This is a genomic window from Devosia sp. FJ2-5-3, assembly GCF_029201545.1.
GTDB lineage: Bacteria > Pseudomonadota > Alphaproteobacteria > Rhizobiales > Devosiaceae > Devosia.
In genome coordinates this window covers 2,069,282-2,125,301 of sequence record NZ_CP104007.1, presented here as the reverse complement: position 1 = coordinate 2,125,301, position 56,020 = coordinate 2,069,282, and the positions used below count along the sequence as shown (strand labels likewise).

At 62.8% G+C, this 56,020-nt stretch carries 53 protein-coding genes, 2 tRNA genes and 1 pseudogene (2 of these 56 cut by a window edge); 20 read left to right on the top strand and 36 right to left on the bottom strand.

Features of this window, described 5'->3' with window-relative positions; all coding sequences use genetic code 11:
• The 10 genes from rseP to N0P34_RS10305 all read right to left on the bottom strand — a co-directional run.
• A protein-coding gene (rseP, locus tag N0P34_RS10350) for an RIP metalloprotease RseP (RefSeq protein WP_275603170.1) crosses the window boundary here: on the bottom strand, positions 1–780 show its 5' portion. The gene continues 357 nt to the left of window position 1, outside the view; 780 of the gene's 1,137 nt are visible here — the first part of the coding sequence; the start codon lies at positions 778–780; its stop codon lies beyond the left edge, outside the window.
• Positions 781–817: 37 nt separating this feature from the next.
• Positions 818–1,675 carry a phosphatidate cytidylyltransferase gene (locus N0P34_RS10345; protein WP_275603169.1) on the bottom strand — a complete coding sequence of 286 codons (858 nt, stop codon included), beginning with the start codon at positions 1,673–1,675 and terminating at the stop codon, positions 818–820.
• Positions 1,672–2,433 (bottom strand): isoprenyl transferase, encoded by a 762-nt coding sequence (locus N0P34_RS10340; protein WP_275603168.1) that lies wholly within the window; start codon positions 2,431–2,433, stop codon positions 1,672–1,674. Before N0P34_RS10340 ends, N0P34_RS10345 begins: the two co-directional genes overlap by 4 nt.
• Positions 2,434–2,465: 32 nt before the next feature.
• On the bottom strand, positions 2,466–3,020 hold the full coding sequence (frr, locus tag N0P34_RS10335) for a ribosome recycling factor (RefSeq protein WP_275603167.1): 555 nt from the start codon (positions 3,018–3,020) through the stop codon (positions 2,466–2,468).
• Positions 3,021–3,116: 96 nt separating this feature from the next.
• The gene (gene pyrH, locus N0P34_RS10330; protein ID WP_275603166.1) at positions 3,117–3,836 is read right to left on the bottom strand and encodes a UMP kinase; all 720 of its coding nucleotides are present in this window, start codon (positions 3,834–3,836) and stop codon (positions 3,117–3,119) included.
• A gap of 190 nt (positions 3,837–4,026) precedes the next feature.
• Positions 4,027–4,953, bottom strand: coding sequence for a translation elongation factor Ts (gene tsf / locus N0P34_RS10325; RefSeq protein ID WP_275603165.1), 927 nt, complete (start codon positions 4,951–4,953; stop codon positions 4,027–4,029).
• An 84-nt stretch (positions 4,954–5,037) separates the two neighbouring features.
• Positions 5,038–5,796 carry a 30S ribosomal protein S2 gene (gene rpsB / locus N0P34_RS10320; protein WP_275603164.1) on the bottom strand — a complete coding sequence of 253 codons (759 nt, stop codon included), beginning with the start codon at positions 5,794–5,796 and terminating at the stop codon, positions 5,038–5,040.
• Positions 5,797–6,084: 288 nt separating this feature from the next.
• Positions 6,085–9,540 (bottom strand): DNA polymerase III subunit alpha, encoded by a 3,456-nt coding sequence (dnaE, locus tag N0P34_RS10315; RefSeq protein WP_275603163.1) that lies wholly within the window; start codon positions 9,538–9,540, stop codon positions 6,085–6,087.
• A gap of 393 nt (positions 9,541–9,933) precedes the next feature.
• A complete protein-coding gene (locus N0P34_RS10310) occupies positions 9,934–11,448 on the bottom strand; it encodes an ABC-F family ATP-binding cassette domain-containing protein (protein ID WP_275603162.1) in 1,515 nt (504 codons plus the stop codon).
• A 552-nt stretch (positions 11,449–12,000) separates the two neighbouring features.
• On the bottom strand, positions 12,001–12,324 hold the full coding sequence (locus N0P34_RS10305; RefSeq protein WP_275603161.1) for a hypothetical protein: 324 nt from the start codon (positions 12,322–12,324) through the stop codon (positions 12,001–12,003).
• A 188-nt stretch (positions 12,325–12,512) separates the two neighbouring features.
• Between N0P34_RS10305 and parE the strand changes: the two genes are divergently transcribed.
• On the top strand, positions 12,513–14,525 hold the full coding sequence (gene parE / locus N0P34_RS10300; protein ID WP_275603160.1) for a DNA topoisomerase IV subunit B: 2,013 nt from the start codon (positions 12,513–12,515) through the stop codon (positions 14,523–14,525).
• A gap of 93 nt (positions 14,526–14,618) precedes the next feature.
• The gene (locus N0P34_RS10295) at positions 14,619–14,789 is read left to right on the top strand and encodes a DUF2934 domain-containing protein (protein ID WP_275603159.1); all 171 of its coding nucleotides are present in this window, start codon (positions 14,619–14,621) and stop codon (positions 14,787–14,789) included.
• A gap of 63 nt (positions 14,790–14,852) precedes the next feature.
• Here the strand turns inward: N0P34_RS10295 and N0P34_RS10290 are convergent, their stop codons facing one another.
• On the bottom strand, positions 14,853–15,143 hold the full coding sequence (locus N0P34_RS10290; protein WP_275603158.1) for a hypothetical protein: 291 nt from the start codon (positions 15,141–15,143) through the stop codon (positions 14,853–14,855).
• A gap of 122 nt (positions 15,144–15,265) precedes the next feature.
• Between N0P34_RS10290 and N0P34_RS10285 the strand changes: the two genes are divergently transcribed.
• On the top strand, positions 15,266–15,856 hold the full coding sequence (locus N0P34_RS10285; RefSeq protein ID WP_275603157.1) for a 5'-methylthioadenosine/S-adenosylhomocysteine nucleosidase: 591 nt from the start codon (positions 15,266–15,268) through the stop codon (positions 15,854–15,856).
• Here N0P34_RS10285 and N0P34_RS10280 read toward each other — a convergent pair.
• Positions 15,841–16,176 (bottom strand): hypothetical protein, encoded by a 336-nt coding sequence (locus tag N0P34_RS10280; RefSeq protein WP_275603156.1) that lies wholly within the window; start codon positions 16,174–16,176, stop codon positions 15,841–15,843. The two genes, N0P34_RS10285 and N0P34_RS10280, sit on opposite strands and share 16 nt — an antisense overlap.
• A 109-nt stretch (positions 16,177–16,285) precedes the next feature.
• Here N0P34_RS10280 and N0P34_RS10275 point away from each other — a divergent pair, with 109 nt between their 5' ends.
• Positions 16,286–16,588 (top strand): hypothetical protein, encoded by a 303-nt coding sequence (locus N0P34_RS10275; protein WP_275603155.1) that lies wholly within the window; start codon positions 16,286–16,288, stop codon positions 16,586–16,588.
• 92 nt (positions 16,589–16,680) lie between these two features.
• Positions 16,681–17,148 (top strand): annotated as a pseudogene (locus N0P34_RS10270) (cell wall hydrolase); the annotation flags it as partial.
• Positions 17,149–17,157: 9 nt separating this feature from the next.
• Here N0P34_RS10270 and N0P34_RS10265 read toward each other — a convergent pair.
• The 4 genes from N0P34_RS10265 to N0P34_RS10250 form a co-directional block, all read right to left on the bottom strand.
• Positions 17,158–17,712 (bottom strand): DUF2076 domain-containing protein, encoded by a 555-nt coding sequence (locus tag N0P34_RS10265; RefSeq protein ID WP_275603154.1) that lies wholly within the window; start codon positions 17,710–17,712, stop codon positions 17,158–17,160.
• Between the two features lie 59 nt (positions 17,713–17,771).
• On the bottom strand, positions 17,772–18,041 hold the full coding sequence (locus N0P34_RS10260) for an EscU/YscU/HrcU family type III secretion system export apparatus switch protein (protein WP_275603153.1): 270 nt from the start codon (positions 18,039–18,041) through the stop codon (positions 17,772–17,774).
• Positions 18,038–19,507: a flagellar hook-length control protein FliK gene (locus tag N0P34_RS10255; RefSeq protein WP_275603152.1), complete on the bottom strand. Its 1,470-nt coding sequence runs from the start codon at positions 19,505–19,507 to the stop codon at positions 18,038–18,040. The genes N0P34_RS10260 and N0P34_RS10255 overlap by 4 nt, the downstream gene beginning before the upstream one ends.
• A 78-nt stretch (positions 19,508–19,585) precedes the next feature.
• Positions 19,586–20,329, bottom strand: coding sequence for a glycosyltransferase family 2 protein (locus N0P34_RS10250; protein ID WP_275603151.1), 744 nt, complete (start codon positions 20,327–20,329; stop codon positions 19,586–19,588).
• A gap of 192 nt (positions 20,330–20,521) precedes the next feature.
• On the opposite strand from N0P34_RS10250, the gene N0P34_RS10245 reads away from it, so the two are divergent.
• Both N0P34_RS10245 and N0P34_RS10240 read left to right on the top strand, forming a co-directional pair.
• Entirely contained in the window at positions 20,522–21,547 is a 1,026-nt protein-coding gene (locus N0P34_RS10245) for a FecR domain-containing protein (RefSeq protein ID WP_275603150.1), read from the top strand.
• Positions 21,548–21,620: 73 nt separating this feature from the next.
• Complete coding sequence (locus N0P34_RS10240) at positions 21,621–22,385, top strand: potassium channel family protein (protein ID WP_275603149.1); 765 nt, start codon at positions 21,621–21,623, stop codon at positions 22,383–22,385.
• Positions 22,386–22,393: 8 nt separating this feature from the next.
• Here N0P34_RS10240 and N0P34_RS10235 read toward each other — a convergent pair whose 3' ends face one another.
• From N0P34_RS10235 to N0P34_RS10220, 4 genes are read right to left on the bottom strand one after another with little or no spacing between them, the layout of a single operon-like run.
• Positions 22,394–25,102 (bottom strand): sensor histidine kinase, encoded by a 2,709-nt coding sequence (locus tag N0P34_RS10235; RefSeq protein ID WP_275603148.1) that lies wholly within the window; start codon positions 25,100–25,102, stop codon positions 22,394–22,396.
• The gene (locus N0P34_RS10230; RefSeq protein WP_275603147.1) at positions 25,103–25,306 is read right to left on the bottom strand and encodes a hypothetical protein; all 204 of its coding nucleotides are present in this window, start codon (positions 25,304–25,306) and stop codon (positions 25,103–25,105) included. It abuts the gene before it with no gap.
• Between the two features lie 13 nt (positions 25,307–25,319).
• On the bottom strand, positions 25,320–25,703 hold the full coding sequence (locus N0P34_RS10225) for a response regulator (RefSeq protein WP_275603146.1): 384 nt from the start codon (positions 25,701–25,703) through the stop codon (positions 25,320–25,322).
• A 55-nt stretch (positions 25,704–25,758) separates the two neighbouring features.
• Positions 25,759–27,381 (bottom strand): helix-turn-helix domain-containing protein, encoded by a 1,623-nt coding sequence (locus N0P34_RS10220; protein WP_275603145.1) that lies wholly within the window; start codon positions 27,379–27,381, stop codon positions 25,759–25,761.
• 177 nt (positions 27,382–27,558) lie between these two features.
• Here N0P34_RS10220 and N0P34_RS10215 point away from each other — a divergent pair, with 177 nt between their 5' ends.
• The 5 genes from N0P34_RS10215 to N0P34_RS10195 all read left to right on the top strand — a co-directional run bounded on the left by N0P34_RS10215 (position 27,559) and on the right by N0P34_RS10195 (position 32,742).
• Complete coding sequence (locus N0P34_RS10215) at positions 27,559–28,917, top strand: substrate-binding protein (RefSeq protein ID WP_275606908.1); 1,359 nt, start codon at positions 27,559–27,561, stop codon at positions 28,915–28,917.
• Positions 28,918–29,025: 108 nt separating this feature from the next.
• Complete coding sequence (locus N0P34_RS10210) at positions 29,026–30,057, top strand: branched-chain amino acid ABC transporter permease (protein ID WP_275606907.1); 1,032 nt, start codon at positions 29,026–29,028, stop codon at positions 30,055–30,057.
• 1 nt (position 30,058) lies between these two features.
• Complete coding sequence (locus N0P34_RS10205) at positions 30,059–31,198, top strand: branched-chain amino acid ABC transporter permease (protein ID WP_275606906.1); 1,140 nt, start codon at positions 30,059–30,061, stop codon at positions 31,196–31,198.
• Between the two features lie 9 nt (positions 31,199–31,207).
• Entirely contained in the window at positions 31,208–31,972 is a 765-nt protein-coding gene (locus N0P34_RS10200; RefSeq protein ID WP_275606905.1) for an ABC transporter ATP-binding protein, read from the top strand.
• Positions 31,973–31,986: 14 nt separating this feature from the next.
• Positions 31,987–32,742, top strand: coding sequence for an ABC transporter ATP-binding protein (locus tag N0P34_RS10195; RefSeq protein ID WP_275606956.1), 756 nt, complete (start codon positions 31,987–31,989; stop codon positions 32,740–32,742).
• A 130-nt stretch (positions 32,743–32,872) separates the two neighbouring features.
• On the opposite strand, the gene N0P34_RS10190 is transcribed toward N0P34_RS10195, so the two are convergent.
• The 5 genes from N0P34_RS10190 to N0P34_RS10170 all read right to left on the bottom strand — a co-directional run bounded on the left by N0P34_RS10190 (position 32,873) and on the right by N0P34_RS10170 (position 35,841).
• A complete protein-coding gene (locus N0P34_RS10190) occupies positions 32,873–33,634 on the bottom strand; it encodes a 5-oxoprolinase subunit PxpA (protein ID WP_275606904.1) in 762 nt (253 codons plus the stop codon).
• Entirely contained in the window at positions 33,631–34,464 is an 834-nt protein-coding gene (locus tag N0P34_RS10185) for a biotin-dependent carboxyltransferase family protein (RefSeq protein WP_275606903.1), read from the bottom strand. Before N0P34_RS10185 ends, N0P34_RS10190 begins: the two co-directional genes overlap by 4 nt.
• A gap of 66 nt (positions 34,465–34,530) precedes the next feature.
• Positions 34,531–35,190, bottom strand: coding sequence for an allophanate hydrolase subunit 1 (locus tag N0P34_RS10180; RefSeq protein WP_275606902.1), 660 nt, complete (start codon positions 35,188–35,190; stop codon positions 34,531–34,533).
• 119 nt (positions 35,191–35,309) lie between these two features.
• Positions 35,310–35,486, bottom strand: a complete 177-nt coding sequence (locus N0P34_RS10175) for a hypothetical protein (protein WP_275606901.1) — start codon at positions 35,484–35,486, stop codon at positions 35,310–35,312.
• Between the two features lie 118 nt (positions 35,487–35,604).
• Positions 35,605–35,841: a hypothetical protein gene (locus tag N0P34_RS10170; RefSeq protein ID WP_275606900.1), complete on the bottom strand. Its 237-nt coding sequence runs from the start codon at positions 35,839–35,841 to the stop codon at positions 35,605–35,607.
• 152 nt (positions 35,842–35,993) lie between these two features.
• Here N0P34_RS10170 and N0P34_RS10165 point away from each other — a divergent pair.
• A tRNA-Ser gene (locus N0P34_RS10165) sits at positions 35,994–36,083 on the top strand.
• Positions 36,084–36,140: 57 nt separating this feature from the next.
• On the opposite strand, the gene N0P34_RS10160 is transcribed toward N0P34_RS10165, so the two are convergent.
• The 3 genes from N0P34_RS10160 to recG all read right to left on the bottom strand — a co-directional run bounded on the left by N0P34_RS10160 (position 36,141) and on the right by recG (position 40,239).
• Positions 36,141–37,112: a quinone oxidoreductase gene (locus tag N0P34_RS10160; RefSeq protein ID WP_275606899.1), complete on the bottom strand. Its 972-nt coding sequence runs from the start codon at positions 37,110–37,112 to the stop codon at positions 36,141–36,143.
• Complete coding sequence (locus N0P34_RS10155; protein ID WP_345774461.1) at positions 37,109–38,041, bottom strand: TerC family protein; 933 nt, start codon at positions 38,039–38,041, stop codon at positions 37,109–37,111. The genes N0P34_RS10160 and N0P34_RS10155 overlap by 4 nt, the downstream gene beginning before the upstream one ends.
• 92 nt (positions 38,042–38,133) lie before the next feature.
• Complete coding sequence (recG, locus tag N0P34_RS10150; protein ID WP_275606898.1) at positions 38,134–40,239, bottom strand: ATP-dependent DNA helicase RecG; 2,106 nt, start codon at positions 40,237–40,239, stop codon at positions 38,134–38,136.
• A 396-nt stretch (positions 40,240–40,635) separates the two neighbouring features.
• Between recG and N0P34_RS10145 the strand changes: the two genes are divergently transcribed.
• The 3 genes from N0P34_RS10145 (at position 40,636) to N0P34_RS10135 (ending at position 45,261) form a co-directional block, all read left to right on the top strand.
• Positions 40,636–40,914 carry a succinate dehydrogenase assembly factor 2 gene (locus N0P34_RS10145; RefSeq protein WP_275606897.1) on the top strand — a complete coding sequence of 93 codons (279 nt, stop codon included), beginning with the start codon at positions 40,636–40,638 and terminating at the stop codon, positions 40,912–40,914.
• Entirely contained in the window at positions 40,911–44,396 is a 3,486-nt protein-coding gene (mfd, locus tag N0P34_RS10140) for a transcription-repair coupling factor (protein WP_275606896.1), read from the top strand. The genes N0P34_RS10145 and mfd overlap by 4 nt, the downstream gene beginning before the upstream one ends.
• A gap of 166 nt (positions 44,397–44,562) precedes the next feature.
• Positions 44,563–45,261 (top strand): invasion associated locus B family protein, encoded by a 699-nt coding sequence (locus tag N0P34_RS10135; protein WP_275606895.1) that lies wholly within the window; start codon positions 44,563–44,565, stop codon positions 45,259–45,261.
• Between the two features lie 61 nt (positions 45,262–45,322).
• Here N0P34_RS10135 and N0P34_RS10130 read toward each other — a convergent pair whose 3' ends face one another.
• The 5 genes from N0P34_RS10130 to glmU all read right to left on the bottom strand — a co-directional run bounded on the left by N0P34_RS10130 (position 45,323) and on the right by glmU (position 50,777).
• Positions 45,323–46,486 (bottom strand): FAD-dependent monooxygenase, encoded by a 1,164-nt coding sequence (locus tag N0P34_RS10130; protein ID WP_275606894.1) that lies wholly within the window; start codon positions 46,484–46,486, stop codon positions 45,323–45,325.
• Entirely contained in the window at positions 46,483–46,953 is a 471-nt protein-coding gene (locus N0P34_RS10125; protein ID WP_275606893.1) for a DUF6691 family protein, read from the bottom strand. The genes N0P34_RS10130 and N0P34_RS10125 overlap by 4 nt, the downstream gene beginning before the upstream one ends.
• Positions 46,953–47,405, bottom strand: coding sequence for a YeeE/YedE family protein (locus N0P34_RS10120; protein ID WP_275606892.1), 453 nt, complete (start codon positions 47,403–47,405; stop codon positions 46,953–46,955). The genes N0P34_RS10125 and N0P34_RS10120 overlap by 1 nt, the downstream gene beginning before the upstream one ends.
• A 191-nt stretch (positions 47,406–47,596) precedes the next feature.
• Positions 47,597–49,423 carry a glutamine--fructose-6-phosphate transaminase (isomerizing) gene (glmS, locus tag N0P34_RS10115; RefSeq protein ID WP_275606891.1) on the bottom strand — a complete coding sequence of 609 codons (1,827 nt, stop codon included), beginning with the start codon at positions 49,421–49,423 and terminating at the stop codon, positions 47,597–47,599.
• Position 49,424: 1 nt separating this feature from the next.
• Positions 49,425–50,777, bottom strand: coding sequence for a bifunctional UDP-N-acetylglucosamine diphosphorylase/glucosamine-1-phosphate N-acetyltransferase GlmU (gene glmU / locus N0P34_RS10110; RefSeq protein ID WP_275606890.1), 1,353 nt, complete (start codon positions 50,775–50,777; stop codon positions 49,425–49,427).
• Positions 50,778–51,079: 302 nt separating this feature from the next.
• Here glmU and N0P34_RS10105 point away from each other — a divergent pair, with 302 nt between their 5' ends.
• The 4 genes from N0P34_RS10105 (at position 51,080) to N0P34_RS10090 (ending at position 52,687) form a co-directional block, all read left to right on the top strand.
• Positions 51,080–51,700 (top strand): hypothetical protein, encoded by a 621-nt coding sequence (locus tag N0P34_RS10105; protein WP_275606889.1) that lies wholly within the window; start codon positions 51,080–51,082, stop codon positions 51,698–51,700.
• A 113-nt stretch (positions 51,701–51,813) separates the two neighbouring features.
• Positions 51,814–51,888, top strand: a tRNA-Lys gene (locus N0P34_RS10100).
• An 85-nt stretch (positions 51,889–51,973) separates the two neighbouring features.
• Complete coding sequence (locus N0P34_RS10095; protein WP_275606888.1) at positions 51,974–52,129, top strand: hypothetical protein; 156 nt, start codon at positions 51,974–51,976, stop codon at positions 52,127–52,129.
• Positions 52,130–52,159: 30 nt separating this feature from the next.
• Complete coding sequence (locus N0P34_RS10090; RefSeq protein WP_275606887.1) at positions 52,160–52,687, top strand: hypothetical protein; 528 nt, start codon at positions 52,160–52,162, stop codon at positions 52,685–52,687.
• Here the strand turns inward: N0P34_RS10090 and map are convergent.
• The 3 genes in view from map to tgt are tightly spaced (at most 23 nt apart) and all read right to left on the bottom strand, a layout consistent with a single transcriptional unit that may run on beyond the window.
• On the bottom strand, positions 52,684–53,439 hold the full coding sequence (gene map, locus N0P34_RS10085) for a type I methionyl aminopeptidase (protein WP_275606886.1): 756 nt from the start codon (positions 53,437–53,439) through the stop codon (positions 52,684–52,686). The genes N0P34_RS10090 and map overlap by 4 nt on opposite strands.
• A gap of 4 nt (positions 53,440–53,443) precedes the next feature.
• Entirely contained in the window at positions 53,444–55,084 is a 1,641-nt protein-coding gene (gene pgi, locus N0P34_RS10080; RefSeq protein WP_275606885.1) for a glucose-6-phosphate isomerase, read from the bottom strand.
• A 23-nt stretch (positions 55,085–55,107) separates the two neighbouring features.
• Positions 55,108–56,020, bottom strand: partial view of a tRNA guanosine(34) transglycosylase Tgt gene (tgt, locus tag N0P34_RS10075; RefSeq protein ID WP_275606884.1) — the 3' portion only. It continues 230 nt past the right edge of the window; only the last 913 of its 1,143 coding nucleotides appear in the window; the start codon falls outside the window, past its right edge; the stop codon is at positions 55,108–55,110.

Genomic DNA, 56,020 nt, shown 5'->3' with positions numbered 1-56,020 from the left:
CACGATGAAACGGATTTCCTCTATCGTCATGCCGACCGCTTCCACCGGCCCGGGGCGATAGAGCGTCAAATCGGTCTCGGCGATGTTCCGGCTCACCCCGATGCGCCCAACGCGCTGTGAATTGCCGAAGCGATCCTCGACCTCGACGGCCTCGGGCGTGATCGTGAAGCTTTCGACGGCCCCGTCACGCTCCAATTCGATAAGCACCGGTCGTGCGGGACTGGTGGCGACATAGCGCTGGAAATCCTCGAACCCACGAACGACATAGCCATCTACGGCAATGATCTCGTCCCCGGGAAGAAAGCCGGCGGCCTCCGCAACCGATTGCGGGAGAACCTCACCGATGACGGCGGGAACGGTGTAGCGCCCATAGCCGAGCAACAGGGCATAGAGGATCAGGAACGTCAGGATGATGTTGGCGACAGGCCCTGCAATCACGATCGAAATGCGCTGCCAGACGGACTTGTTGACGAACAGATGTGGCGCCAGCGCAGGATCCTGCAGCATCGGCGATTCCGTGTCAGGCACGCTCGCAGGGTTCATGTCTCCGACAAAACGCACATAGCCGCCGAGCGGAATGGCCGAAATCCGCCAGCGTGTTCCTTGCTTGTCGTTCCAGCCGAAAATCTCGCGACCGAACCCGATGGAAAAGGTGTGAATGGCGACGCCATTCCATCGTGCGACCAGGTAGTGCCCCATTTCATGCACGAAGACGATGACGGTGAGGACCGCCAGAAACGGCACAACATAGGACAGAAGCCACATCACGAAATCGAACATTGCAGTTCCAGTTTTCGCGGAAAGCCCGCGGAGGACGTCACCAGTACAATAGCCCTTCGGCGACCGAACCGAACCCGCCATGCAGCGTGCCGACGACGAAAATTAAGATGATACCGAATGTGAGACTGTCGAGGCGATCCATCAAGCCTCCATGGCCAGGGATGAGGTCACCACTGTCCTTGATCCGGAAGTGACGCTTCACCGCGCTTTCCGACAGATCACCCAATTGACCCAGAATGCTGATCGCGATGGACAGCAGCAAGCCGATCCACCACGGCGAATCCGTTAGCAAGGTCCACACCAGGAGCCCTGCTCCCGTTCCCAAGGCGAGCCCGCCAAGCGCGCCGGACCATGTCTTGGAAGGTGAAATCCCCGGAGCCAGCTTCTCTCCGCCGATCTGCCGGCCGGTGAAAAACGCCGCGGAGTCGGTCATCCATACGACGGTGCCGAGATAGACGCCGGCCAGGACCCCCGCCATCGTATCCCCACGCATACTCACGGCCCCGGCAATCAGTACACCGAACAGGATTAGGCCTCCGGCGCGCCAGACGAATTGCTCTCGGCCCATGCCCAATGCGATCGCACAGGCGATGCAGACCAGCACCACGGAGCCAAGAAAGCCGACGAGCGGATAAACGAGCCCTGAAAGCGCGATCAGCCCGATCAGCACCATGCCTGCGGGCGTGAGGGGCGCACGGGAGACCATGCCCTCCCATTCCCTGTAAGCCCCGGCATAGACAGCGCCGACAATGCCCGAGAAAAAATAGCTGCCGAGGTAGAGCGCCGTTGCGGTCAAGGCTATGAGCACTGCCGCGGAAGCGAGCCGGGGTCCGATATCGGCCCAGTTACGGCGCTTGGTCGACGCTTCGGAAGGTGCCTTGCCCTGGTCGCTCAATGCGCTGCAGCTCCAATTCCGCCAAACCGCCTGTCTCGAAGAGAGTATTCTTCAAGCACGCGAAGGAAACAGGCCTCGTCGAAATCAGGCCAGTTTTCGGGAATGAAAACGAATTCTGAGTAGGCCGCCTGCCACAAAAGGAAATTGGAGAGGCGCTGCTCCCCGCTGGTGCGGATGATGAGGTCCGGATCAGGAATGCCGGCGGTGTAAAGCGCACTCTCTACCATGTCGGCATTGATGTGCTCCGGACTAAGCTCGCCATCAGCAACGCGGCGCGCCAATGTCTTGATGGCATCGACGATCTCGGTCTTGCCCCCATAATTGAAGGCGACCACCAGCACGAGGCCGGTATTGTGTGCCGTCTGCGCCTCCACATCGTCGATAAGACGAATGAGAGAGGCATCAAGCCCGTTTCGCGAGCCGACGATGCGAACCCTGACATTGTTGCGGATAAGCCGCTGAAGGTCAGACGCCACAAACCGGCGCAACAGGTTGAAAATGAAAGACACTTCTTCGGGCGGGCGGGCCCAGTTTTCCGACGAGAAACTGAATACCGTCAGATACCCGACGCGATAGGTGATGCACAGCTCAACCAGATTGCGGAGCGCCTTCACCCCTTCAACGTGACCCTCAGTCCGGCGCTTTCCGCGAGCCTGAGCCCAGCGGCCATTGCCGTCCATGATCACACCCAGGTGAGCCGGAATGCGCAAGCCTGGGCCGGAGCCCAGGCTGAATTTGACGGCAGGATCGCTACCCATCGACGCCCCTCCTGGCGCAGGAATTACAGGTCTTAGACCTGCATGATTTCCTGTTCCTTGGCGGCAACGATGCTGTCGATTTCGGTAACAGCTGCATCTGTGGCTTTCTGCACGAGTTCGGACTGCTTCTTGGCATCGTCCTGGCTCATGTCGCCATCCTTTTCGGACTTTTTAAGAGCATCCATGCCATCGCGGCGAATATGACGCACGGCAACGCGGGCTGCCTCTGCATAGGTGTGGGCGACCTTGGCCAGTTCCTTGCGGCGCTGCTCGTTGAGCTCCGGGAGCGGCACGCGAATGACCTGCCCCTCACCCATTGGATTGAGACCCAACCCACTGTCGCGGATCGCCTTCTCCACGGCGTTGGCCATGCCGCGATCCCACACCTGCACGGAGAGCATGCGCGGCTCGGGGACGGTCACGGTTGCGACCTGATTGAGCGGCATGCGCGAACCATAGGCATCGACGGTGACAGGCTCGAGCAGGCTGGCGCTGGCACGACCCGTCCTGAGGCCGGACAATTCATCCTTGAGCGACGAGATCGATTTTTGCATTCGATTCTTGAGATCGCTGAGATCGTAGGCCATGGCCTCTATCCTTCTGGTCCGTTTGCAGCGCCAGTCTAGGGCGCAGCATGTCCTTTTTCAAATTGGCGCCGCAGTGGGCACCGCGATAGTGCGGGCCTAGAGCGGATCCCCCACGCGGGTAAACCGTCCATCTCCCTCCAGGAGCCCTGAAAGTCCAGCCGCGTCATCCAGTGCGTATACGATTATCGGCATGCGGCTGTCGCGGGCAAGCGCGAATGCGGCCGTATCCATGACCTTGAGATTTTGGCTGATCACATCGTCATAGCTAATTTGAGCGTAGCGCTGCGCATTCGGGTTCTTTATCGGGTCCTCGGAGTACACACCATCAACCTTGGTACCCTTTAGCACTACATCGCATTCAAGCTCTATCGCGCGCAATGTGGCAGCCGTGTCGGTGGTGAAAAACGGATTTCCTGTACCACCACCCAGGACGACGACGAACCCCTCTTCAAGGGCCTGCTTTGCGTCGCGCGCGGTGTATGTATCGGCAACCGAGGGCATGGTCGCGGCACTGAAGGGCTTGGACTTCACGCCCTGCCGCGTAATCGCATTGGAGAGCGCCAGCGCGTTGATCATTGTGCCAAGCATGCCCATCAGGTCCGCGGTGACACGATCCGTGCCATCCGCTGCGCCAGCCATGCCGCGGAAGATATTGCCGCCGCCGACCACGATGGCCACTTGCGTTCCGGAGCGCGCGACATCGGCAATCTGTTTGGCAACGGCTTGCAGGAAGGGCGGCTCGATACCGAAGGAATTGTCTCCCGCCAGCGCCTCGCCCGAAACCTTGAGCAGAATGCGCTTATAAGCCGATACCATCGGAAGACCTCATGATTATTTGCATGCAGGCCCCTGTCCTGGCATGACCGGGTAGACCCTATGGCAAAATCGCCTTCGAATGAAGGCGTTGCCCACGCGTTTTGATTTCTGTTCAGGATATGCTCAATCCGAAGTGAACGTCGGAGAGCAGTGAACGGGCCTGCGGCCCGCTCACAAGATCGTTTGCGTCTTACTTGACGCCGGCAGTTGCCGCGACTTCGGCGGCGAAGTCCGTCTCGGCCTTCTCGATGCCTTCGCCGAGCGCATAACGCACGAACTGGGTCAGCTTGATCGGCGCGCCGACATCCTTCTCGGCGTTCTTGATCGCGTCGGAGACCTTGGTCTCGCCGTCGATCACGAACACCTGGCTGAGCAGGGTCACTTCTTCGAAGTACTTGCGCATGCGGCCTTCGACCATCTTCTCGGCGATCTCGGCGGGCTTGCCCGATTCCTTGACCTGCTCGAGGATGATGGCGCGCTCGCGGGCAACAACGTCCTGGTCCAGTTCGTCAGGCGAAATGGCCTGCGGCTGGGCAGCGGCGATGTGCATGGCGAGCTGCTTGCCGAGGGCAGACAGCGCAGCCTTGTCACCGGTCGATTCGAGAGCGACCAGGATACCGATCTTGCCCAGACCAGTCTTGACGGCGTTGTGAACATAGCTTTCCACCACGCCATCGCTGACCGCGAGGGTCTGCGTGCGGCGCAGGTTCATGTTCTCGCCGATCTTGGAGATCGCTTCGGTCAGCTCAGCCGACACGGAGTGGCCAGCGCCGGGGAACGGCATTTCGCCGAGCTTGGCAACATCGCCGTCGGCATCGAGAGCGAGCTTGGCCACCGAGGAGACGATGTTCTGGAACTGCTCGTTGCGGGCAACGAAGTCGGTCTCAGAGTTCACTTCGACGACGGAAGCCTTGGTGCCCGACGTAGCAACGCCCACCAGGCCTTCAGCAGCAACGCGATCGGCCTTCTTGGCAGCCTTGGCCAGGCCACGGGTGCGCAGCCAATCGACGGCAGCTTCCATGTCGCCATTGGTTTCGGCCAGGGCCTTCTTGCAGTCCATCATTCCGACGCCGGTCAGATCGCGGAGCTGCTTAACCAGTGCAGCAGTGATTTCCATGGGTTCACCTCATGAGCGGCCCCGCCTTCGGGGCCGCATAGTTCTGTTCAGGACAAATCCGGAATACCGGACTTGGATGACGGCTTAGCCTTCGGACGGCAGGTCTTCGGCCGGAGCTTCTGCCGAAGCACCGATGTCGGCGCCCAGAGCGCTGGACGAACGGCTGATGCCGTCGATGGCAGCGCGCGAGATCAGCGAGACATAGAGCTCGAGTGCGCGGCTGGCGTCGTCATTGCCCGGGATGGCGTAGTCGATCATGTCCGGATCGCTGTTGGTGTCGACGATCGCGATGACCGGGATACCAAGGCGACGGGCTTCCTTGATCGCGTTGGCTTCCTTGTTGGTGTCGATGACGAACAGGAGCGAAGGCACATTGCCCATGTCCTTGATACCGCCGAGGTCGCGCTCAAGACGCTCCTGCTCGCGGCTCATCATCAGGCGCTCCTTCTTGGTGCGCAGGTTGCGATCATCGTCGCTCATCGATTCGAGCTCGCGCAGGCGAGAGATCGAGTTCGAGATGGTCTGCCAGTTGGTGAGCGTGCCGCCCAGCCAACGGGAGTTCACATAGTACTGGGCGGACTGCTTGGCAGCCTCGGCGACCAGCGGAGCGGCCTGGCGCTTGGTACCAACGAACAGCACGCGGCCGCCGTCAGCGACGGTGTCCGACACGAGCTGCAGGGCGCGGCTCAGCGAGGGAACGGTCTGCGACAGATCGAGAATGTGGATGTCGTTGCGAACGCCAAAGATGAAGCGTTCCATCTTCGGGTTCCAGCGGTGCTTCTGGTGGCCGAAGTGAACACCAGCTTCGAGGAGCTGACGCATGGAGAATTCTGGCAGTGCCATTTGGCTATCCTTTACCGGTTATGCCGCCACGGAGCAGTGCGGCGGTTGCCCGCCACCGGATGGGTCCCTCAAAAATGAGATGCCCGGCCCCGTGTGTGTGATTGCGTCGGTCAAACGCCGAACGCGTGGGCGATATATGCGACAATCGTCCAGTGCGCAAGCGTTTGGCGCGACAATCCCCTGAGGCAGGGTGCGGCGTATATGCCGCGCGACTACCTCACGACTGGCGCCCCCCGCACCCATTTGCGGCAGCGACCTGACTTAACCCCGCGCGTGAAAAGACGACCGCTAGTGGAAGCGGACGTCCGTAACGCCTTCGAGGGCCTTTATGCCGCCGGCCACTTCTGCGGTAACGGCATATTTGCCGGGCAGCATAATTTCATACTCGCGCGACCCACCGTCGCGGATCACCACGAAATTGACCGATCCATTGCCGCCGCGCTTGAGCTGGGCACTGGTCGGCCCGAGTGCGCGTTCGTCGGCAAGGAACACGGTGAGCTGACGATCGATCCGCTCAGCGAGACCCTCAATGGGCTTGGCCGAAACAAGACGAAGACTAATGCCCTCGGCACGCTCCTCGGCCCCAACTTCAAGAATGACTGAATTGCCAGGCTGAAGGATTGAACCAAAATCGTTGATCTGTTCGGAGAAGGCGATGCACTCGAAGGTACCGCTCTGATCCGACAAGCTCAGAATCATCATCGGCGTGCCTTTTCGCGTGCGCCGATCATTTCGCCCGGAGATGGTCCCCGCCAGTCGCCCTGCCCCTGCCCCGTCTTTTACCGCACGTTCGAAGTCGCTCCAGCGCTGGACGCGGAGCCTCTCGAACAGGTCCGAATAGGCATCGAGCGGATGGGCCGACAGGTGAAAGCCAATGGCCGACAGCTCGCGATCGGCGCGTTCGGTTGAGTTCCAGGCAGGCACTCCGGTGGGCAGGCGGAAGGGCTCGGGCTCGCTTGACGCGAACATGTTCCACTGCCCCTCGTTCCGCTCGCTGGCGAGGGCCTGTGCCGTGCCGATGATCGTTTCGACAGCGGCAAAGGCGATCTCGCGACGCTCCACCAAACCATCAAAGGCACCGGCGTTGACCAGCGTTTCGAGCGTCCTCTTGTTGAGGGCCCGCGGATCCACCCGACGGGCGAAATCGCCGAGATCCTTGAACGGAGTGTCGCCGCGCATTTCGACGATGTGCTCGGCCACAGCGCGGCCCACGCCCTTTACCGCCGAAAGACCATAGTGGATGCGGTCCTCCTTCACCGAGAATACGACCTCGGATTTGTTGACGCAGGGCGGAACGACCTCGATCTTCTTCTTTCCGGCCTCGCGGCGGAAATCGCTCAGCTTGTCGGTCTGGGCCATGTCGAGCGTCATCGACGCGGCGTAGAATTCGTGCGGGAAATGCTGCTTGAGATAGGCCGTCTGATACGACACCCAAGCGTAGGCGGCCGCGTGGCTCTTGTTGAAGCCGTAGTTCGCGAATTTTGCCAGCAGGTCGAAGATTTCGTCGGCGAGCTTTTCGCTGACGCCCTCTTTCGCCGAGCCGTCGCGGAAACGGACGCGCTGGCGGTCCATTTCGGCGCGATCCTTCTTACCCATGGCGCGGCGCAGCATGTCGGCTTCGCCGAGCGAGTAGCCCGAGAGCAGCTGCGCGATCTGCATCACCTGCTCCTGGTAGACGATGATGCCATAAGTCTCGTCGAGCACGGTCGACAGCGTCGGATGCGGGTAAGCGACATCCTCGCGCCCGTGTTTTCGGTCAATGAAGCTCGGAATATTGTCCATCGGACCAGGCCGATAGAGCGCGTTCATAGCGATCAGATCTTCGATGCGGTCGGGCTTGAGATCCATCAGCGCCCGACGCATGCCGGGACTTTCAAACTGGAAGATGCCGTAAGTGTCGCCGCGGGCATAAAGATTATAAGTGGCCGCATCATCGATGGGGATGGTGTCGATATCGATCTCGACGCCGCGGTTGCGCACCATGGCGACGGCATACTGGATCGTGGTCAGCGTCTTGAGGCCGAGGAAGTCGAACTTCACGAGACCGGCAGGTTCAACCCACTTCAAATTGTACTGCGTTACCGGCATTTCCGAGCGCGGATCGCGATAGAGCGGCAACAATTCCTGCAACGGACGGTCACCGATGACGATACCGGCGGCGTGGGTCGAAGCGTGGCGGAAGAGACCCTCAAGCGCCTGGGCGATTTCAACGAGTTGGGCAACGGTCTCGTCGTCGTCGACCATCTGCTTGAACTGCGGCACCTCCTTGAGCGTACGCTCGACGGACCAAGGGTCGGCAGGGTTGGCAGGCACCAGCTTACAGATGCGGTCGACCTGACCATAGGGCATCTGCAGCACGCGCCCGACGTCGCGCAGCACGGCGCGGGCCTGCAGCGTTCCGAAGGTGATAATTTGCGCGACCTGCTCGGCCCCGTACTTCTTCTGGACGTAGTCGATGACCTCCTCGCGGCGGTCCTGGCAGAAGTCGATATCGAAGTCGGGCATCGACACGCGTTCCGGATTGAGGAAGCGTTCGAACAGCAAATTGTAGCGGAGCGGATCGAGGTCGGTGATGGTCAAGGCGTAGGCGACGAGAGACCCAGCGCCAGACCCACGACCCGGTCCGACCGGGATGCCCTGCGCCTTCGACCATTGAATAAAGTCAGCAACGATAAGGAAGTAGCCCGGAAATTTCATCTTTTGGATGATGCTGAGCTCGAAGTCCAAGCGGTCGCGGTACTCGGCTTCGGTCTTGCCGGGAGCAATGCCCGTGCTCGCAATGCGCATGTTCAGCCCGTCAACCGCCATCTTGCGCATGACGGCCGCTTCCGCGGCGACGACCTCGTCCTCGCTCGCATTCGGATCGGCGGCGAACTTGGGCAGGATCGGGCCACGGGTGCGCGGACGATAGGCGACACGCCGGGCAATTTCGACAGTCATGTCAAGGGCTTCGGGGAGATCGGCGAACAGCTCGACCATCTCCGCGCGGGTCTTGAAATAGTATTGGTCGTTGAGCTTGCGGCGTTCGGTCTGCGCCAGCACCGAGCCGCCGGCGATGGCCAGCAAGGCGTCGTGGGCTTCATATTCCTTGGCGGATTTGAAGAACGGCTCGTTTGTCGCGACCAGCGGCACGCCCTTGCGATAGGCGTAATCGATCAGGCGAGGCTCGACAGCCAGCTCCTGCGGGCGGCCATGGCGCTGTAATTCAATGTAGAATCGGTCACCGAAGAGATCGGCCAGTCGGTCGAGCCGGCGCAGGGCGTTGGCGTCCTGCCCCTGGGCGAAGGGCATGTCGATGGCCCCTTCGGGTCCACCCGAAAGACAGATGAGACCAGACAGGCTTTCGGGGAAAAGCCAGTCGAGCTTGAGGCGGGCAAAGCCGTTCTCGCCCTCCATATAGGCGCGCGAGACCAAGCGGGAGAGATTGGCAAACCCCTCCTCAGACTGTGCCATCAGGACGACGCTCGACTTACCCGCCCAGGCCACATGACCGCGCTCGCTCACCCGCTCCTCGGCGGCGGCGAAATCGATCGGCAGTTCGACGCCGATCAGCGGCTGAATGCCTTTTTTCGTAGCCTTTTCAGAGAATTCGAGGGCACCGAACAGATTGCTTGTGTCCGCGAGCCCCAGCGCCGGCTGTCCATCCGCGGCGGCAAGTTTGAGGATGTTTTCGAGCTGAATGGCGCCTTCAAGAAGCGAGAAGGCAGAGTGGACGTGCAGGTGGATAAAGCCGGGGCCGTGCATATTGATCTCCTGGGCGGACCTTGGTCCAGCCGGGGATCAGGGTCAAATCACCCTGCCCGAATTCCACAGCGATCACACCAGTTTGCTCAGGATATCCATCCAGGTCAGGAATCCGATGGTGAAGGCCCCGAGGGTTACGAAGGCAGCGAAGTCCTTGAGAAAATCGAGCATTTCCGTCTCCTGTTTCCATTATGTTCTTATATGTTCGATTTCTGTTCTCGTCCAGCATGGAAGACCGGGAACAGCGGGGACGACGGATTATTGGTTAGCGTTTCGTTAGTATCCGCTAGCAGACGGTTAACGTTGAGTCGGCTTGAAGTGAGAATTCGCTCATGCGCGCGCGGCTGTTCGGGGCCCGCCGCGTAGCGGGCCCGACTCGTCGGGACGATGGCGTCAGCCCTGGGACATTTGCGTAAGGAAATGCTCGGGGCCGTCGACTTCCTTCAGCCGCTTGCCGACGATCTCGAAATAGCGGGTGCCGATGCTGCGCAGGAAGGCGCGGTCATGGGAGACGAGGAGACAGGTCGCGCCGTGTTCGGCGATGTCGGCCTCCAGCTGCTCCTGCCCGGGGATGTCGAGATGATTGGTCGGCTCGTCGAGGAGATAAAAGTTCGGACGCTTGAGCCGGAGAGCAAGGAGCGCGAGGCGCGCCCGCTGACCGAGTGAAAGCGTGCGGATCGGCTTGCCCTGACGTTCGGGTTCGAAGCCGGCTCCCGCGAGCAGGCTGATCGAGCGCCGGTCGCCTTCATCGAATGCACTGACCAGATAATCGAGCGGCGTCTGTGCGGATGGCAGCCAGGTGAGCGCCTGGTCGAGATAGCCGGCCACGAGCTGAGGACTGACACGAATGCCGGCAATTGCCTCGCCGGACAGGGCACGCGACACCAGCTGCATCAATTGCGACTTGCCCGCCCCATTCCGGCCGAGCAGCACGATCCGGTCGCCCTGGAACATAAGGAGCTTGTCGATGGTGAAGAGCAAAGTGCCGTCGGGCGCGGTGACAGGGACGTTTTCAAGCGCCAGCATCACCTTGGCTTCGGCGCCGCTATTGCCCAGCATCACCTTCCCCGTCCGCTCCTTGTGGACCGAAACGACCTGATTTTCGATTTTCTCGGCGCGCTCGCGCAATTGCTTGGATTTGACCGTCAGCAGATCGCTGCCCGAGTTTATGCCGATATTGGTCAGCTTGGCCGCCTGCTTGCGCAGGTGCGTGGCCTCTCGAAGGTCACGCTCCCGCTGCACCTCCGCCGCCTGATCCATTTCCTCGAGCGCCTTTCGGGCAGCGCTATAGGGCAAGGGCAGAAAGACGGAGTGATCTGGCCGGACGAAGAGCGTGCGATTGGTTACCGCATCGAGGAACTGGCGGTCATGGCTGGCGATGATGAGGATGGTGGAGCGCGGAAGTTGTGCCACCCATTTCTCCAGCGCAAGGATGCGGCCGAGATCGAGATGATTGGTCGGCTCGTCGAGCAGCAGGACGTCGGGATTGCCCACCCAGCCCCGGGCAATGAGGGCCAGTCGCTGCCAGCCGCCACTGAGGGCGCTCATCGGGCGGGTCGCAAGCTCAAGTGGAAAACCGAACTCATCGAGCGCGACATCGGCTCGCCAGCTCTCGGCCTCTCGCTCGGCAGGCGACAATCCCAGGGCGACAAAGTCCCGTGCAGGCAAATCGCCGGCGTCCGGGGGTAAATCCTGCGGCACGGAACCGAAGGTCAGGCCGCGCGAGGTCGTGATATCGCCTTCACTGAGTTCGGCCTCGCCGATGAGTGCGCGCAAAAGCGTGGACTTGCCTCGGCCATTGGGCGCCGCCAGGCCAAGCCTGTCGCCATCACCGAGCGTGAAACTGAGATTTGAGAAGAGGATATTGCTGGAGCGCAGGCCCGCATTGCGGAGGCTGATCGTCGCCATTGGAATGTCTTTCCGGGTGTGGCGCACAGCGCCGTAACCTAAGAAGCATAGCCGGACCAGAGAGGTCGGCTACCGGAAGGGCAAACCAGAAGGGTGGGAGCAAAAGCGTCCGGACCGGCTGGTCAGCCCTGCAGCAAAAGCCACAGGGCACAAACGGGACCACGCTGGCGATGGGTGTAGAACTTGGTCATGCACCCCTCCTGTGGACTCGACTGGACGAAAGGAGGGTAAATGAGCGGCAAAGCCGATGCAAGGGTTCAGACGAAGTAGAAAATGGCCGACACAGCGGCGAGGACGCCTAAACGCGACGCCCTGAGCGTGGCCAGCCGGTACGCAATACTGAACAACCCGGCTTGAGGCCAAACGCCTGATAAAGCGGCGCCTTTTCGGGTCACTGGATACGCAGAACTGGACCCGAAATCGGCACGCATACGGCAACTCCAAACAAAAACCGTATGACCACATGTTTAGCAGCGCGCACTTAAGAAAGTGCTTTCAAGAAGCAAACGAGGAGTAAATTTGGCGGCACATCTTGGGACGAAACTGTCCCAATCATCCGGCCGGCCGCAAAGCCCTCACGCCGCGCACCCGATTGGCACAGAAATCGAAATCGATGAGATAGACCCAGCCATCCTGGACGGCACGCACCTCGATGCGCCTGTCATTGGGAACATTGAGCGCTATATCGGTGTAGCCGCGCCGCGCGATCGCTTCGCGTATTTGCCGGTCTGTGAGACAGATGGCGCGCTGCGGATAAAAATCGGTCATCTGGTCGCCGAACCGGAAACCGAAATTGAACCCACCCTGGGCCTGGACCGGCGCACTCAGCGCGGCCCCTATTGCCAAAGCCGCAAACCCAACCAATATGGTCTTCATACCAACCTCCCTGCCCCTCTGGCCAAGCTTCGGCAAAATCGCCTGAACCTGTGCTGAACGCCCGAGCGTTCTCAGCGCTCCCTGGCTTTTCAGGGGAAAACAGGCCAGAACAGGACGGGAACGGCGCAGTTCGGTATTGTGCTGGTTCCCTAACGACTGATTCGCCCCCTCCATAGCGTGGACCCTGCATGTCGCAGCCTGATGATGATCTTTTCGGTGGTGCCCCTCAACTCAAGCCGGCGCCGGCCAAGCCTGCAGCGCGGGCCAGTGTTCCGCCTCCGGAGAGCTACAGCGCCGCGGACATCGAGATCCTCGAGGGACTGGAGCCCGTTCGGCGCCGGCCCGGCATGTATATCGGCGGCACGGACGCCAACGCCTACCATCACCTCTTCGCCGAAGTGATCGACAACTCCATGGACGAGGCCATTGCTGGCCACGCCAATCGGATTGAAGTGCATGTGGGCGCTGACGGATACATTACCGTTACCGATAATGGCCGCGGCATCCCGGTCGAAAAGCACCCGAAATTCCCCAACCGGTCGACCCTGGAAATCGTGCATACCGTGCTTCATGCCGGCGGCAAGTTCGACAGCAAGGCCTATGAGACCTCAGGCGGCCTGCACGGCGTCGGCGTCTCGGTTGTGAACGCGCTCTCCGACGACATGATCGTCGAGGTGGCGCGCGACCAGCAATTGCACCGCATCATCTTTTCGCGGGGCAAGGTGGTGCAGGACGTCGAAAATGTCGGCCGTGTGCAGAACCGGCGCGGCACCACCACGCGCTTCCACCCCGACCCCGAGATTTTCGGACCGACGGCGCATTTTTCGGCCGGTCGCATTTTCCGGATGACACGGGCGAAGGCCTATCTGTTCGGCGGCGTCGAGTTGCGCTGGAGCTGCGACGAGAGCCTGGCCACGGACGAGGTGCCGGCCAAGGCCGTGTTCCACTATCCGGACGGGCTGAAGGACTTCATGACAGCCCGGATCGAGGGCGAAACGCGGGTTACCGACGAAATTTTTGCCGGCAAGGTCGGGCGCCCGGGCAGCCACGGCTCGGTCGAGTGGGCAATTGCCTGGACACTTGGCGATGGCGGAATGCAATCGTATTGCAATACCGTCCCGACGCCGGACGGCGGCACCCACGAAGCGGGCCTGCGCATGGCGCTGTTGCGCGGCCTCAAGGGCTATGCCGAACTGACGAAGAACAAGGGCGCCGCAAACCTGACTGCCGAGGACGTGCTGGCCAGTTGCTCGGCCATGCTGTCGGTCTTCGTGCGCGAGCCCGAATTCGTCGGCCAGACCAAGGACAAGCTGGCCTCGGGCGAGGCAACCCGGATTGTCGACACGGCGCTGCGCGACGCCTTCGACCACTGGCTGGCCGCATCGCCGCAACAGGCCGGCAAACTGCTCGACTGGGCGATCGACCGGGCCGAGGAGCGCCTGCGTCGCCGCAAGGAAAAGGAAATCGATCGCGCAAGCGCGACACGAAAGCTGCGCCTGCCCGGCAAGCTGGCCGACTGCACGCAGAACGCCGCCCAGGGCGCAGAACTGTTCATCGTCGAAGGCGACTCGGCCGGTGGATCGGCCAAGCAGGCGCGCAGCCGCGCCAACCAGGCGGTGCTGCCGCTGCGCGGAAAAATCCTCAACGTGGCCGGCGCAAGCCGCGACAAGGTGCATGCCAGCCAGGCCATCGCGGACATGATCCAGGCGCTCGGCTGTGGCACGCGGGACCGCTATATCGAAGACGATCTGCGCTATGACAAGATCATCATCATGACCGACGCCGACGTAGACGGCGCCCATATTGCCTCGCTGCTGATGACGTTCTTTTTCCAGGAAATGCCGCGGCTGATCGAGAACGGACATTTGTTCCTCGCCCTGCCGCCGCTCTATCGCATCAGCCAGGGCGGCAAAACGCTCTATGCCCGCGACGACGAGCACAAGAACGAATTGATGGCGACCGAATTCAGCGGCAAGAGCAAGGTGGATATCACCCGCTTCAAAGGCCTCGGCGAAATGCCATATGTGCATCTGCGCGAGACCACCATGTCTCCGAAGTCGCGAACGCTGCTGCAGGTGAAAATCCTCGATGACCGGGACGCGACCAAGCTGACGGTCGACCGCCTGATGGGCAACAAGCCGGAATCGCGCTTCGACTTCATCCAGGAAAATGCGGCTTTCGTGACCGATCTCGACATCTGAGGGTCACGTTTGCAGCGGTTGGCGGCCTTGTTAGGGCTTCATTAACCTTGCCGCGCAAGGCTGGAACGGTATTGGCAAACCGGGAATTCCGCCATGAATGACGACATCCAGAAACGGGCCTATGCACTTTGGGAACAGGATGGCCGTCCCCAGGGACAGGACCAGGCCTATTGGTTCAAGGCCATCACCCAACTGGCCAGCGAAGCGGCCCAGACCATCAAACCGGCGCGCAAGCGTGCGGTGCGAACGAAAAAGGCGGCCTGAGAGCCGCCTTTCGCTTTTTGATTGCCCGGCGCCACCGGGCATTTTTTTCGGTGAAGACCGGTCCTACCAGACGCGCGGCCAATAGACGTCGTCGGCAAAATCCTCGGGGATCGGCGACAGCCGGGCGATCGCCTGGGCGGCAAATTCGATCTGCAGGGATTGATGACGGATATTGTCCGGCATGGGAGTGCCGGTCACGAATTCGCGCACGCGCCACTCATCCAGCTTGAGCCCTCGGAGGCGCCGTCGCGCCTCGGCGTGAACCTGTTCGACCTGGACGAGCTTGTGACCGGTTTCGGCCCGCTCGAGGGGCTCAGTCCATTCCCTGCTGCCTTCAATAACCGCGAAACGCACGACATCCTGCCTTGTCTCATCCGCCTCCTGGCGGAACACGCATTCAATCTGTCATCATTCGGTTACGGAACGGCAAACAACCAGCGCTTGGCAGGCATGGCAGCCATGATAAGAACGGGGCCATGAACATCCTCTATCTGATGGCCGCCGAGGCCGAATATGGCGCCTGCCTGCGGGCACGAATTGCTCCGGTGATGATCGGGATCGGCCCGGTGGAAGCGGCGATCGCGACGACGCGGGCGTTGGCGGAGCGCCAGGCTGACCTGCCGGCGCTGGTGGTGTCGCTGGGGTCGGCCGGGTCACGTACGCTCGAGCATGGTGCGGTCTACCAGGCAATTTCCGTCTGCTATCGCGATATGGACGCCTCGGCGCTGGGGTTTGCGCGCGGCGTGACGCCGCTCACCGACCTGCCACCGACCCTGCCGCTCGAACCGCAGATCCCCGGCTTACGGCCGGCAACGCTCTCGACCGGTGCCAATGTGGTTACCGGTGCCGCCTATGAGGCGGTGGGCGAGGACATGGTGGATATGGAGACTTTTGCGGTGCTGCGCGCCTGCCAGGGGTTCAATGTGCCGCTCCTGGCGCTGCGCGGTATTTCGGACGGCGCGCATGAGCTCAAAAAGCTGACGGACTGGACGCAATATCTCGACGTCGTCGACCGCAATCTTGCCGATGCCGTCGAACGGATCGAGGCCCATTACTCCGGGCGGTGACTGGCGGCCTTCTTGTCGCGGCGCGAGCGCTGCCAGGTGGTCCATTTACGGCTGCCGCGCAGGATGGCCATGTTGACCGGACCCTGGAGAAAAATGAGGTCGACGGCCAGCAGCAACAGGCCAAGCGGCAGCATCCAGATGCCCAGGACCGGCAGGAAGCTGAAAATGCCGCCCAGCACCAGCAGGATGCCCAGCGGGATGCGGACAAAGCGCGCCTCCGGCCGTCGCACCCGCGCGAGCGCCCTCGCAGCGAAGCCCGGGATGCGCCGCTCCAGGCGGTCGAACAATCTGTTGAGGCGATCGGTGCTCTTGATGGTCATTGGCGGCTCCTGCCGAAATTACATGGCGTGCGGAAAAAGCCTTTGCAAGGACGAAGTCGGAACTCTCGCGACACAATGACGTTCCACCGGGGAACAACAGGAGAGCGTCATGAACCTGGAAGATCTTTTCCCCAGCCGTCGTCACCATTCCGGCCTGCCCGATCGGCTGAGCGCGCAGGTCGATCAATTGCGTCGCGACATCGGCGAAATCAGCGCCGTCCTCTCGCGGGAAGCGCATCATACCGCCAATGAATGGAGCCGCGAGGCGGCAAGGCAAGGCGCCTGGCTGGCAGGCGTCGCGGGACGCAAGGCCGTGAGGGGGGCCGAGGCGGTGCGGCGTGATCCGCTGCCGGCGCTGGCCATCGTGGGAACGGCATTGCTGCTCGCCCACCTCTTCAGCGGCCGCAAGTAAGACTTCGTTTACCCTCCCGGTCAGCGTTTCCTTAAGGGTGACGGCGCATTTTCGGTCAAAGCTGCCTTTGGGCAACACGCCGGAGATTTCCCATGCGCCGCCTCGTCACCATCGCATCCCGCGCCATCGCCATGACCCTTGTGGCCACCAGCCTCGGTGGCTGCAGCTTTTTGGGCATGAACTTCGCCTTCAACCAGATGAGCGACAAGGAATGTCTGATGCGGGCGATGTATTTCGAATCCAACCGCTCCAGCGCCGACGGCATGCTGGCGGTGGGAACCGTGGTGATGAACCGTCTGCACGATCCGCGCTATCCCAAGAGCGTCTGCGGGGTCGTGGGGCAGAAGAATCAATTCGCCCAGGGTGTGCTCACCAAGCCGATGACCGACAGCGGCGCGGTACTGGCCGCACAGATGTCCGACCAAGTCTTGCGCGGCGCGCGGCACCCGGGGGTGCGCAATGCCCAGCATTTCCACACAGCGGGCCTGCGCTTCCCCTATAACAATATGTATTACGTGCTCGAGGCGGGCGGAAACGAGTTCTACGAAAAGCGCAGTCGCTAGCCGCGCCTAGAAATCGCCGCCGATATCGAAATCGCTCCAATCGCCGCCACCGTCGTCGATGCCCGGATCCTCGGCTGGAGGGTCGGCAGGCACATCGGCTTCTGCGGCAGTGGCTTCTCCGCCGCCGCCGAACATGCCGGCGATGGCGCTACCCAGAAGCACGCCACCTGTGACGCCCAAAGCGGTCTGCGCAGCGCCCGCCAGAAAGCCTGAACCACCACGCGGTTCGGGACGCGGCGCTTCCTCCACATTCCCCCAGGGACCACGCCGGACCTGCGACTTCGGAGCGGGGCGATCATCGCCAAAAATACCGTCGAGAAAGCCGCCAGAACGCTGGCTGGACTGTCCTTCCAGGGTCTCGATGCGCTTCTGCTGCTCGCGCAGGGCCGCTTCCTGCACGATGATGGTCTGGGCCATGAAGTAGGCCGCGGACGGGTTTTCCCGCAGGCGCTGAAAGATCAGCTGTTCGGCGTCCCTGTCGCGCGCACCGCTGTTGCGCTCGACATTGGCGAGCCGGTCGAAAAGATCTTCGATGGCGCGTTCGTCTTCAGGTCTGATCATGGGCCGCTCCTTCCGTGTGCTTTAATGGAGATGGGCAGTCCAAGGGCGCGGCGCAATGCTCAACGCGGGGATTGGCGCAGGATAAAGCCGATGATGACGGCGACGGCCTCATAGAGTTCGACAGGGATCGTATCGTCGAGTTCGATCCGGCTCAGCGCTTCGGCCAGCATCGGATTGGCTTCGATGACGATATCGTTTTCTTCGGCCAGGGCCACGATCTGGGCCGCGACATAGCCCCTACCCTTGGCAACGACGCGGGGAGCGGCATCCTCGCCCTTTTCATATTGAAGCGCCGCGGCGAGCTGGGTGGAGGGCGGTTGCTCAGTCATAGGAGTGCATCCACAGCCGCGCCGGCCCTGCGATTGGACAGGGGCTCAGCGGGCGGGCCGACACGCACGACGATCGCCCCCGGCACGAGGCCAACCGAGGCAAGCTCCTGGCGCAAGGCTTCGACCCTGTCTCCGAGATCGGCGACGACGTCTTTTCGTTCAGCCCAGAGCAGGATGCCGGTGAGTTTGCCGCGCAGCGAGATCTGGGCGCCGACCTCGCCCAGATCAGGCAGATTGGTGGCAAAACTGACCTGCCAACTGCGTTCCTCCGGTTCAACCGCATCCGAATGGGCATCCTGATGGATCTGCAATTGCAAAATGGTCTGATAGCCGGCGACTGCGATAGGCAGATCGAGATTCCACTGCGTTTCGCTGCGGTGCCCGGCTTCCGGAAGCGATGCGTGCTGATGGAGCCGCAAGCGCGAGAGCGCGCCTTCGGTTCGCTCGAGCAGGAGCCGGCCGGCATCCTCGGGATCGAGGGGCAGAAGGGCGGTTGGCTGTTCGAGCTGGCGGACGCGCGGGATCATGCCGCGCAAGGGCGGCGGCAGCCGGGCTATGGGCGATAGTTGACCCTCGTTGCCAAGCCACTGACCGAGGCCCTGGCGAAGGGCCAGGAGGCCCGACTTCATATCGGCGGCGGCTGTGGCAGGTCGATTTGCGGCTAGTGCAGCCTCCTGGAACAGGCCAGACTTTGTGACTGCATCCTTGAGCGCCGCGCCGTCGATCTTGCCGGTGAGGTCGAGCTGATTGCCGAGGACCTGACGGGCCGCCTTGAGCAGCGGTTCAGGTAGCCCCGATTGCGACAAGAGGGCCGTCAGAAGCCCGGTCACTGCGGTCAGGCTGCCTTGCTGCGGTATGGCCTGCTGCACCATCTGGGCCAGCGCGGCCTGGGCTGGGCCCTGGCCGGGAGGGGCCGGCGAAATCGGGCCATAGGGCGTCGCACCGACACGCGCAGCTGCCGCCCCATTTGCACCTGTGCCCGGAGGCGCAGCGGAAGCCGCGGTGCCCGCGCCGGGACTGGCCGCTGCAGGCTGCGGCGAAGCGGTAACCGGCGGCGCACCGGTCTGGGTGCTGTTGCCGGCGCCGGCCGTTTGAGGCGCGACCTGGCTGGCAGGACCATAGGTCTGCGCCGGAAGCGGGCCTTGTGCGCCCTGCCCTTGCGAGAGCTGGATGGTGGTCGCCGGCTGGGATTGCGATTGCGCCGGAGGCTGGCGGCTCGACAGCAGCGCCAATCGCATTTGCCCGTCGACCTGCTGGACGGCCAGGGTGAGGATGGTCCCCACGGGCTGCGCATTGGGCAGGTTGAGAGCGAGGAATTGTCCCCCCACCTGAACCCGGGTCATCCCGCCTGCGGCCTGATGGAGGACGCGAGCCTCCAGATTTTGACCCGGAGTCAGCGACAGTGCACGCAGCAACGGTCCGGCCTTGGCATGGAACACCACCGGAAGTTGCGACGAGATGGTCATGTGCCGATCGTCCCCGGCCGCGTCATGCAGCCGAGCGCAATCCTATGAGCGATTCAGGAAAATGTGGAGCGCTTTGTCTCAGTCCTTGCGGACATCCTTGTATTCCATGGTCGCGGGCTTGCCGCGGAAGGTGACCCAGAAATAGTTGAGCGTATAGGTCGCGGCCGTGCGGAATACGCCTTCCGCTTCCAGACGACGGCCCGAGGTCTTCATCTTGAGGGCATAGGTCCACTTGACGCCGCCGACCTTGGACAGGCGCACGGCCACATCGGTATCTTCCCCGAAAAACTCGATGGAGCGGTCATATCCGCCAACCTGGACCCAGGCATCGCGCTTGAAGACGAAATTGCCGCCCTGCACCACCGAGCCAACCTTGAGAACGAAACGGTTGAGCAGGTAGATGAGATAGGTCAGCACGTAGAACATGTCGATCATCAGGCGATTATGGGCAGCCATGTCGTAATAGACATAGGGGCCGCTGAGGCAGACAAGCTTCTTGTCACCCATAAATTCGCGCATGACCACATCGAGCCAGCCTTCCGGGACAATGGTGTCGCTGTCGATATTGGCGATGAGGTCATAGCCTTCACTCGCGGCAAAGCCGGCATCGCGCGCATTGACCAGGCCCTTCTTGGGCTCATCGACGACGCGCACGCCGGTAAAGCTGCGCGCGATTTCGCCGGTCCGGTCGGTCGAGGCGTTGTTGACCACGATGACGTCGGCCGCAACGCCCGAACGCTTGATCTCCGCCAGAACCGACTCGAGGCATGTGCCGATCAGCTTCTCCTCGTTATAGGCGGGAATGACGAATGCCAGCTTCATGGGGATCCTTCTGCTGGCAGCACACCAGCCTAACAAACCTGCTGCTCTTAGCGCGTGAGCCCCGCCGGAGCAACAGATGGCGCTCCTGCTCACCCGGAATGCCACAGGCGCCATTCCCAATTGCGGCGCAGATGATATGGTCGACGCCTAGAAGCTCTCGGATTTTGCTCCGCACCAGCGGGAGGAGGCAAAGTGAGAAAGTCCCTCGTCGTTCTTGCAATGTTGTTTGCGGCGACTGCGCTGGCGGGTGCTGCGGAGGGTACGGCAGTCGGGGTCAACCCAGACGCCGTAGCCAGTCTCGGCGCCAGCGACCGTGTGTTGCAGGTCGGCGCAGACATCTCCCTGGGAGAACGCGTTTCCACCGGCGCCTCGGGACAGGTCCAGATCCTTTTTGCGGACCAGACACGCCTGGTCGTGGGACCAGAGAGCTCCCTGCTCATCGAATCCTACCTGATGACGGGCAGCGGGGCGGACAAATTTGCCATCGATGCCCTGGCCGGCAGCTTTCGCTTCATTTCCGGAAACGGGCCGAAATCGGCCTATTCGATCCGCACGCCAACCGCGTCCATCGCCGTGCGCGGCACCAAATTCGATGTGCTGGTGGAAGGCGGCAGGACGGAAGTGATGCTGTATGAGGGCGAGGTCAGCCTCTGCTCTCCGGCCGGTGAATGCCAGGATCTCGCGCAGCGTTGCGAGATCGCCTCCTTTGGCCCGGGAGGCGCCCAGAAGATCGGGCACGCAGAGGGCGCCCACAGGGCCAGCAGCGCCAATTTTCGTTTTGCACGTTTTCCGTCCCTGCTCGTCGGGGATTTTCGCGTCAGCGGCGCCTCCCAATGCGTCGAGGCACCGGCCGCTTCTGCGCCCGCTTCACTGAGTACGGTCGAGGATGGAAAGATCGCGGCGCCGATTGCTACCGGGCCAAAGGAAAACGAGCCGACGCAATCGGATGGCGGCACCACGACGACGGACCCGACGGACGGAACGGGAAGCGGCGGAACGGGCACCGGCGGCAACCAGGGCGATGATGACGACAATGACGACCAGGGCGAGAACAACCAGGGCGGCGGCACCGGTTCGACGTCGCAGGGCGGAACGAGCGGGGGAACGACCGGCGGCAATTGCGGTTGTCAGGGCGGGGGCGGCGGAAAGACCGGTATAGGGGGCGGCAGCACTGGCGGCAGCCTGTCCATCACCTATGTATTGGGCGGCCTGCTCTGAGCGATGCCAAACAAGGTGAAATAGTCTGTCCCAAGATCTCGGCCCCAAAAACAGCGCGTCGCGCAGGAGCGCCATGCGCCGACTGCGCGAAAAGCTGCGCATTCTCTATCATTCACACACGCCGGCCGCGCTTCGGTTTCAGGCCATCGTGCTGGTTGTCGACGTGGCGATCATCGCCTTTTTCGTGGCGAGCCCGCTCTTGCGGGGCAAGTCGGTCTTTCTCTGGCTCGACTATTCGGTCGCCGCGCTTCTGGGCATCGAGTTGGTCGCGCGCGGGCTGGCCGCTACCGATGTCCGGCGATGGCTGCGCCAGTTTCCCGTCATCATCGATATCTTCATCCTCGCCACCCTGCTGGCGCCCACCTGGCTGTTCAATCTCGGTTTCCTGCGCATCCTCCGGCTGTGGACGATTACGCGATCCGGCCTGATCTGGCGCCCGCTCAAAAAGCGCGGGCTGGGCGAATACCAGGATACGATCCAGGCGGTCATCAACCTGCTGGTGTTCCTGTTCGTGGTGACGGGCTTTGTCTACACCGCTTTCGTCGGCGACGAGAGCGGCATCGCGGGCTATGTAGACGCGCTCTATTTTACCGTCACAACGATGACGACGACAGGCTTCGGGGACATCACGCTGCCCGGCTCGTGGGGCAAGATGGCCTCCATCGTCATCATGATCATCGGCATTTCGCTCTTCGTGCGGCTGGCGCAGCTGATCTTCCGGCCAGCCAAGATCACCTTCCCCTGCCCGCAATGCGGGCTCTCCAAGCATGAGCCCGACGCCGTTCACTGCAAGGCCTGCGGGCATATCCTCAACATCCCGGATCCGGGGCACGAATAGATCAAGCGCTACTTCTGCCCCAGGATCGGCAGGCGCAGCCGGAAGCAGGCCCCCGAAAGCTGCCCCTGCGCCAGTTCGAGGGTGCCGTTCATGCGCGTCACGATCTGGCGACTGATGGCGAGGCCGAGACCGGCGCCGGTCTGATCGACGGAGCCGCGCAGTCCGCGGGCGAATTTTTCAAAGATCAGGGTGCGCTCGGCCTTGGGAATGCCGGGGCCATTATCGGCGATGTCGACCACGAAATTGCCAGATCGCACCAGCGAGGTCACGCGGAGGCGCGGCTGGGGGGCATCGTTGTATTTCACCGCGTTGGAAATCAGATTGATAAAGACCTGGCACAACCGGTCGGCGTCACCCTCCACCATAGTCGTGCCGGATCGCTCGCCGAACTCGACCTGAAAGCCCTTCTGCCGCAGCAGCGCATCGCAGACCGCCAGCGCCCGGTTGAGCGCCTCCTCGGCGTCCACCGGCACGTTTTCCCAACTGCGCTCGCCGCGCTCCAGGGCGCTGAGGTCCAGAATTTCGTCGAGCAGCTTGGTGAGGCGCAGGCTTTCGTGGTGGATGGTCGAGACAAAGCGATGACGCTGGACCTCGTCCAGTTCGTCGGGCTCGAGCAGGATTTCCGAGAAGGAGCGAATTGAGGTCATTGGCGTGCGCACTTCGTGGCTGACCTGGCTGAGGAATTCGTCCTTCTGGCTGTCGAGCTCGCGCAATTGAGCATTGGCGTCCTCCAGCTTCTGGGCCGTGAGGCGGAGCTCCTCGGAGGTTTTCTCGAGTCGCTGGGAATACTCCTTGGCCTGCTGGGTCTCGTCGGCCATCTGCATCATTTCTTCGAGCGATACGTCAGCGCCCGCCACCACCTTCGAGAGCATGACATGGGCCGAGGCGGCGCCGATCGATCCGGCCAGTTCGCGCTCGAGATGGGCCACGAATTCGGGCGTGGGCTCCATCATCACGGGATCGACACCCCGCTCGCGCGCGACCATCTCGAAAAGCGCGGCGGCACGCTTTTCCCCGAGAACGCGTTCGGCCACGAAGAAGAGATCGTTGGCGGTGGCCGAGCCGGGTACGAAAACGCGCTGCGGCAGGCCGCTATGGCGGAAGACGTCGACAAAGGCGGTGGCCTGGATCCGCTCGAGGGCCGAAGGCGAGGTGATGAGCGAGCCGATAACGAGGGTCACGATATTGATGCTCAGGCTCCAGAAAGCCGCATGGGCCAGCGGATCCCACCCTTCGAGGCCGAACATGGCTTCGGGCCGAAGCCATGAAATACCCCAGGGCCCGGCATCGAGAAGGGCAGAAACCGCAGGCGAAACCGAGTCGAAGGAGGGCAGGAAGCAACTCCAGGCCCAGACGACGAAGCCGGCTGAAATGGCCGCCGTCACGGCCTTGAGCGACGCGTCACGCCAGAAAATGGCCGCCAACAGCGCCGGGAAGAACTGCGCGATGGCAGTGAAGGAAATCAGCCCGATGGGCGCGAGCGCGTCGGAATCCCGGGTGAAGAAGAAATAGAAGAAGCCCAGAGACAGAATGAGGATGATCGAGACGCGCCGGGCGATGAGGAGAACCCGCGTCACGCCCTGCCCGTCGCTATTCTGCCGGATGGCGCTGAGCTTGAGCACCATGGGCATGATGATGTGGTTGGAGACCATGATCGAGAGGGCGATGGACTCGAGGATAATCATTGAAGTGGCGGATGAGAAACCGCCGATAAACGCAAATAGCGCCAAGCCATTTTGGCCCTGCGACAAGGGCAGAGTCAGCGCGAACATATCCGGGTTCGAGCCCTCGGGCATTACCGCCAGACCATAGACGGCGATGGGCAGAATGAAGATGCTCATCGCCATCATATAGGCGGGAAAGGCCCAGCCGGCGACGCGGAGATGGTTCTCATTGGAGTTCTCGACCACGGTCACCTGGAACTGGCGCGGCAGGCAGACAATGGCGGCGATGGAGAGGCCCATCGTGGTCAGCCAGCGGCTGTCGAAGCTGGTGGCGGTGTCCACCGCCAGCCCGCGTTCTGCGGCGAGGCGGAAAATACCCTCGAAGCCACCGCCGATGAAGACGACGAAGACACCCACGGCGACGAGCGCGGTGAGCTTTACCACCGCCTCGAAGGCAATGGCCGCGACGACGCCGTGATGCTGTTCCTTGGCGTCGACATGGCGGGTGCCAAAGAGAATGGTGAAAAGCGCCATGCCTGCGGCCACGCCGAAGGCGAGGCCAACATCATCGATGCCCTTGAGACTCCCCTGCCCGAATTCGGATGATCCGGCGACGGCCTGGATGGAGGATGTGACTGCCTTGAGCTGCAGCGCGATATAGGGCGCGATCCCGACGACCGCGATGCACGTCACCAGCACGCCGAGACGGCTCGACTTGCCGAAGCGCGAGGAGAGCAGATCCGCAAGCGAGGTGATGCGATGGAGATGGCTGATACGGACGAGGCGTCGCAGCAGGAAATACCAGCCCACGAAGACCAGCGTCGGTCCGAGATAAATGGTGAGGAATTCGAGCCCGCTCCGCGCCGCATTGCCAACCGCGCCGTAGAAGGTCCAACTGGTGCAATAGACCGAGATGGAAAGGGTGTAGACCGCAGGCGAATTGAGCCAGCTGTTCTTATTGGCCTTGGCGCGCCTGTCGCCGAAATAGGCGAGGACGAACAGCAGGCCGACATAGGCGATTGCGGTGGCAATGACGAAGTCGGCCGATAGCATCTAGCCGTCTCCCTCGGTGCCGTCCTGCGTCGCGTCGCGCGGCAGGCGTCGCGTCAGCAGCGCAGTTCCGATGATGAGCAGGACCCAGATGGCAAAGAGATAGACCACGATCTGCGGCACGCCGAAGACTGTCAGCTCATGGTTGAACAGCAGCACCAGCGGCGGAAAGAACAGCAATCCCCCACCAATGGTAAGCACCAGCATGCCGCCGACAATTCTACGCCTGTCCGGCATTTTGGCCTAATATGCCGCGCACCACGCTGACGACTTCAGCGTTCGAATAAGGCTTGGTCACAAAAGCGTCCGCACCAAGATCTTCAGCAATGCGCCGGTCCTGCTGCTGGCCCTTGGCTGTCAGGATGAGAACCGGCAGGGAATGCATGTCCACATCCGCCCTGATCTGTTTGAGGACGTCGAAACCGCTGCGCTTGGGCAGCATCACGTCGAGCATGAGCATGCGCGGCTGCAGGCGACGCACCGTCTCGACGACGACATCGCCATCGGTGACCGACCCGATAGTCCAACCAGCGCGGCGCAGAATGAAGTCGAGCGATTCCAGAATGCTCGGCTCGTCCTCCGCGATCAGGATATCAACTGCCAAACTTCCCCCCAGTGCCGGCGATCTCCCCACCACCGACTGCGCCACTAAATCGCAATCAATCAGAATCTCCAAGACCGAATTCACTCGGTACAAGCGGAACGCGTGTCGGCGAGCGTGGACCGCCCGGAGAAAGCACCTCTTCCTGTCGTGCCGGGCAGTCCCGGCGCGTACAGAGGCGGCAGGTTGGCCCCACGGGAACGTCCACCCCCTGGTCGAGCAAATTGAGGCCTTGTGCGTAAACCGTGCGGTCTGCGTGCAGGACGTCGCAGGCCAACATCACCGATACGACATTATGCGGTTCGCGGAAGGAGGCCGGTCGCTGATGGAGCGATCGCGCCAGGAACAGATAGCGCGAACCGTCGGAAAACCGCACGACCTGGCGCAGCAGGGTCTCGGGCTGCCGAAACGCCCCATAAATCCCCCAGAGCGGGCAGGCGTGGCCCGTATTGGGCAGGAGCAAGCCGGGCAGCGGAAAATGCTTGGTCAGGCGCCCGGCAGGATCGGAGCGCAGGAAACCGAAGGGAATGCCCTCCTCTCCCGGCCGGCGCAGGGAGACGAGACGATGGGCAATCTGCTCGAAACTACCATTGAAGCGCTGGCGCAGGCGGTCGATATCGTAACCGCTCGCTACCGCTTCCCGGAGGAAATTCGAATAGGGAAAAACGATGGCGCCGGCGAGGTATGACCCCAGAGCCCTCGCCGCCAGCCGCCTAGCCCTGTCGCTGGAGAGCGAGGCCAGGTCGAGGGTCTGCCGCAGACTATCGGCGGCCGAGAGTTCCCCATATAGCCGCGCCAGCTGAAACTGACGCGTCGCCATGGTCGTGGCCCCCTGAAACCACATAATGCGCGCATCGGAACGATAGCGGTATTGTCCGGGAAAATCGGGGCTATCTGGGGGGCCACCGATGACAGTGGTGACGCCAAAGCCGTCCTCCAGCGCCGAAACGAGGGTTTCGATGCCAAACGGCCCCTGCGCATCCAGCGCCGCGCGAAGCTGCACCGCGGCGTCTTCCAATTGCGGAAAGTAGTTCTGCTGCTCGATGATCATGTCGTCGATTTCGCGCAGGGCCGAAACACTGCTCGCCGCCTGGCTCGAACTCTCGAACTGTCCGATGAGACTGCGCGCCACCTCGCTCAATGTGCGGGTTTCGCGGCCGATGGCGCCGAGAAACCGGCTGCGCTCGGCCTCGTCGAGATCCTGAACGTCTTCCAGAATTTCGGCACTCGAGCGGATGGCGGTGATGCCGGACAGAACCTGATGCAGAAGTTGGCCCAAGAGCGGGTCAGAGCGGAGGCGGTCGGCATAGGCGTCGGCATTGGTAACGGCCCCCATATAGGCGCGGTGCATCCGTGCCAGCGCCATGGCGCTCGCCGGATATTGCGCAACCAATTGCCGCCGCTCGTCGGGCTGAAAGGGCAACGACTCGACCGTGGGATCGGCATAGGCCTCCTCGAGGTCCTGAAGCAGCTTTTGCTCCGCCTCCCCCGTCAGGTCGCCGATCTCGATATCGAGGCATTGCGCGACGCGCTGGAGAAGCGTCCCCGCAATGTCCCTTTTATTGTTCTCGATCAGGTTCAGATAGCTGGGGGAAATGCCGACCTGTCGCGCCAGGGCCGCCTGGGAAATGCGCAGCGATTTCCGTCTGTTACTGATCCGAAAACCGATTGGCGCGCGCATTTCCACCCCCACCTTGTCAACGAATTTACGATCACGTCCAATTCACATAACAACTATTTACAGAATTACCCAATGATTACAACGGCATATTGCGCCCCTTTTCAAATGTGACGAAACTCAGGCTGCGGTGAGTGGCTGACAATGCATCAGCGGCCCCGCGCCATAAGGAGGAGCTTTATGACACTTTTGAAGCGCGGGCTGACGCGCCGCAGGGTATTGCAAACCGGCATGGCCGGCATCATCGGCACGGGCGTAGCGCCCATGGTGTTCACCAAGGGGGCATGGGCACAGGAGTTCTGCAACGACCCCACCGGCGACACCGTCACGATCGGGCTCAACCTGCCCCTGACCGGCGCCTATGCAGAAGAAGGCGCCGATGAGCAGAAGGCTTACGAGCTGGCCATCGCCCACCTCAATGGCGAAGGCGATGGCGGGCTGATCAACGTCCTCACCCCCACCGCCCTCAAGGGCAACGGCATTCTCGGCAAGAAGGTGGGCTATGTCTCGTCGGACAGCCAGACCAAGTCCGACGTGGCCCGCGCCGGCGCCACCCGCATGATCGAACGCGATGGCGCCATCATGATCACTGGCGGCTCGTCTTCTGGTGAAGCCATCGCTGTGCAGAGCCTCTGCCAGGAGATGGGAATCATCTTCATGGCCGGCCTCACGCACTCCAACGACACGACCGGCAAAGACAAACGCCGCTACGGCTTCCGCCACTTCTTCAACGCCTACCAGTCCGGTATCGCGCTGGGTCCCGTGCTTGGCGAGCAATATGGCAAGCAGCGCCGTGCCTATCACCTGACCGCCGACTACACCTGGGGCTGGACGCAGGAAGAATCGATCAAGGCCGCAACCGAAGCCCTCGGCTGGGAAACCGTCGCCGCGGTTCGCACCCCGCTCGGCTCCTCGGACTACTCCCAGTACCTCACGCCCATCCTGAATTCGGGCGCCGACGTGCTGATCCTCAACCACTATGGCCTCGACATGGTGAACTCCCTGCCCCAGGCAGTTCAGTTCGGCATGCGCGATCGCCAGGCCAACGGTCACAATTTCGAGATCGTCACGCCGCTGATCTCCGAGTTGATGGCCAAGGGCGCCGGCGAAGCCGTTCGTGGCGTCTTCGGCACCTCGAACTGGCACTGGAACCTGCAGGATCCGGGCTCCATCGCCTTCACCAAGTCCTTTGGTGCAGCCTATGGCTCCCCGCCGTCGCAGGCCGCTCACACGGCCTATGTCCAGATGCTCATGTACGCAGACGCCGTGGAACGCGCGGGCACCTTCTATCCGCCCGAAGTCATCAAGGCGCTGGAAGGCCACGAGTTCGACGGCATGGGCAATGGTCGGACGCTGTACCGCGCCGAAGACCATCAGTGCATGAAGTCGGTTCTGGTCGTGCAGGGCAATGAAGCCCCCACGAGCGAGTTCGACGTGCTCAACGTGTTTCAGGAAGTGGACCGCGAAACCGCGACCTACGACGCCTCGATCTTCGGCGGCGAGTTGGGCCCGGCAGAGCCGGCACCGCTCTGCGCCTAGTCTAGTCGATCAGGCACCCAAGCCGGGTCGCCACTGCCAATTCTGGCGGTGGCGACCTCCCGGCATCGGGTCACTGGTACAGCGACCTGTCGCTGAACGGAGCATGCAATGTTCGAAGTCATTTTTCTTCAATTCCTGAACGGGCTCGATAAAGGCGCTGCCTATGCGCTGATCGCCCTCGGACTGACCCTGGTGTTCGGCACCCTTGGCGTCGTCAATTTCGCCCACGGCGCGCTGTTCATGCTGGGAGCCTTCTGCGCCGTCACGGTGCGCATGTTCCTCACCATGGAAACGGTCACCATCGACCCCGAAAAGCTCTCGCCCTGGGGCCAGCCGCTCGAAGTGCGCGAGCCGCTGGTGCAAGCCTGGCTGGGGGATTTCGGCGCGGTCCTCGTCAATTACTCCGTCCCGGTGTCCATCCTGATCACGATTCCCGTCATGCTCCTGATCGGCATCGGGCTTGAGCGCGGGATCATCAAGCATTTCTACAAGCGCTCCCATGCCGAGCAGATCCTCGTGACCTTCGGCCTCGCCATCGTGGCCCAGGAAGTCATCAAGTCGATCTATGGCCCCAACCCCATCCCGCAGCCCATGCCGACCGATCTGCGCGGCGCGGCGGATATCGGTTCGTGGTTGGGCATGCAGGCCAATGTCATCACCTACCCGATCTGGCGCCTGGTCTATTTCCTCTTTGCCGGCGTGGTCATCGGTGGCGTCTTCGCCTTCCTCCAGTTCACCACTTTCGGCATGGTCGTGCGTGCGGGCATGGCAGACCGCGAAACCGTCGGCCTGCTCGGCATCAATATCGACCGGCGCTTCACCATCATGTTCGGCCTGGCCGCAGTCGTCGCCGGCATGGCGGGCGTGATGTACACGCCGCTCCTGCCACCCAATTATCATATCGGCATGGACTTCCTCGTCCTCAGCTTCGTGGTGGTGGTCGTAGGGGGCATGGGCTCGCTGCCGGGCGCTGTCGCCGCCGGCTTCATGCTCGGCATCCTCCAGTCCTTCGCCTCCATGAACCAGGTGAAGGCCGTCATCCCCGGCATCGACCAGATCATCATCTATCTCGTCGCCGTGATCATTCTTCTGGTTCGTCCCCGTGGCCTGTTCGGCCGGCGCGGCGTGATGGAGACCTGACATGACCAATTTCATGTCCCGCAACGACCTCCTGCTCCTTCTCGGCTTCGCAATCGTCGTCCTCGCGATGCCGATCTGGCTGGCCCCCATCGGCGCCGGCTACCCCGATCTGCTGCAACGCTTCATGATCTACGGGCTCTTCGCCGTCGGCTTCAACATCCTGTTCGGGCTCACCGGCTATCTCAGCTTCGGCCATGCCGCCTTCTTCGGCGTCGGGTCCTATACGGCGGTCTGGTCGTTCAAGCTGCTGACGCTCGATGCCATCCCTGCCCTCGTCTTCGCGGTGATCGTCTCCGGGCTCTTCGCCCTCGTCATCGGCTTCCTCAGCCTGCGCCGCACGGGGATCTATTTCTCCATCCTGACGCTCGCTTTCGCCCAGATGAGCTACAATCTGGCCTATTCGGTGCTGACGCCGATCACCAATGGCGAAACCGGGCTGCAGCTGACCCTAGGCGACCCGCGCTATGTCGACGCCGCGATCGGCCAGACTTTCGTGGGCCAGCCCGTGCCGACCCTCCTGGGACAGTCGCTCGGCGGCTATGCCGGGTTCTACTTCTGCGCCGGTTTCCTCATCCTGGGCTTCTTCTTTGCGCAGCGTATTGCCGGCTCGCCCTTCGGCATGATGCTCAAGGCGATCAAATCCAACCAGACGCGCATGCAGTTCACGGGCTTCAACACGCGCCCCTATGCCCTCTCGGCTTTTGTCATCTCGGGCATGTATGCGGGTCTCGCCGGCGCACTGCTCGCAGTGACCGACCCATTGGCCGGCGCGGAGCGGATGCAGTGGACGGCCTCGGGTGAAGTCGTGCTCATGACCATCCTTGGCGGTGTCGGCACCCTGATCGGCCCGGTCATCGGCGCCTGGGTGATCAAGTACTTCGAAAACATCCTCTCGGCACTCAACGACAACATCCTGGCCCGCTTCTTCAGCTTCCTGCCCGAAGGCCTCGATTCCTTCGTGGTCAAGGTGATCAGCAAGTTCGTCGGCGATGGCTGGAACCTCACGCTCGGCCTGGTCTTCGTGATCGTCGTGATCTTCCTGCCCGGCGGTATCATGGAAGGCGTACGGCGCATCGCCGCCGCGTTCCGGAGCCGGGGTTCCTCGCCCCGCACCGTTACCAAGCCTCAAGCCGCAGAGTAGGACCCCAGAATGGCAAACTCCAACGTAGTCCTGCACGTGGCGGACGTTCACAAGCGGTTCGGTGGCCTACATGCTCTCGCCGACATCGATCTCCAGGTCGAAGAAGGCAAGACCCACGCCATCATCGGGCCCAACGGCGCCGGTAAATCCACCCTGCTCAACGTGATCATCGGCAAGCTGCCGCCGTCCAGCGGCCAGGTCGTTTTCGATGGCACCATCCTGACGGGGCGCAAGCCCCATCAGATCAACCAGCTGGGCATTGCCCGCGTGTTCCAGACGCCGGAAATCTTCGCCGACCTGTCGGTGCTCCACAATGTGATGATCCCGGCCTTCGCCAAGCGCGACGGCGATTTCGGGCTCAATATGCTGAGGGCGCTCGACAGCGAGACAGCCATCCGCGAGGAAGCCCTGCACATGCTGGAGGATGTGGGGCTCGTCAATCGCCGCGACACACTCGCCGGCTCGCTCTCGCGCGGCGACAAGCGGCGGATGGAGCTGGCGATGTGCCTGATCCAGCATCCGCGCCTCTTGCTGCTGGACGAGCCAACGGCGGGCATGAGCCGCCACGACACCAATACCACCATCGAGTTGCTCAAGAAGATCAAGAGCCGCGGCATGACCAAGGTCATCATCGAGCACGACATGCATGTGGTGTTTTCGCTGGCCGACAAGATCTCGGTGCTGGCGCAGGGCCGGATCATTGCCGACGGCACGCCCGACCAGGTGCGTGGAAATCCCAAGGTGCAGGAAGCCTATCTCGGAGGAGCGCATTGATGAGCGCAGTTGCCATGCAATCAGACATCGCCACAGGCAGCCATGCTGCGGAAATCGAGACCACCCGCCCATTCTTTTCGATCAGGGATGTCCACGCCTATTACGGCGAAAGCTACATCGTCCAGGGCGTGTCCCTAGACGTGCGGCGGGGCGAAATTCTCGCCCTTCTGGGCCGCAACGGGGCTGGCAAGACCTCGACCCTGCGCACCATAGCGCGAACCGACAATCCACAACTTCGCCAGGGGGAAATCTGGCTCGACGGCAACCCCGTGCACGAGATGAAAAGTTTTGAGGCGGCGCGAGCCGGCATTCAGCTCGTGCCCGAGGACCGTCGGATCATTCAGGGCCTGACCGTCGAGGAGAACATCACCCTCGCCAAGGTTGCGCCCGGCAATGGCTGGAGCCTCGAGCAGATCTACGAGAGTTTTCCGCGCCTTGCCGAACGCCGCACGCAGGAGGGGGTAACGCTCTCGGGCGGCGAGCAGCAGATGCTGGCCATCGCCCGCGCCCTCGCCCGCGACATCAAGCTGCTGTTGCTGGACGAACCCTATGAGGGTCTGGCACCGGTGATCGTGCACGAAATCGAGCGCATCCTGCACTCGATCAAGCCGCTGGGCATTACCACCATCATCGTCGAACAGAATGCGGTGGCTGCCCTGAAGCTCGCCGATCGCGCTGTCATTCTCGACACGGGCGAAGTCGCGTTCAGCGGCACGGCAAAGGAAGTGCTCGATAACGCCGAGCTGCGCCAAGAATATCTCGCGATCTAGAGCGCCTGCTTTGCTGGCAACGCGCTAGCCCGGAAGGGCGTCGCAGCCTCCAAAGGGGGCACAGAGTTACCCTGGGCTCTTCGGGTTTAAAGGCATGTTGCCGATTTCACCCTCTCCCCACTCGAAGAGCTCAGGGTGAGTTTTCTACCGGCGGCACGGCAGCGATGGTGACGCCCTCGGCCTCAAGCGCGGCCCTGACCTCCCGCGCCAGGTCGACCGCACCCGGCGTGTCGCCATGCAGGCAGATCGAGCGCGCCTGCGATTTCAAGACAGTTCCGTCAATTGCCACGATCTCGCCGGCTCGCGCCAGCCGCAGGCAGCGCGCAATAACGGCATCGACATCCTCGATCACGGCCCCGGACTGGTTGCGCGGCACCAGCAGCCCCCCGGCGGTATAGGCGCGGTCGGCATAGGCCTCGCGGATGAGCGGGGCGCCCACGGCATTGGCCGCGCGCACCTGCTCGCTATTGTCGAGGGCGAGGACCGCGATTTTTGGGTCCATGGCCTGGATCGCGGCAAAGATCGCTACCGCGAAGGCGAGTTCTTCGGCTGTCTGGTTAGCCAAGGCGCCATGCAGTTTGACATAGGACAGCGGCACGCCGATTTCCTCGGCGATGTAGCGGACAAGAAAAATCTGGTCCCTCACCTGGGACAGCAATGTGTCGAGCGGCACGACCAGGCGAAAGCGTCCGAAGCGCGCGCGGTCCACATAGCCGGGATGGGCGCCAGCGCGGACGCCGCGCGCCTTGCATTTCCTGAGCACATGCCGGATCGTCGCCGCATCCCCCGCGTGACCGCCGCCTGCGATTGAGGCGCTGGAGACGATATCGAGCAGATCGTCGTCATTGCCCATCCCCTCACCCAGATCGGCATTGAGATCGATTGTCGTCATGGCGTTTGGCTCCGCAATATTCGGTGCGCGTGGTCGAGGCTGACGGGTGCGAACGAGATTTCGCGATTGGGCCTGATCTGGGCGAAACGATCAAGGTCGGCCGTGATGACCGTTCCAATTCGGGGATATCCGCCCGTCGGCTGGTGATCGCGCATGAGCACGATCGGCGTGCCGTCGCCAAGGATCTGGATGTCACCGGCAACGACCGGATCGGAAACCAGTGAAAGCACCCGCGCTGCGGAAAAAACGCCGCTCTCGTCGCCGAGACGCACGCCCATTCGGTCCATGGCCGTACTTGTCCTGAATTTGGCCGCGACGAAGGCCTGCCTCACCTCGGCGGAAAACAGTTCTGCATGCAGCCCCCAAAGGAAGCGGATCGGCCCCTCCTCGCGCGTCTCCATCTGCGGCGAGCGCGGCGCCGCACCCACACCGACAATTTCCAGCACATCGCCGGCCGCGAGGGTCCGTCCGGAGAGACCACCGAGGCGCGCACGCGTGCTGGTGGCGACGCTGCCGAGAACGGGGACGAGGTTCAATTTTCCGCCAAAGCGGAGATAGCCGTAATTGCCACCTGGCCCCGCCGAAATCTCCAGCCGATCGCCTGGGGCGAGGCGTGTGTAACCCGGCCAATCGAGGCGGCCGGCATTGAGATTCACTGAAAATTCCCCACCGTCCCAGGCGGCGAAAACTTCGCCCTCGACAAGGGTGAGGGCAAGGCCGGCCATGGTGAACTCGATGCCGGTCCCGTCAGTGGCGCCCGCCCATTGTCCTGCCCGGGCAAAACTGCGCCGATCCATCGGCCCCGATGCGCTGACCCCGTGCGAAAGCATGCCAAACCGACCAGAATCCTGAATGCTAACCAGTGGGCCCGCGCGCTCTATCCTCAACAGGGCCATCTAAATCGCCCTGAAGGTCAGGAGATCGCCGGCCCGCAATTGCGTCGGGGGATCGGTCAGGGGATCGAAATTGCGAAACGCGGTCCTGCCGATCACATGCCAGCCTGTGGGAATGTCGGTGGCCGCAATGGCGGTTTGCCCGGCGGCAAACAGGACGCTGCCGGCGGGCACCATCGGCCTGACACTCTGCCGGCGCGGGAGAACAAGGCCCTCGGGGTGAAAGCCGCAATAGACAAATCCCGGGGCAAATCCAGTCGTCAGAACGCGAAGGGGAAGCGCGTTGTGACGGGCGATGAAACCTGGTGCGTCGAGGCCCAATTCTGCCGCAACGGCTTCGAGATCAGGGCCGTCCGCGCCACCGAAACGCACTTCGATTATGTGGGTGTTCGGGCTATGGGCGCTCGGCCGCCCGGTCAGCCGCAGGCGAAGTTCGCCGCATATCCCGCCGAAATCGGATTGCATGGGATCGTATCGCAAAAACACCGAGACCAAGCTCGGCACGACCTCCTCGACACCGGCGGGAGGAGATTGCAACACGCTGTCCGCGAAGCCGATCGCGGCCCGGTTGGCCGCATCGTCGAGTTGCTCGCCAAAGCGAACCAGGATGCCGCTATCTCCCAGAGGCACGATCATCGGCCTGTCTGGGGCGATAAAAGCCATCCGAAATCCCGAACCTCTTCGCGCGCCGTAGCGGGCACGATTGACCCAGATCGGGCCTAACATCCACTCTTGCGGCGCCGCCTTTCGGCGGCACCGGCCTTTACCCTCAGATCAAGGCCCTAATTGGGTTCGCGACCCTCCTGCTCGACCACGGCATCGAACAGTTCCCGAACCTGGGACGCACCAAGGCTCTCGATTGCCACGGCAGCGATCGCCGCAAACAATTCTGCGATTTCCTGGGGATCGGTGATTTCGGCGTCGTCTTCGTCGGCGTCGGCGTTGATGAGAGTAAACACGATACGCGCCTCCATTGTGAGCCTACGGGCTCAGTGTGCGGCGATTCCCGTTACCGATTAAATAACGGAATGTGCCAAGTCGGGTCATGGCGCTGCTTGCCACGAATGGCAGCGCCCCTTATTCTTCGCCCGCTTCCAGCTTTTCGATATAAGCCTCAATATCTTCCAGCGTTGCCGAAAAGGGTTTAGGCTCATCCCCAAGGATGATCTTGAAACTTTTGTCATCGCGCAGGGCATGCCCACCGGGCTGACCCAAAACCTTGATTTTCTCGGCTGTCAGGATGGTCAGCCCGTAGCGGGCGGCGATCCTCTTGGCGCGTCGTATACGGGACGCGTCGAATTCCTTGCGGCTCATGGCACTCACCTGTCATCCGCCAAATTGTTGGGATGGCTGTAGCGAGCGTTTCACCGCAATGCAACTCCATGCGTGGACACTCGGCTGTTCTGACGCGCTCTGTCATCTGGGCTCTGGACAGGGAACCTGCGCCCGGCTAAACGGCTGGGCACGGGTAGATGGCAGAGTGGTTGATTGCTCCGGTCTTGAAAACCGGCGAAGGTGCAAGCCTTCCGGGGGTTCGAATCCCTCTCTACCCGCCACTCCACGCCATACCCCGAAAGAGCGACTGCCGAACAATACCGGCAGTGCCTTTGTCCTCAAGGGATGAGAACGACTGACCCCGTGGTCTGGCGGCCTTCGAGGGCGCGGTGGGCTTTGGCGGCATCTGCCAGGGCAAAGCTCTGTCCCGCGTCTATCTTGATGGCGCCGCTGCGGATCGCCGCGAACAGGGCATCGGCCCCCTCCAGCAGATCTTCTCGCCGCCCCAGATAATGCCCGCCGGTCGGACGCGTCACGAAAAGCGACCCTTTTTTCGAGAGCACGGTGAGATCTGGGATGGAGACAACCCCCGACGCATTGCCGAAGCTGACCAGAAGTCCGCGCGGACGCAGGCAATCGAGCGAGGCTTCAAACGTATCCTTGCCGACGCCGTCATAAACCACGTCGACGCCACGCCCCCCGGTGAGTTCGCGCACTTTCGGCGCAAAGGCCTCGGCGCGATAATCGATGCCGTGATCGCAGCCATGGGCAAGGGCGAGCGCCACCTTCTCCTGGCCGCCGGCAGTGCCGATGACAGTGGCGCCGAGCGACTTTGCCCATTGGGTGGCAATCAGGCCCGTGCCGCCGGCCGCGGCGTGCCACAGGATGGTTTCACCCTTCTGCACGGGCCAGGTCTTGAACAGGAGATAATAGGCCGTCAGGCCTTTCAGCATGACGGAGGCGGCCGTGCGATCGTCGATGTCATCCGGGATCGGCACGAGCCGGTCGGCGGCAACGAGCCGTTCCTCGGCATAAGCGCCGATCTGGCCCTGGTAGCAGACCCGCTGGCCGACGCTGAAGCCGGTCACATCGGGTCCGAGCCCGGTAACAATTCCCGCCCCTTCATTGCCAGCAACGAAGGGGAGATTGGTCGGGTAGAGGCCAGAGCGTTGATAGGTATCGATGAAATTGAGGCCAATGGCGGTGTGGCGGATACGCACCTGCCCAGGGCCCGGAGCGTCGACCGGCCACTCCTGGAATGTCAGGACCTCGGGGTCACCGGTTTGATTGACGACGACGGATTTATTCATCGAGGAGCCTTGGGCTTGCGCGGTGCGGATTTTGGGCGGGATTGGGCAAGGGGCCTGGTCCGGCGCGGTTCAGCGGCAAGCGGCGCTGCCGGAGCAGGCACTGGAGCGCGCCCCTTTCCGGTGACGGCTGCAAGCCCGGTGGCGGCCGAGACCGAGCCGGTATCGCCGGTAAAGGGCGTTACCTCATGCCTGCGGACGGCGCCGCCACTGCGCAGTTTGCGGTTCTTGGCGAAGATGTTGACGGCCTCGACCAGCACCGAGAAGGCCATTGCCGAATAGATATAGCCCTTGGGAATGTGGAAGCCCAAGCCATCGGCGACCAGCGTCACGCCGATGAGCAACAGGAAGGCCAGCGCCAGCATCTTGGTGGTCGGATGATCGGCCACGAACTTTGCAATCGGGCCGGAGGCGACGAACATCACGCCGACCGCAACCAGAACGGCGGCCACCATGACGGCCACCTGGTCCGCCGGGACCATGCCGACAGCAGTGATGATGGAGTCGATGGAAAACACCATGTCGATGACGACGATCTGGACGAGGATCGCCTGCAGCGTTGCCTGGGCGGCACCGGTAAGCGTTTCCTCGTGGGTATCCTCGATGGCGGCGTGCATTTCGTGCGTCGCCTTGTAGATCAGGAACCCGCCACCGGCGATCAGGATGATGTCTTTCCAGGAGAAATCCAGGCCGAAGGCGGAAAAGACCGGGTCCTGCAGCTGCACGATCCAGCTGATCAGGAACAGCAGGATGATGCGGAAGACCAGGGCCAGGCCGATGCCGAGCTTGCGGGCAAACTCGGCCTGCTCGCGCGGCAGGCGCGACACGAGAACCGAGATAAAGACGATATTGTCGATGCCCAGGACGATCTCCATGACCGTCAGGGTGGCAAAGGCGACCCACACATTGGGGTCGGCCAGCAGCTCTAGCATGATAGGCTCCGTGTCGGAAAACTCAGCTGACTTCAAGTCTAGTCATTGTTCATGACAATGGAGAAGCCCCCAGTTCGGCTCCGCAGGATTTTTCAACCGGCGCGAATGAGGGGAATCGCGAGATCTTTCCGGAACAGGTAGAGCAGCGTGCGCGCCGCCTCGCCCTCGTCACCCGAAAGGGCCGGATTGCGCTGCAAGAGCGCCTTGGCGTCGTCATGGGCAAATTCGAGCAGGTGCCGGTGCACGTCCGGGACGGCGAGGCGATATCCCGGCATGCCGGACTGGCGGGTGCCCAATATGTCACCCTGCCCGCGCAGCTCGAGATCGCGTTCGGCGATCACGAAGCCGTCCTCGGTCGATTTTATTGTTTCGAGGCGGGCCCGTGCCGTTTCGCTGAGCGGATCCTTGTAGAGCAGGAGACAGGCGGAACGCTGGGAACCGCGACCAACGCGGCCACGCAACTGGTGCAGCTGGGCGAGGCCGAAGCGCTCGGAATGCTCGATGATCATGATCGTGGCATTGGGCACGTCGACCCCAACCTCGATGACAGTTGTGGCCACCAGGAGCTTGATTTCATTGGCCTTAAACCGGTTCATCACCTCCTGCTTGGCGGCGGCGGACATGCGGCCATGGACCAGCGCGACCTGATCGCCGAACACTTTTTGCAGTTCGGCGAAGCGGTCCTCGGCGCTGACCACTTCCAGCGTTTCGCTTTCCTCGACCAGCGGACAGACCCAATAGGCCTGCGCGCCCTCGCCGAGCCGGGCGACGAGACGGCCGACGACACGGTCATAATCGTTGATCGACATCACGGCCGTGTCGATGGGTTGGCGGCCCTTGGGTTTCTCGCGCAGCACGCTGACGTCCATGTCGCCGAAATGGGTGAGGACCAGGGTCCGGGGGATCGGCGTGGCGGTCATGACCAGAAGGTCGGTGTGCCTCCCCTTTTCGGACAAGGCGAGGCGCTGATGGACGCCGAAGCGATGCTGTTCATCGACTACAGTCAGGCCCAAGTCCTTGAAATCAATATCGGACTGGAAGAGCGCATGGGTGCCGACGGCGATATGGATCGAGCCATCGGCAAGGCCGGCGAGGATTTTTCGGCGCTCGGCAGCGGGCATCTTGCCGGTCAGCAGCGCGCAGCCGAGCCCGGCAGCATCGCAGATCGGCTTGATGGTCCTAAAGTGTTGAGACGCCAGCAGTTCTGTCGGCGCCATCAGGGCAGATTGGGCACCCGACTCGGCCATTGCCGCCATGGCCATGAGCGCGACGACGGTCTTGCCGGAGCCGACATCGCCCTGCAAGAGGCGCGACATGCGCTCGGGCGCGGCGAGGTCGGCCATGATCTCGCCAAGGGCCGCATTCTGTCCCTCAGTGAGGGTAAAGGGTAACAGACTGCTAACCTTTGCGGTCACCTCGCCGGTGAAAATGCGAGACGTGCCGCGCACCGAGACCATGCTCGAGCGGACGAGCTGGAGGGTGATCTGGCCGGCGAGATATTCGTCATAGGCGAGGCGCTGGCGAGCCGGCGCGAAGATCTCGTCGTCGGCCGGATTTTCCGGCAGATGCACCATGCGCATGGACTGGGCAAAGCTCGGCCACTTTCGCTGGGCCACGGTTGAGCCGCCGATCCACTCGGGAAGTTCGGGGATGGTGTCGACGGCCTGGCGCACCAGTTTGGCCAGGGCTTTTGAACTCAGCCCGTTGGTCAGCGGATAGACCGGCTCGACCAGCGGCAGGCTGTCGAATTTTTCGACCTCGACGATATAGTCGGGGTGCGTGATCTGCTTTTCGCCGTTGAAGAAGTCGATTTTCCCCGAGACGAACCGCTCCTCGCCAACCGGCAGGGCCTTTTCGACCCATCCGCCCTGGGCGCGGAAAAAGACGAGGTTGATGTCGCCGGTTTCGTCATGGGCGAAGACGCGATGGGGCACATGCGGCTTGCCCTGCGGGGGCGGCTGGTGGCGGTCGATATGCAGTTTTAGCGTGACGATCTGGTTGAGATAGGCCTCGCCAATGCCGACCTGCCGGCGCCGGTCCACGACGCCGGAGGGCATATGCATGAGGATGTCGAGGACGATGGCTTCCTGGCCTTCTGGCGCACCGAAGAACCGCGTCAGCAGCGCGGCGAGCTTGTCGCCCACACCCTTGATGGTGTGCAGCGAGCGGAACAGGGGCTGGAGGGTTTCCGGACGCACGCTTGATTCTCCTTGCGCGAAGGGTGGCACAAAAGAACAGGAGAAGAACAGAGCGAGGAGATGGGGTGTGCACAGCTGGGTTTTGGCGACTGGGGGCCTCGGATGTGAGATCGTGGCTTCCCGGCACCCCACCCTCAATCCCTCCCCATCGAGGGGAGGGAAGCCTGGGCGATGGGTGGGGCGGCTTGGAAGCACAGCACTCTCAGTCGTCTCCCTCCCCCTTGTGGGGAGGGATCAAGGGTGGGGGTAGTTTTGGGCAAGATGGGTTCACCCCCTCCCCGCCTCCCCCTGTCAGGGGGAGGAGCAGGCCGGTGATTGGGAAAGGGCTGACAACCGCCGCCAACCCGCGTATGAGACATGTCCAAATCGGGAACAAACTTGGATCATGGGTGTCAGATGACGGCCGGTGAGGACATTGCTATTCGGCGCAAGCGCCTGCGCTATCGGGCCTGGCATCGCGGGACCAAGGAAATGGACCTGGTGCTCGGGCCGTATTGCGACGCCAATATCGAAGGGTTCGATGCGGCAACGCTCGACCGGCTCGAGGCGTTGATGAACGAAGAAGACCCGCCCCTGCTCAAGTGGATCATGCGCCAGGAAGACCCGCCCGAACATGTCGACCGCGCCTTTCTCGAGCTGGTGATCGCGGACCATCAGGCACGGATTTCCCAATGAACGACATGAGTACCCTGCCCCCGGTGCGCACGATTTCCAACGTGCCCGATGGCATGCAGCCGATGATGCTGGCCAAGCTCGTCGAGCAGCGCCTCAAGGATGCGCCCGACGACGCGGCGAGCATTGTCTTCGTCGCCCGCGATGGGCGGCGGCTGCAGCGCATGGCGGAGGTGCTCACGGCCATGCTGCCGGGCCACAATGTGGTGACGCTGCCGGCGTGGGACTGCCTGCCATACGACCGCGTCTCGCCCAATAACGTAACCATTGCCGCACGGATGAATACGCTGGCGGCGCTGACCTCGGGCGCCAAGGGCGCGATCGTGCTGACGGCAGTCAATGCGCTGATCCAGAAGCTGCCGCCGCGCGACGTGGTTGAGACCATGTCGTTTTCGGCCGCGGTCGGGCGCATCGTCGACAGCGAAAAGCTGATCGCCTGGGCGGCCAGGAATGGCTATCTGCGCGTGCCCACGGTCCGCGAGAGTGGCGAATATGCCGTGCGCGGCGGGTTGGTGGATCTCTATCCTGCCAGCGCGGAGGCGCCGCTGCGCTTCGACTTTTTCGGCAGCCAGCTCGAATCCATCCGCACCTTCGATCCCGACAGCCAGCGCACGACCGGCACGCTCAAGCGCGTCGACCTGACGCCGATGAGCGAATTGGTGCTGACGGAAGAAACCATCAAGCGGTTCCGGCAGAATTATACCGCGACCTTTGGCGGCAATACCGTCGACGACACGCTTTACGCCTCGGTGAGTGGTGGCTCGCGCTATTCAGGCACCGAGCATTGGCTGCCGTTCTTCTACGAAAGCATGGACCGGCTGGCCGATTATGTCGGCGACGCGCCATTCGTGTTCGACGATCAGGTGGCCGAGGCCTTTACCGACCGCGCCGCGCAGATCCGGGACTATTACGATGCGCGCGAGGCCGCGCGCCTCGCCCCGGCCGTGGCTGGTGGCGGCGCGCCCTATAAGCCGATCAAGCCCGAACTGCTCTACGACCTCGACATGCATCCGCATGCCCTGGCGGGAGCGTCGGTCATCCAGCTGTCGCCCTTCCTGTCGCCACAGACACAGCGCGGCGACGATGCCGGCGGGCATATTGCCCCCAGCTTTGCCGCAGAGCGGTTGGCCTCAGACGTCAATCTTTTCCAGTCGGTCGTCGATCGCCTTCTCGAGGAGCGCCGGAACGGACGTCGCGCCGTCATCGCCTGCTGGAGCACGGGCACGCGGGACCGCATGGCCCAGGTGCTCAGGGACCATGGGCTGACCAATCCGCGCATGGCGGAGAACTGGCGCGATGCGGAAACAACCAGCGCCAATACCACCTCGCTGGTGGTGCTGCCGCTCGAAACCGGCTTTGAAACCAAGGACCTGCTGGTCCTCTCCGAGCAGGATATTCTGGGCGAACGCATCCTGCGCCCGCAGCGCAAGAAGAAGGCGTCGGACGCACTGACCGAAGCCGCCTCGCTCTCGGCGGGCGACCTCGTGGTTCATGTCGATCACGGTATTGGCCGGTTCATCGGTCTGAAAGTGATCGAGGCGGGCGGCGCGCCGCATGAATGCGTCGAGCTCGAATATGGCGGCGACACCAAGCTCTATTTGCCGGTCGAGAACATTGAGCTTCTGACGCGCTATGGCGCCGACGACGGCAATGTCACGCTCGACAAGCTGGGCGGCGTCGCCTGGCAGGCCAAGAAGGGCAAGCTCAAGAAGCGCATCCGCGAAATGGCGGAGCAGCTCATCAAGCTGGCAGCCCAGCGCCTGCTCACCAAGGCCGATGTCGTCGAGATCAATCCCGGCGCCTATGACGAGTTCGCCGCCCGCTTCCCCTATGAGGAAACCGAAGACCAGCTCACAGCGATCGGCGCCGTGTTCGAGGATGTCACCTCCGGCAAGGTCATGGACCGGCTGGTGTGTGGCGACGTCGGCTTCGGCAAGACCGAAGTGGCGCTGCGCGCCGCCTTTGCGGTGGCCCTCAGCGGCAAGCAGGTGGCGGTGGTTGTGCCGACGACGCTTCTGGCGCGCCAGCACTTCAAGACCTTCTCCGAGCGCTTCCAGGGCCTGCCTGTGCGCGTGCGCCATGCCTCGCGCATGGTCAGCGCGGCCGAGCTCAAGGCCACCAAGGAGGGCCTCGCCGACGGCCAGGTCGATATCGTCGTGGGCACCCACGCCCTCCTCAGCAAGACCATCAAATTCCGCGATCTGGGCCTGCTCATCATCGACGAAGAGCAGCACTTTGGCGTGGGCCACAAGGAGCGCCTCAAGGAGCTCAAGGCCAATGTCCACGTGCTGACGCTGACGGCGACGCCGATCCCGCGCACGCTGCAATTGGCCCTGACCGGGGTTCGCGACCTGAGCCTGCTGGCAACGCCGCCGGTGGACCGCCTCGCCATCCGCACCTTCATCTCGCCCTTCGACCCCCTCTCGATCCGCGAGGCGCTGCTGCGCGAGAAATATCGCGGCGGGCAGAGTTTTTATGTCGTGCCACGCATCAAGGACCAGCCTGATATCGCCGAGTTCCTGCGCACCCAGGTGCCGGAAGTCAGCTATGTCATCGCCAATGGGCAAATGCCGCCGGGCGAACTCGACGACATCATGAATGCCTTCTATGACGGCAAGTTCGACGTGCTGCTGGCCACGACCATCGTGGAATCGGGCCTCGATATTCCCAACGCCAATACGTTGATCGTGCATCGGGCCGACAATTTCGGCCTGGCGCAGCTGTACCAGATCCGTGGCCGCATCGGCCGGGCCAAGCAGCGCGCCTATGCCCTGTTCACTGTGCCGGCCGACAAGAAGCTGACCGACACTGCGGAACGGCGCCTCGGCGTCTTGCAATCGCTCGAAAGCCTCGGCGCCGGCTTCCAGCTGGCCAGCCACGACCTCGATATTCGCGGCGCGGGCAATCTCCTCGGCGACGAGCAGTCTGGCCATATCCGCGAAATCGGCTATGAACTCTACCAGTCGATGCTGGAAGAGGCGGTGGCAGCGCTCAAGAGCGGTGAAGAGGAATACGAAGATCGCAACGAGTGGAGCCCGAATATCTCGCTGGGCATGCCGGTGATGATCCCGGAACACTATGTGCCCGACCTTACCCTGCGCATGCAGCTCTACCGCAAGCTGGGCGACCTCACCGAAATCCGCGACATCGATGCTGCCGGGGCCGAGCTTATCGACCGCTTCGGGCCGCTGCCCGAGGAGGTGGAAGCCCTGCTCAAGGTCATCCTCGTCAAATCGCTCTGCCGCCTCGCCAATGTCGAAAAGGTCGATGCGGGCCCCAAGGGCGCGGTGCTGACTTTGCGCAATAACGAGTTTCCCAATCCGGCAGGGCTGGTGCGTCTCGTTAGCGATCCAGCCAACCAGGTACGCATCAAACCCGATCAGAAACTCGTGTTCGTACGCAATTGGCCCACCCCCGAGCACCGCCTCAAGGGCGCGGCCGCCATATTGTCAAAGCTGGCGAAACTGGCGGAAAATGCGGCGTAAGACGGGCTTTATCGCGATCTCGCGTCATAATATTTTGGCAAGGGATATCGGTCATGTTATTGCCCGAATTGCGCCCTTGAAGGGCAGACAAGATTTTTGAGGTGGTGGACGCCACCCGGACCGCCAAGGAAGGCAAGGACTTTCAATGGAATTCAGGAAACCTCTCATGGCCGGTTTGACGGCGGTGGCATTGATGATGTCCCCGATGTCGACCTTCGCTCAGGATGCTACCCCGCCGGCGGAAGCGCCAGCCGCCGAGGCTCCCGCTGCCGAGGCTCCCGCGACCACCGCTGAAACGCCGGGTTCGGCCTCGCAGAACTGGCTCAAGGTTTGCGATCCCCTGCCCGATGGGCAGAAGGCCTGCATCATGCGCCAGGTGGTTCTGGCAAATGGTCAGTTCCTCGGCTCGTTCCTGCTCCGCGACGATCCGGGCCAGGAAAGCCGCCTGCTCGCCGTTGCCGCGGTGCCGCTCGGGGTGCTGCTGCCCTTCGGCCTGACCTGGCAGATCGACGGCTCCAAGCCGGTTCGCGTGCCCTACATGATCTGCGATCCCACCTCCTGCGCTACGCAGCTGGTGATCAACGAGCAGTATGTGAACTCGCTCAAGCGCGGCAACACGCTCAAGCTGACGGCCAAGAACCGCCAGAACGAAGACCTAACCATCGAGATTACCCTGTCCGGCTTCACCGCTGCCTATGACAGCGACACCTCGCTGACCTTTGAGCAGTTCCGCCAGGAAACCTCGGGCGAGAACGCCCTCGAACAGGTCCTGCAGGACCGCGCCGAAACGCTGCGCCAGCAGCTCAGCACCCAGGGCGGCGATGCAGCCCCGGCAGCCGGTACGGAAGCCCCCGCTGCGCAGTAAGCGCGCCGGACACTGAATTGGAAAAGGGCGTGGCAGAGGCCGCGCCCTTTTTTGTTTGGCCTCAGGAGCGCTTGCCCATGCCCAGGGCAAAGGCCTGGCGGCGGAGCGGCGGCAGAAGTTTGAGGGCCCAGAGCCCACCTGCGCGCAGCGCCTGGCTCGGCAGCATGTCGGCGAGGAGCGAGCGGAACAGCGCGTCGACCATGCCGCCCGTGCGCGCGAGATCGCCGCTGCGGCGATGGGCATAATCGGCGCTGACGGCTTCCGCCCAGTCGGGACGATCGCGGCTGGTGGCGGCGAGTGCGGCGACGAGATCGGCCACGTCGCGGAGGCCGAGATTGAGCCCCTGGGCGCCGATGGGGGGGAAGGCATGGGCGGATTCGCCCACCAGAACGGTGCCGTCGCGACCGGCCTCAGCGACACTCAGCACGCTGAGGGGGAAGATGAATCTCGGCGAGGCGAGCTTGATGGTGCCAAAAAGGCCTTGGGAGCGCTGACGAAAGGCCGCGAGGAGGGTTTCCTCGCCACCGGCCTGGGCAGCACGCAAACTGGCCTCCTCGTCGATCCAGACGAGATTGGCGCGCGTGCCACCGGCCGGGACTAGGGTGAAGGGGCCGTGGGGATAGTGGAACTCGATAGAGGTGCCACCGATGGAGCGCCCGAGTTCGAGATCGCAGACCAGCGCCGATTCGGTAAACTGGTGTTCCCGTGTGGCGATATTGGCAGCGGTGCGGATCAGGGACTTCTTGCCATCGGCGCCGACGACGAGTGGGGCGGCAAGCTCGGTGCCATCGGAGAGGGTGACGACGCCCAAGCCATTGTCGCGGCGGTACGCGGTGACGGCTTCATTGCGCGTGCGCAGGCCGGTCGCGGGGGCCGCGGCCTGGAACTGCTCGAGGAGGCGCGCATTGGCAAAATTCCAGCCAAAGGCGGGCATGCCCGCCTCGGCAGCGTCGAAAAGGGTTTCGGGCGCCCGGATGAGACGCGGTGTGGCATCGATGATGCGGATCGCCGTGAGCGCATGGCCAAGGCTTTGCGCAGATGGGATCAGGCCGGCATCCAGCAGGAAATCGACGCTGGGCATCATTAGCGCCGATGTGCGCCTGTCCGGCGGCGCGACAGGCGCCAGATGGAGGGTGTCATATCCCGCGCGCCCGAGACTCACTGCGGCGGCAAGCCCCGCAAGCCCGCCACCCACGACGATGATGTCCGCATCCCTGTTTGTCATTGTGCATCCGCCTGACGTTTCAAATGCCCGCTGGGAACAATCCGACTGCCGGCAAAGGTTCCAACGAGCAAGGCGATGAGAAAGAGCCAAAGCCCATCGGGCGGAAAGGCGAGAAGAGCAATGGCCGGGCCCGGGCAGATGCCCGACATGCCCCAACCCAGCCCGAACAGCGCCGCGCCACCGAGCAGCCGCTTATCGATACGCCGATATTCCGGCTCGTGGAACTCCGTGTCAAAGAGCGGCGCGGCCCGGCGGCGACCGAGGCGCACCGCGACGAACATGACCACGATCGCCGGGACGATGACGAAGGCCAGGCTCGGATCCCAGCCGCCCGAGGGAATGGCGGTAAAGTCGAGGAAGCGCAGGACCTTGAGGGGATCGACCATCTGCGAGACATAGAGCCCCGCGCCGAACAGGAGGCCGCTGACTGCGGCGACGGCCAATTGAGGAGCGTGTGTCCTGGCCATCAGACGATCCCCGTGACGGTAACGGTGAGGATGGCGACGCTGAAAAAGACAGCGACAGCGGCAAGCGAGCGGCGCGACAGCCGGGCCAGCCCGCAAACGCCATGCCCGGACGTGCAGCCGTTTCCGATTTTTGTGCCAAAGCCGATCAAGAGGCCCGATAGGGCGATCCAGACCGGAGCCGGAATTCCCCATTGCGTCGGTGGGACCGCCAGAGCCGTGGGCTCCGCCCCGCCAACACCCAAAGCCGGAAAGAGCTGCGCGCTGCCCCAGGCCCCGACAACCAACGCGATGAGGAACACGATCCGCCAGGCGACGGTCTGCGCCGGCGGCAGCAATTGGCCGAAGATTCCGGAGATGCCGGCAATCCGCCCATTGCCCAACCAGAGCACGGCGCAGGCAAGGCCGATCAGCGATCCGCCGATGGCGGCGGTCAGGGGAGTGAAGCTTTCCATGAATCTTTCCAAGACGAGGGACGCGACGCAAGCCTAGCACCGGCGCTCGAGCCGATACCAGCAGCCGGGCGAGACAACCATTTCGCCCAATGCCGCAGCCATGGAAATCTGTTGTGACGGAGATGCTTCCGCCAGCGCAGGCGCAGCGTCGGCGGAAAGAAGAGCTTCCCGCCGCATGCTGAGCCCGCCGCCTATTCCACTGTCACCGACTTCGCCAGGTTTCGCGGCTGGTCGACGTCCGTGCCCATGAAGACGGCGGTGTGGTACGCCAGGAGCTGGACCGGAATGGTGGCGAGTATCGGCGCCACGAAACTGTGGACATGCGGGATGATGATGGTCTCCGCAACGCCCTGTCCGACGCTGGCAGCGCCGACGGCATCGGTGATGAGAATGATCTTGCCGCCCCGTGCGGAAACCTCCTGCATGTTCGAGAGGGTCTTGTCGACCAGCTCGTCGGATGGCGCCACGACGATGACCGGCATGGCTTCGTCGACGAGGGCTATGGGGCCATGCTTCAGCTCACCTGCAGCATAACCTTCGGCGTGTATGTAACTGATTTCCTTCAGCTTTAACGCACCTTCCATGGCGATTGGGAACATCGGCCCACGGCCGAGATAGAGCACATCCTTGGCCTTGGAGAGGCCCTTGGCGATCTCGGCGATCTGGCTTTCCGCGCCCAGTGCCGTCGACACGGCAGACGGCAGCGCCACAAGCGCCTGGACCAGCTCCTGCTCCTGCTCGACACTGATGACGCCACGGGCGCGGCCGGCGGCGATGGCAAGGCTGGCCAGCGCAGTCAGCTGGGCCGTGAGGGCCTTGGTGGAGGCAACGCCGATTTCAGGACCGCAGAGAATGGGAAAGACCACGCCCGATTCCCGGGCGATGGTGGATTCGGGCGTGTTGACGAGGCTTGCCACATGTTGGCCCTGCCCGGCGCAATAGCGCAGTGCCGCCAGCGTGTCGGCGGTCTCGCCGGACTGGGAGATGAAGAGCGAGAGGCCATTGGCGTCGAGCGGCGGCTCGCGATAGCGGAATTCGCTCGCCACATCGATATCGACCGGCAGGCGCGCATAACGCTCGAACCAGTATTTGGCCACGGCCCCTGCATAATAGGCGGTGCCACAGGCGCTGATCGTGAGGCGGGTGAGATCGGAGAAATCGAACGGCAGTTCCTCGCGGATGGCCACCTTCTCGGCGCCCATGTCCACATAATGGCTGAGCGTGTGGGAAATGGTCTGCGGCTGCTCGTAGATTTCCTTGGCCATGAAATGGCGGTGATTGCCCTTGTCGACCAGCAGCGCCGAGGCCTGCGACAGCATCTGCTCGCGCTGGACGAGATTGTCGCGACCGTCGCGGATGGTCACGCCCTGGGGGGTGATGACGGCCCAGTCGCCATCTTCGAGATAGGTGAGGCGCGAGGTAAACGGCGCCAGGGCCATCGCGTCGGAGCCTAGATACATCTCGGTGTCGCCATAGCCGATGGCCAGCGGCGCGCCGTGGCGGGCGGCAATCAGCAAGGCGCTTTCGCCCTTGAACAGGAAGGCCAGGGCAAAGGCGCCCTTGAGCTTTTTGAGGGTGCGCGCGACGGCCAGCTCGGGATCGGCCCCATTGGCCAGCTCGCGGCTGACCCAGAGCGCCACCGATTCCGTATCGGTCTGGGTCTGGGGCAGATAGCCGTCCTGGGCGAGATCGGCGAGGAGCTCGCGGAAATTCTCGATGATGCCATTGTGCACGACCGCCACGCGCTCGGTGGCATGAGGATGGGCATTGATTTCGGTGGGGGCGCCATGGGTGGCCCAGCGGGTGTGGCCGATGCCGACATTGCCGTCCAGGGGCTCGAAATTGAGCTTTTGCGCGAGATTGCCCAATTTGCCCTCAGCCCGGCGGCGGGTGATCGCCCCGGCTTCGAGCGTTGCCACGCCGGCACTGTCATAGCCGCGATATTCCAGGCGCTTCAGCGCATCCACCAGGCGACCCGCAACAGGGGCGCTTCCGACAATCCCGACTATCCCGCACATGTCATTTCCCCTTGGCGGCTTTGCGCGCCAGCGCTTTTTCGCGAAGCCGGGCCGCATAGCCAGGCTTGTTCTCCTGCCGGGCCCGGCCAAGCGCCAGGGCACCATCGGGCACGTCCTCGGTGATGACGCTGCCCGAAGCAGTGTAGGCGCCATTGCCGATACGGACCGGCGCCACCAGCGAGGCATTGGAGCCGATAAAGGCATTGTCCCCGATGGTGGTCTTGTCCTTGTTCACACCGTCATAATTACAGGTGATGGTGCCGGCACCGATATTGGTCTTTTCCCCGATCTCGGCGTCACCGAGATAGGAGAGGTGGCCGGCCTTGGTGCCGGCGCCGATTTTCGATTTCTTGACCTCGACGAAATTGCCCAGATGCACGTCCGGTCCCAATTCCGCACCCCCACGAATGCGCGCAAAGGGACCGATCGTCGCCCCCTCCCCGATCCGGGCATCTTCGATATCGCAGAAGGCCCGGATTTCAACATTATCGGCGATGGTTACGCCGGACCCAATAACTACATTGGGGAAGATGGTGACGTCCCGGCCTATCTCGGTATCCCAGGAAAACCAGGTGCTGGCGGGATCGCGCAGGGTGACGCCGGCCTTCATGAAATCCTCGCGGCGCGTCTCCTGGAACAGGGCCTCGGCTCGCGCCAGCTGGCTGCGATCGTTGACGCCCATGACGTCGTTTTCAGGGGCTATGCCGTAGCCGACGGACTTTCCGGCAGCATTGGCCAGCTCGACGAGGTCCGGCAGGTAATATTCGCCCTGGGCGTTGTCATTGCCGACCTTGTCGATGAGATCGCGAAACACTTCGGCGCGGAAAGCGAGGATGCAGGCATTGCAGAGGCCAATCCGGCGCTCTTCCTCGGTGGCGTCCTTGTGCTCGCGAATAGCCAGCAGGCGCTCGCCGTCGGTGATGAAGCGGCCATAGCCCGTGGGGTCCTTGGGTTCAAATCCAAGGATCGCCACGTCTAGGCCGGCATCGAGCCGGTCGATGACGGTGCGGAAATTGACGCCGCGCAGCAGCGGATGATCGCCATAAACGACCGCGACATAGCCGGTGGCAGCCTCGAAAAGGTCGCGCGCCATGGAGGCGGCATGGGCCGTGCCCTTGGCCTCGGGCTGCTCGAAATGAAGAATATCGGGCTCCAGCGCCGATACCCGGTCGCGGATTTCCTGATGACGAGGACCGGTGACGAGGGCGACCCGCGAGGACCCTGCTTCCCGCGCCGCGCGCGCCACATGGGCGATGATCGGGAGGCCGCCGACGGGATGGAGAACCTTGGGGGTGCGCGACTTCATCCGCGTCCCCTCGCCCGCTGCGAGAATGATGGAAAGCAGTTCGGTCATGCACATACTCCGCCTCGGGCGGCTTCTCTCCGCCCATTGCTACTATTTTATGGCGGTAACAGTTGGCGAACAGATAACTGATACCCCAGTCTGTAGGGGTAATGCCCTTGATTCGTAGGCATGTCGAGGATCAGACATTGGCGCGCACATCTGAGCAATTTCGTCAGTCGGACGTCCGCAATTGGGGACTGGTCGCCTTGATGTGCGGCGGGCTCGCGGTTTTCGGGGCAAATGTTTCGGCAATATTGCCGTCATCCCTGCTTGTTGGACTGCACACTTCGCACCTCGAAGGAGCTTCCCTGGTGCAGTTGCGGCAGGAAATCGCCGAGTTGCGCACCGAATCGGCCCGGCTCCGCCGCGACAACGAAATCTTCAACGCGCGCTTCTCCCTGCAGGAACAGGCCGGCAGCGACGCGACACGGCGCATCGGCGCGCTCGAGGTGAGCGTACCCCTGCTGATCGAATCCCTGCCCGCAAGCTCGGGCATCGATCGCTCCACCTTTACCGCATCCATCGGCACCCAGAATGGCGAGCTGCTGGCGGCAGAAGGCGGATCGGTCCTCGTGCGCCAGATGCCGCTGCCAAACGCTGCGGCCCAGCTCGACGCCTCCCAGCCCCTGCCCGCGCTGATTGCGGCCGCGGGCTCGAGCACCATCATGCCGGCCGCCCATGGCATTGCCATCGGGCCATCCATCGCCCGGGACGGCGCCACGGCCCAGTGGCGCGACCTCGAAATCCGCCTCGGCTCGGTCCTCGGCGAGCTGACACCGATCATGGCCGACATCGGCTCCACAGGCCAGGCGCGCATCGTCGTCGGCCCGTTTGCGCAGGCCGAAGCGGCGCGCAGCATGTGCCAGCGGCTCGAGCAGATGGACGTCTCCTGCCTGCCCACCGATTACATCGGCACCCGACTGACGCCATAAAGCTGTGGGACAGCGTCAAAGACGCGTATATTCCGCAGATATGAGCCGATTACAGATTGACTCCGAAGGCTGCCTGACTATTTTCCGCCGCAACGCCACACGGCGTTCGGAATGCGCCGGTAGCTCAGTGGTAGAGCATTCGACTTTTAATCGAATGGTCGCGGGTTCGACCCCCGCCCGGCGTACCACTCTTTTCCACCCGATGTTTGCTTCGCCTGCCTTGCGCCGCGCAAGCGCAATGAAGGCCTTCGAGCCACAAGCTCGCCCATCGCCATGACGCACGACCCCGACCCTTACGCCGAACTCGACTATCGCGCCGATGCAGACGAAATGTCCGAGGGCCTGCGCATGCCGATCCGCGTGCGCCACCAGCCGGGACGGCGCGTGCCGCCGCAATCTGGCACTGCCAGAATCGCGCGAAAACCCTAAGATCACCGAGTTCAGCAGCAAAGAGGCGGCATGTCCCAGGACACAATGGATCTGCTCAAGGTGCTTGCCGCGACACTCATCGTGTTCGCGACCAGCACGCTGGTCATGCTCTATGCGATTTTCCTGCTGGCCCAGTATGGCGCCAATCTGCCGATGATCGGCGCGCTGCCGCTGACGGCGCCGCCGGAGCTGGTGCCGCTGCTGGCGCAGAGCCAGGTGTTCTCGACGCTGGCGGCCGTGCACGTGACGGCGACGGGGCTGGCGCTGCTGATGACGAGCAACACCATCGACATGGCGCTCATCATCACCGCCAAGGCGATGACGGTGATCATCACCTCGCTGATCGGCTTTGCCGGCGGGCACATGATCTATCTGCAGATCAACGAGAACACGCCGCTGGCGACCAGCGTGCTGACGCCGGCGGTCATCGCGCTGGCCGGCTATTTCCTGCTGGCCACCGTCCTCAGCGCGCCGGGGCTGCGCCGGTTCGGCAATCTGCGCTTCGTCATCGGGCTGGCATTGATCGTCATGGGCCCGATGCTGCTGGTCTGGCTTTAGGCCGCCAGGGTGACCACCAGGGCGCCCCGCGGCGTCGCCACGATGGTGTGCTCATATTGCACGCATGGCGCCAGCGGATGGGCCACCAGCGTCCACTCGTCGTCATCATCCTTCTGTTCGGCCATCTGGCCGCCCATGGAGAGGAAGGGTTCGATAGTGAAGACCAGGCCATCGGTGATGCGGCGGCGCTCGGACTTGTCGGGCCAGGTGGAGATTTCACCCGGCTCGTCATGAAGGCTGTCGCCGACGCCGTGGCTGGCGAGATTGCGGATCAGCGTATAGCCGCCCTTTTTCGCCAGCTTGCCGATGGCCGTGCCGATATCGGCGAAGGGCGCGCCGGCCTTGACCGCGTTGATCCCCGCCCACATCGCCTTCTTGCCATCGCGGCAAAGGGCTTCGAGACGTGGATCGCCCTTGCCGAGGACGTAGGACGCGCCGCAATCTGCAAAGACCCCGTCCTTTTCGGCCGAGACGTCGATATTGACGAGATCGCCCTCGCGCAGCACGCGGCTGCCCGGAATGCCGTGGGCGATCTCTTCGTTCACCGAAATGCAGGTGTGGCCCGGAAAATCATAGGTGAGGATGGGGGCCGACCGCGCGCCGTTTGCGGCGAGGATTTTTGCCCCGATTTCGTCCAGCTCGAGCGTAGTCATGCCCGGCTGCATCGCCGCCGCCATGGCCTCGCGGGCCACGGCACAGATGCGGCCGATGGCCTTGAGTTTTTCCAGCTGCTCTTCGGTGGTGATGGTCAAGACATCAGGCCTTGTTTGCGAGGTAGTATTTGAGGAGGCCCTGGGTCGAGCTGTCGTGCCCTTCCCCGCTCTGCTGGCCCTGCACCTTGGGCAGCAGCGCCTTGGCGAGCTGCTTGCCGAGCTCCACGCCCCACTGGTCGTAGGAATTGACGTTCCAGATGACGCCCTGGACGAACACCTTGTGCTCGTAGAGCGCGACCAGCGCGCCAAGCGTCTCGGGGGTCAACTGCATGTAAAACAGCGTGTTGGAGGGACGGTTGCCGGGGAACACCTTGTGTGGCGCCAGCGCCTTGATCTCGTCCTTGGAGAGGCCCTGCGCCTTGAGCTCGCCGACGACTTCTTCCTCGGTTTTGCCGAGCATGAGCGCTTCGGACTGGGCGAGCACATTGGCGACCAGCTTGTCGTGGTGCGGCGGCAGGCTTTCGTGCGGCTGGGCGGCGATGAGGAAATCGCAGGGGATGACGTCGGTACCCTGATGGATCAGCTGATAGAAGGCGTGCTGGCCATTAGTGCCGGGCTCGCCCCAGACGATCGGGCCGGTGGACCAGCCAACGGGCTTGCCGCTGAGCGTCACCGACTTACCGTTCGATTCCATGTCCTGTTGCTGCAGATAGGCCGGGAAGCGGCTGAGACGCTGGTCATAGGGCAAGACGGCGTGGGTCGAGAACCCCCAGGCATTGCGATACCAGACGCCCAGCAGACCCATGATGACGGGCAGGTTCTGCTCGAGCGGGGTCTCGAGGAAGTGGCGGTCCATGGCGTCGGCGCCGGCCAGGAATTTTGCAAAATTCTCGTAGCCAACGGCCAGCGCCACGGGCAGGCCGATGGCCGACCAGACGGAATACCGCCCGCCGACCCAATCCCAGAACCCGAAAATGCGGTCTTCCCGGATGCCGAACTTGGCGCAGGCCTCGATATTGGTGGAGACGGCGGCGAAATGGCCCGAAACGGCGTCCTCGCCCAGCGCCTCGGCGATCCACTTCCGCGCCGAATTGGCGTTGGTCATGGTCTCGTCGGTGGTGAAGGTTTTCGAGGCGACGATGAACAGCGTCTTCTTGGGGTCGAGGCGCTTGAGGATGTCGTGGATATGGGCGCCATCGACATTGGAGACGTAATGGGCACGCAAATCAGGCCGCGTATAGGGCTCGAGGGCGAGCGTGACCATGACCGGGCCGAGATCCGACCCGCCAATGCCAATATTGACGATATCGGTGAACTGATCGCCGCCATGGCCGCGGATTTCACCACTGCGAACGGCATTGGTGTAATCCTCGATGGCCTTGAGCACAGCCCGAACGTCGGGCATGACATCCTTGCCGTCGACCTCTACCGGGCGCTCGCCCTGATAGCGCAGCGCCATGTGCATGACGGCGCGGTCTTCGGTGATGTTGATGTGCTCGCCTTCGCACATCTGCACCCGCCGCTCCTCGACGCCGGCAGCGCGCGCCAGATCGAAGAGGGCAGCCATGACCTCTTCGTCGATCCGGTTCTTGGAATAGTCGAGCAGGATGTCTGCGCCGCTTGCCGAAAACCGCCGGAAGCGGTTCGGATCCTCGGCGAACATCAAGCGCATGGGCTGTTCCGCAATCTGCTTTCTGAGCTTGCTCAGAGCCGCGAAACCGTCCTTACGACCAGCTTTAGCCATGACCTTCTATCCCCTTGAAATACTTACAGAACCGGCAGATCGCCTGCGGCCCAGACCGCGCGTGTTTCGGCTGCAAAATCGGCGAGGCGCCCGGCCTCGATAGCGGCGCGAGTGCCCGCGGTGAGTTCTTGATAATAGGCGAGGTTGATCTGGGAAAGCACCATGGCTCCCAAAATCTCTTCCGTCCTGACCAGATGATGAAGATAGGCCCGGCTCCAGCGCCGGCAATTGGGATTTGGCGAGGCCTCGTCGATGGGCCGCGGGTCGTCCTTATGGCGGGCATTCTTGAAATTGATGACGCCGAACCGCGTATAGGCGTGGCCATGGCGGCCGGCGCGGGTGGGGTGCACGCAGTCGAACATGTCGATACCCCGCTCGATGCCGCCGAGAATATCGTCGGGCTTGCCGACGCCCATGAGGTAGCGCGGACGGTCTTCCGGCAATTCGGGCGTGATGTTGGAGAGCACGCGGAACATGACTTCCTGCGGCTCGCCTACGGCAAGGCCGCCAACGGCGTAGCCGTCAAAGCCGATCGACTTCAGCCCTTCGGCGGAGCCCACGCGCAAGTCCGGATCATCGCCGCCCTGCACGATGCCGAACAGAGCGCGGTTCTTCTGGTTGTTGAAGGCGGTCTTGGAGCGATCGGCCCAGCGGAGCGAGAGCTCCATGGCGCGCTCGATTTCCTTGCGCTCTGCGGGAAGCGAAATGCACTCGTCGAGCTGCATGATGATGTCGCTGTCGAGCAGGGTCTGGATCTCGATGGAACGCTCCGGTGTCAACTCATGGGAGGAGCCGTCGATATGCGACTTGAAGGTCACGCCCTTCTCGTTGAGCTTGCGGAGCTTGGCCAGCGACATCACCTGGAAGCCGCCGCTATCGGTGAGGATCGGCCGCTCCCAGTCCATGAAAGTATGCAGGCCACCCAGCGAGGCCACG

What these genes read in the sequence shown, in the direction of transcription:
- N0P34_RS10340 (WP_275603168.1), bottom strand. Translation starts at nt 2,433, where the DNA reads ATGGGTAGCGATCCTGCCGTCAAATTCAGCCTGGGCTCCGGCCCAGGC.
- frr (WP_275603167.1), bottom strand. Translation starts at nt 3,020, where the DNA reads ATGGCCTACGATCTCAGCGATCTCAAGAATCGAATGCAAAAATCGATC.
- pyrH (WP_275603166.1), bottom strand. Translation starts at nt 3,836, where the DNA reads ATGGTATCGGCTTATAAGCGCATTCTGCTCAAGGTTTCGGGCGAGGCG.
- tsf (WP_275603165.1), bottom strand. Translation starts at nt 4,953, where the DNA reads ATGGAAATCACTGCTGCACTGGTTAAGCAGCTCCGCGATCTGACCGGC.
- rpsB (WP_275603164.1), bottom strand. Translation starts at nt 5,796, where the DNA reads ATGGCACTGCCAGAATTCTCCATGCGTCAGCTCCTCGAAGCTGGTGTT.
- dnaE (WP_275603163.1), bottom strand. Translation starts at nt 9,540, where the DNA reads ATGCACGGCCCCGGCTTTATCCACCTGCACGTCCACTCTGCCTTCTCG.
- N0P34_RS10310 (WP_275603162.1), bottom strand. Translation starts at nt 11,448, where the DNA reads ATGGCGACGATCAGCCTCCGCAATGCGGGCCTGCGCTCCAGCAATATC.
- N0P34_RS10305 (WP_275603161.1), bottom strand. Translation starts at nt 12,324, where the DNA reads ATGAAGACCATATTGGTTGGGTTTGCGGCTTTGGCAATAGGGGCCGCG.
- parE (WP_275603160.1), top strand. Translation starts at nt 12,513, where the DNA reads ATGTCGCAGCCTGATGATGATCTTTTCGGTGGTGCCCCTCAACTCAAG.
- N0P34_RS10295 (WP_275603159.1), top strand. Translation starts at nt 14,619, where the DNA reads ATGAATGACGACATCCAGAAACGGGCCTATGCACTTTGGGAACAGGAT.
- N0P34_RS10285 (WP_275603157.1), top strand. Translation starts at nt 15,266, where the DNA reads ATGAACATCCTCTATCTGATGGCCGCCGAGGCCGAATATGGCGCCTGC.
- N0P34_RS10280 (WP_275603156.1), bottom strand. Translation starts at nt 16,176, where the DNA reads ATGACCATCAAGAGCACCGATCGCCTCAACAGATTGTTCGACCGCCTG.
- N0P34_RS10275 (WP_275603155.1), top strand. Translation starts at nt 16,286, where the DNA reads ATGAACCTGGAAGATCTTTTCCCCAGCCGTCGTCACCATTCCGGCCTG.
- N0P34_RS10265 (WP_275603154.1), bottom strand. Translation starts at nt 17,712, where the DNA reads ATGATCAGACCTGAAGACGAACGCGCCATCGAAGATCTTTTCGACCGG.
- N0P34_RS10260 (WP_275603153.1), bottom strand. Translation starts at nt 18,041, where the DNA reads ATGACTGAGCAACCGCCCTCCACCCAGCTCGCCGCGGCGCTTCAATAT.
- N0P34_RS10255 (WP_275603152.1), bottom strand. Translation starts at nt 19,507, where the DNA reads ATGACCATCTCGTCGCAACTTCCGGTGGTGTTCCATGCCAAGGCCGGA.
- N0P34_RS10250 (WP_275603151.1), bottom strand. Translation starts at nt 20,329, where the DNA reads ATGAAGCTGGCATTCGTCATTCCCGCCTATAACGAGGAGAAGCTGATC.
- N0P34_RS10240 (WP_275603149.1), top strand. Translation starts at nt 21,621, where the DNA reads ATGCGCCGACTGCGCGAAAAGCTGCGCATTCTCTATCATTCACACACG.
- N0P34_RS10235 (WP_275603148.1), bottom strand. Translation starts at nt 25,102, where the DNA reads ATGCTATCGGCCGACTTCGTCATTGCCACCGCAATCGCCTATGTCGGC.
- N0P34_RS10230 (WP_275603147.1), bottom strand. Translation starts at nt 25,306, where the DNA reads ATGCTGGTGCTTACCATTGGTGGGGGATTGCTGTTCTTTCCGCCGCTG.
- N0P34_RS10220 (WP_275603145.1), bottom strand. Translation starts at nt 27,381, where the DNA reads ATGCGCGCGCCAATCGGTTTTCGGATCAGTAACAGACGGAAATCGCTG.
- N0P34_RS10215 (WP_275606908.1), top strand. Translation starts at nt 27,559, where the DNA reads ATGACACTTTTGAAGCGCGGGCTGACGCGCCGCAGGGTATTGCAAACC.
- N0P34_RS10210 (WP_275606907.1), top strand. Translation starts at nt 29,026, where the DNA reads ATGTTCGAAGTCATTTTTCTTCAATTCCTGAACGGGCTCGATAAAGGC.
- N0P34_RS10205 (WP_275606906.1), top strand. Translation starts at nt 30,059, where the DNA reads ATGACCAATTTCATGTCCCGCAACGACCTCCTGCTCCTTCTCGGCTTC.
- N0P34_RS10200 (WP_275606905.1), top strand. Translation starts at nt 31,208, where the DNA reads ATGGCAAACTCCAACGTAGTCCTGCACGTGGCGGACGTTCACAAGCGG.
- N0P34_RS10195 (WP_275606956.1), top strand. Translation starts at nt 31,987, where the DNA reads ATGCAATCAGACATCGCCACAGGCAGCCATGCTGCGGAAATCGAGACC.
- N0P34_RS10190 (WP_275606904.1), bottom strand. Translation starts at nt 33,634, where the DNA reads ATGACGACAATCGATCTCAATGCCGATCTGGGTGAGGGGATGGGCAAT.
- N0P34_RS10185 (WP_275606903.1), bottom strand. Translation starts at nt 34,464, where the DNA reads ATGCTTTCGCACGGGGTCAGCGCATCGGGGCCGATGGATCGGCGCAGT.
- N0P34_RS10180 (WP_275606902.1), bottom strand. Translation starts at nt 35,190, where the DNA reads ATGGCTTTTATCGCCCCAGACAGGCCGATGATCGTGCCTCTGGGAGAT.
- N0P34_RS10170 (WP_275606900.1), bottom strand. Translation starts at nt 35,841, where the DNA reads ATGAGCCGCAAGGAATTCGACGCGTCCCGTATACGACGCGCCAAGAGG.
- N0P34_RS10160 (WP_275606899.1), bottom strand. Translation starts at nt 37,112, where the DNA reads ATGAATAAATCCGTCGTCGTCAATCAAACCGGTGACCCCGAGGTCCTG.
- N0P34_RS10155 (WP_345774461.1), bottom strand. Translation starts at nt 38,041, where the DNA reads ATGCTAGAGCTGCTGGCCGACCCCAATGTGTGGGTCGCCTTTGCCACC.
- N0P34_RS10145 (WP_275606897.1), top strand. Translation starts at nt 40,636, where the DNA reads ATGACGGCCGGTGAGGACATTGCTATTCGGCGCAAGCGCCTGCGCTAT.
- mfd (WP_275606896.1), top strand. Translation starts at nt 40,911, where the DNA reads ATGAACGACATGAGTACCCTGCCCCCGGTGCGCACGATTTCCAACGTG.
- N0P34_RS10135 (WP_275606895.1), top strand. Translation starts at nt 44,563, where the DNA reads ATGGCCGGTTTGACGGCGGTGGCATTGATGATGTCCCCGATGTCGACC.
- N0P34_RS10130 (WP_275606894.1), bottom strand. Translation starts at nt 46,486, where the DNA reads ATGACAAACAGGGATGCGGACATCATCGTCGTGGGTGGCGGGCTTGCG.
- N0P34_RS10125 (WP_275606893.1), bottom strand. Translation starts at nt 46,953, where the DNA reads ATGGCCAGGACACACGCTCCTCAATTGGCCGTCGCCGCAGTCAGCGGC.
- N0P34_RS10120 (WP_275606892.1), bottom strand. Translation starts at nt 47,405, where the DNA reads ATGGAAAGCTTCACTCCCCTGACCGCCGCCATCGGCGGATCGCTGATC.
- glmS (WP_275606891.1), bottom strand. Translation starts at nt 49,423, where the DNA reads ATGTGCGGGATAGTCGGGATTGTCGGAAGCGCCCCTGTTGCGGGTCGC.
- glmU (WP_275606890.1), bottom strand. Translation starts at nt 50,777, where the DNA reads ATGACCGAACTGCTTTCCATCATTCTCGCAGCGGGCGAGGGGACGCGG.
- N0P34_RS10095 (WP_275606888.1), top strand. Translation starts at nt 51,974, where the DNA reads ATGACGCACGACCCCGACCCTTACGCCGAACTCGACTATCGCGCCGAT.
- N0P34_RS10090 (WP_275606887.1), top strand. Translation starts at nt 52,160, where the DNA reads ATGTCCCAGGACACAATGGATCTGCTCAAGGTGCTTGCCGCGACACTC.
- pgi (WP_275606885.1), bottom strand. Translation starts at nt 55,084, where the DNA reads ATGGCTAAAGCTGGTCGTAAGGACGGTTTCGCGGCTCTGAGCAAGCTC.